The organism is Streptomyces sp. NPDC047049 (genome assembly GCF_040643995.1).
Classification (GTDB): domain Bacteria; phylum Actinomycetota; class Actinomycetes; order Streptomycetales; family Streptomycetaceae; genus Streptomyces; species Streptomyces mooreae.
In genome coordinates, this window is record NZ_JBEYVM010000003.1 from 57672 (window position 1) to 113383 (window position 55712).

A 55712-nucleotide genomic window follows, 5' to 3' on the forward strand; every position below is an offset into this window, starting at 1 on the left:
TAGGCGGAGTTCCACTGGGTGCGGATGGTGCCGTCGGTGGCGGACATGACGGGGGTGCCGTAGCTGACCGGGAAGTCGATGCCGGTGTGTACGGACATCCAGTTCACACCGGCCTGGCCGAAGGTGGCGCTCAGCCCGTGCTGGGTGACCGGCAGGACGAACTTGGGGCGGGCGGCCTCCTTGCGGGCCGCCTCCTCCGCCTTGCGCTTGCGCTCCAGCGCCTGGCGCTCCTTGAGGTCGATCCGCTCCTGGGTGCGGCTGGCCCGGTCGCGGAAGTCGTCGGCGCTGGCGCTGAGCCCGGCGAGCTGGGTGTCGAGCTTGTTGTTGGCCGCGGACGGTTTGACGGCGCCGGCGCCGGCGTCGGGCGCAGCCTGGGCGGTCGCCTCGGTCTTGTCGTCCCCGGTGAATCCGGTGACGGACGCGGCGGCCACGGCGCACACGCCCATGGCGGCGACCGAGGGGACGGCGACGGTCAGCAGCGCCGACCGCTTCACCGGGCGCTTCCGGCCGCGGCCACGGACGGCCTTCCCGGCGTCCGGCCCGGCGACCCGCCGCGCGGCGGGGGCGGCGGGGGTGACCGGCATGGCCTGCGTCATGGCGTCGGCCACAGCAGCGGCATCGCTGGTGTCGGTGCCGCCACCACCGGAGCGAGTGCCGTCGCCGGGGGCACCGCCGTCGTTGCCGGGCCGGCCGGCCTCGAAGACGTCGGTCTCGAAGCCGTCGGCGTCGAACTGCTGGGTGTCGAGCCGGCTCACATCGAGCTGACCGACATCGAGCTGAGTGAAGTCGAGCTGACCGGTGTCGGCCTGACCGGTGTCGCCCTGACCGGTTTCGCCCCACGGGGTGGTGTCCCAGTGGACGGTGTCGGCCGGGGGCGGGCCGGCCTGGGCCGGGATGCCGGCGATCAGGTTCCGGTCCATGGTGGGCCAGACCGCCGTGGCCTCGTAGCTCGCGGTCTCCTGGAGGGAGGCCTCCTGAACGGCGGCGTCCTGAAGGGCGGTGGCCTGCCGGCCGATGGTCTCGAAGCCGCCGGTCGCCTCGAAGCCGCCCGTCGCCTCGAAGCCGCTGGTGGCCTCGAAGCCGCCGGGGGTCTCGAAGCCGCCGGGGGTCTCGTACGAGCCGGTGGCGTAACTCCCGGTGTCATACGTGCCGGTGGGGTAGCTCCCGGTGTCGTACCCGCCGTGCCCGTAGGCGGTGGCTTCGTACGCGGCGTTCTCGTACGTGGTGGCCCCCGTGTCGTAGGCGGGAGACGCGTACGCGGCCGGGTCCTGCGCCGGGGACTCGTAGGCGGTGTGCGCATAGGGGTCGTAGCCCGCGGCGGCCGAGTGCGGGTCGACGGCGGGGTAGGCGCCGCTGTCGTAGGCAGCGGTCTGCCGGGCGCCGGTGTCCCACTGCGCCGAGGCGTAGGTCCCGGTGTCGTGGGCGCCGGTGGCGTAGCCGTCGACCGCCGCGTACGCACCTGTGTCGTAGGTGCCCGTGTCGTACGCACCGGCGTGGAAGGTGCCCGTGCCGTAGGCGCTCATGCCATAGGCGCCCGCGTCGTGGGTACCCGTGTCGTATGTCCCGGTGACGTAGCTGCCGGTGTCGTAAGTGCCGGTGTCGTACATACCGGTCTCGTACGAGCCGGGAAGCGAGCCGAAGAGCGGATCGCCGTCGCCGTATGCGGCGTTGTCCGACGCGGAGTGCTGCTGCCCGTAGGAGTCGTAAGCGGGATAGTGCGCATACGAGGCGTCGGAAGCGGATCCGGTCGGGAGCGGGGCCCCCGATGGGTGACGGTCGTTCACCAACTTCTCTTTCGCCTCGGCAGCAGGAGAATTAGCGGCGACTGTACCCGGCGGTACGCGGCGGCGACAATCTTCCACAGGTTTTGGGCTCGGCGAGACCGGGCATTTGGCCGCCTTTCGGCGGTCCCATGCGAGCTCTTGGCGCCCCGTTCGACACTTGTTCGGCAACACGCCATGATCAGGTAGCCGCTGCGGCGCCGTTCCGGCGCCCCTTCCGGCGCCGCGCGGGAGCGGAGCCGGGCCGTCCTCGCCGGCCGGATCAGGCCACCGAAATGACGTCCGCGGTCTCTTCCGTGGTCGGTGCCGAGGTCAGTGCCTCGCGTATACCGGCGGCGACCGTGCCGTTGACCGGTAGCGCCAGATGTCCGACACCGGCGACATGCACATTGTCCGCATGCAAATCCGGATGACTGATTCTGGCCGTCGTGACGGGGACCATCACCCGGTCTTCCTCGCTCCAGAAAGCGACAAAGTGCGTCCGGCAATGCGGCGCCGGAAGCGACAACTCCGTAATCACCGCGGAATCGGGGCGCATTTGGCGGACGATCGGGTGCGCCGACATCAGGGGGGCGATGGCGGTGCCGGAGTGCGGGGTGCCGAGCGTGATCAGCGTACGGACGCGGGTGTCGCCGCCGAGCCGCTGCACGTAATAGCGGGCGATGAGCCCGCCCAGGCTGTGGCCCACGAGGTCCACCCGGCGATGCCCGGTCCGCGCGCACACCTCCTCCACATGGCGGCTCAGCAGCTCGGCGGCCTTACGGAGATCGCAGGTCAGCGGGGAGTAGTTGAGCGCTTCGACATGACGCCAGCCGTGCCGGTGCAGCGAGCGGCGCAGCAGCAGGAAGACGGAGCGGTTGTCGATGAAGCCGTGGAGCAGGAGGACCGGCGGATGGGCCCGGCCCTCGGTCGGCAGCATCGACGGCGCGCCGGGGGCGGGCTGCACGGTCTCCGGCGCGGGGTGTCCGTCCGGGGTCTCTGCGGTGGGGTGCGGGGCGGGGGGTGGCACGGGTCGTTCCCGGGAGATGCCGGTCGGGTAGAGGAGGAGGTGGCCGGCGAGGACCGCCAGCTCCACGGCCGTGCTGCGCAGGAGCAGGGGAGAGGCGTGAGCGGGGAGCCGGCGTGCGCGCTGGAAGGGCGCGGCGAAAAAGCGCGCGAGCAGCAGGGGTGCGGAGAGAAAGGGCAGGGCCTGCATGGCCGACCTCCCGAATGGTACGCGGGAGGCGGCTTCGACCCCCGTATGCCCTCGTGGGAAGCCATGAGCAGCGACGGCGGGCATGCGGCGTACCCGCCCTGATGCGCGCCCGGCGGCGCGGTGGCCCGGCTGCGACTCCCCGAGCGCCCGCCCCGCGCGTACGGATCCGCCCGGCAGGGGCGGTACGACACGCGGAACACGGCGCGTAGCGAACGTGTCCCAGGTGTGATTTCCCCCTCCCCGGATGTCACGAAACGGCTGGGTACGGGATGCTGGCGATAACGTTCGTTCACGCTCGTGGCCGCCGGATCGCGGTCGCGCGATCGATTGTCGGCTCGGCGGCACCACAGTGCCGTGCATGGCTTGGAGGCAGTGATGAGTGTGGCTCGGCATGACGGAGCGCAAGCGGGGAGCCAGGGCACGGCGGGCAGGTCGGGTCCGATCCGTGTGGTCGTGGCCAAGCCGGGCCTGGACGGGCACGACCGGGGCGCCAAGGTCATCGCGCGGGCGCTGCGCGACGCCGGCATGGAGGTGATCTACACCGGGCTGCACCAGACCCCGGAGCAGATCGTCGACACCGCGATCCAGGAGGACGCCGACGCGATCGGGCTGTCCATCCTCTCCGGCGCGCACAACACCCTCTTCGCGAAGGTCATTGCCCTCCTGGAGGAGCGCGACGCGGCGGACATCAAGGTCTTCGGCGGCGGCATCATCCCGGAGGACGACATCGCCCCGCTCAAGGCGCAGGGCGTCGCGGAGATCTTCACGCCGGGCGCGACGACCGCTTCGATCGTGGAGTGGGTCAACGCGAATGTGCGCCCGCTGGCGGTCTGAGCCATGGGGCAGGTCTGAGCTACGGGGCAGGTCTGGGCCACGGGCCAGGTCTGGGGCGGGGGTCATGGGGCGAGGGGCTGTCGTGTGGTCCGGACCGGGACGTGGGCCGGGGCGGCGGTAGGGGTGCGGGTGCCGGCGCCTGTGCCCGTGCCGCTGTTGTCCGTGTCCGTGTCCGTGCCGCTGACCGCGCAGTCGTGGCCGGTGGGTTCCGTGCCGTCGTGGCCGGTGGGTTCGGGGGCGAGTTCGGCGTGCATGGTGGCGCGGAGGCGCAGGGTGCCGACCAGGCGCTGGAAGGCCTCGGACCAGTAGCCGCCGGAGCCCGGTGAGGCGCCCTCCGGCTCGTCCGTGACGGCGGTGAGCAGAGCGAGACGGTCCGCCGCTGCCGGGTCCAGGCAGCGCTCGGCCAGGCCCATCACCCCGCTGAAGCTCCAGGGGTAGCTGCCCGCGTCCCGGGCGATGTCCAGGGCGTCGACGACGGCCCCGCCGAGCGGTTCGGCCCAGGGGACCGCGCACACGCCGAGCATCCGGAAGGCCTCCGACAGTCCGTGGGCCGCGATGAACTCCGCGACCCACCGGGCGCGTTCGGCATCGGGCAGTACGGTCAGCAGCTTGGCCAGGTCCCGCGACGAGCCGGCCGGTGCGACCTCGGCCGCCTGGGACGGAGCGCCCGGCGCACCCAGCAGCGCCCGCGCCCACGCGGTGTTCCGCTGGCGCACCGCGGCGCGGCACCAGGCGTCGTGCAGCTCCGTCCGCCAGTCGTCGGTCACCGGCAGCGCGACGATCGCCGCCGCGTCGCGGCCCCCGAAGCGGGCGTGCCATCCGTCCAGCGGGGCCGCCTCCACCAACTGGCCCAGCCACCAGGAGCGTTCACCCCGTCCGGAGGGCGGCCTGGGCGCCACGCCGTCCCGCTGCATCCCCGTATCGCACTCGTGCGGCGCCTCGACGGCGATGGCCGGTGCGCCGGCCGTACGGTCCAGGCCGACACAGGTGTGCGCGCGCTGCGCCATCCGGGCCGCGAGGGCGGATCCGGGCAGCGTGGAGAGCAGTTCGGCGGCCGTGGCGCGGACGTTTCGGCTGCGGTCGGACAGCGACTGTTCCAGGAAGGGCTCATCGGCCGTCGAGAGTCCGTCACGCAGCGAGTCGAGGAACATCAGACGGTCCTCGGCCCGCTCCGTGGGCCAGGTCGTGGACAGCAGCGCCAGGCCGGCCCCCGGGTCCTGGCGGCGCAGCGCGGTCAGCAGGGCGACCCGCTCCGCGAACAGGCCCTCCTCCCAGCGGCGTCGCACGCCGTCGGGGTCTTCGGGGGTCTCGGTGTCGTTGGTGCCGCCGTCGCCGGAGATCCCGGCCGGGCCGCCGATCCCCCGGAGCGCGAACTTCCACTCCGGGTTGAGGCGCGACAGCCACAGGGCGCGCGGCCCCGCCAGCGCCAGCGCGGCGGGCCGCAGGTCCGTACGGGCACGGGCCGCGTCGAGCAGTGCGGGCAGCAGCGCCTCCGGGGCCCGGTAGCCGAACTCCTCGGCGGCGGCCAGCCACTGGGGGAGCAGTTCGGTGAGGTCGGGGGCCGTGCCCCGGCGGCTGCCGCCGCTGCCGCCGCGGTCGGCGAGCAGCAGGGCCAGCCGGCGGCGCGCGGCGGGCGGCAGCGGGGGCCGCGGGTCGGCCGGGGCCGGGGCGGGCCGTTCGCCGGCCGGTGCCGGGCGGAGTGCGGCGCGGCGGCGCACCGTGCTCACGGCTGCTGCGTCCAGCAGTGCGGCCGCGGCGCCCTGCCCGGCACGCACCGCCACCGGCGGCGTCCGCCGCTCGGTCCCGAGGAGCGCGGCGCTCACGAGATCGGCCCAAGGGGCCGGGGCGGTCGGGGTGGGGGCCGGGGCAGGCGCGGCGAGGGAAGGAGACGTGGCGGGTGCGGGTGCTGGTGCGGATGTGGATTCGGGGGCGGCGGAGGGAGCGGGTGCAGCGGGTGAAGTGGGTGAAGTGGACCTGGTGGGGGTCGTCATGCCCTTCCTCCGGGATCGGTGGTGGACGGTGGGTGCGGCCGGTGGGTGGCGGGGGTGAGGGGCCTGGTCGGCGGGGTGGTGGGGGCCGGGGTCACAGAGACACCGGGGCCGGGTCCCAGGCGGTCAGCGGCAGGAAGCCGCGGTGGCCGCATTCGCCGAAGACCGTGATCGGCGCGCCGCCCGATATGGCGGCCAGCTGCCACAGGCCGGCCTGTCCCGGACCGCGCGGGTCCAGCGGCAGCGCCGACTCACCGTCCGCATCGGCCAGTTGCCAGCTTGTGCCGTCGCGGCCGGGGATTGGTGTGACCTCGGAGAGCACCACCGGCCAGGAGTCCAGCCACGGGTCGTCGCGCAGAGCGTCGCCGTACGCGGCCAGGGCGGCGTCGATACCGCAGCCGGACGGCACGGGGCCCGGGACCGCGGGGGCGTGCCGCTCGCCCAGGGCGGCGCGCAGGGGGCGGGAGCCGGGGTAGTAGGCGAGGTCCGCATCGAGCACCAGACCGGGGGGCAGGGCCGGCGCAGGCCGGCGCTGGGCGCCGCCGCCGAAGGAGAGGTGCAGCGCCATCCGGCCGGTCCGCTCGCCGCGGAGGAAGATGCGGCGGGTGGTCAACGCGCCGTCATCGGTGTCCTGTTGGGCGAGCACCAGCCAGCGGTCCCGGACCGTCGCCGCCTCGGGGCCGGTCAGCAGGTCCGCCGCCTCCGTGGTCAGCCCCACGCGGGAGCGGACCGTTGCCGCGAGTGGGGCCGGCAGCCGCTCGATACCGAGGAACCCCTGGTCGAGGAGGTGCAGCAGGGCGCACTCCTCCAGCAGCCGGGCCGGCCAGTCCGGACCGGACGCCACGACCGCACCCAGCTCGCGCACCCGCGAGGCGAGTCCGGGCGCCTGGGCGTCGACCATCCGGGCGGCCGTCTCGCCCCAGGAGCCCCCTCCGCCGCCGCCCGGCCGGGAGGTCCCCCCGTCGGCGCGGCCGGCCGAGGCCAGCCCCGACTGCAGCAGATCCTCCAGGCGCTGCTCCAGCTTCGTCGCACCGGCGCCGATCCGCTGCATCCGGCGCTCCGCCCGCCGCTTGGCGGCCTCCGGGTCGGCTGGCGCCCGCGACGGAGCTCCGCCGCCCGGGGCCGACCGGGCGGACCGCTCGGCGCGCTCCCGGCGGCCGGCCAGCCACTCGCCTGCCCACGGTGCCGGTTCCCCGGCCGCCACCTCCCGGTCGCCGCCCGCCCAGAGCAGCAGCAGCCCCAGCGCGTGCTTGCACGGAAATTTACGGCTCGGGCAACTGCAGCTGAAGGCAGGACCGTTGAGGTCCACGATCGTGCGGTACGGCTTCTTGCCGCTGCCCTTGCACTGCCCCCACACCGCGCTCGCGTCCGCGCCCGTTTCCGACCACGGCCCCGGCACCGCGAGCTTGCCGCCCGCCCTGCGCGAGGCCTCGTCAGGCGCCAGCGCGAGCACCTGATCCGTCGTCCAGCGTTCCCCCTGCGGATTCATGTCATCGACGCTACGACGCCCCACTGACAATCGCCGCGGAACGCGATGAACTCGCAGTTCAGCGTGGGTTTTCGGGGGATTGTCAGTGGCGTGGTGCAGGCTTGATTCCGCAAGCGGCCGCAGGGATTTCGCCGTCCCGGCCGCACACGTTGCGACGAGGGGGAACCATGTCCGAGAACAGCTTCACGACGACGGACGACGAGACCGGACCGAAGGGCGGGACGGCGGCACAGGGCGCGGGCGGCCAAGCGCTGCGACCGCACGCCGAGGACAGTTTCGCGGCGGAGCTGGCGGCCCTCGCGGCGGCCGACGACCGGCCGCGCCCGGAGCGCTGGCGGCTCTCACCGTGGGCCGTCGCGACCTACCTCCTCGGCGGCACGCTCGCGGACGGCACGGTCATCACCCCCAAATATGTCGGCCCGCGCCGGATCGTCGAGGTCGCCGTGACGACGCTGGCGACGGATCGCGCACTGCTCCTGCTGGGCGTGCCGGGCACCGCGAAGACCTGGGTGTCCGAGCATCTGGCGGCGGCCGTCAGCGGCGACTCCACCCTGCTGGTCCAGGGCACGGCCGGCACCCCCGAAGAGGCGATCCGCTACGGCTGGAACTACGCCCAGCTGCTCGCCAACGGCCCCAGCCGCGAGGCGCTGGTGCCCAGCCCGGTGATGCGCGCGATGGCCCAGGGCATGACCGCACGGGTCGAGGAACTGACCCGTATCCCCGCCGACGTCCAGGACACGCTCATCACGGTCCTGTCGGAAAAGACCCTGCCCATCCCGGAGCTGGGGCAGGAGGTGCAGGCCGTCCGCGGCTTCAACCTGATCGCCACCGCCAACGACCGCGACCGCGGCGTCAATGAACTCTCCAGCGCGCTGCGCCGCCGCTTCAACACCGTCGTCCTGCCGCTGCCCGCCACCCCGGACGAAGAGGTGGACATCGTCTCGCGCCGGGTCGAGCAGATCGGGCGCTCGCTGGATCTCCCGGCCGGGCCGGAGGGGCTGGACGAGATCCGCCGAGTCGTCACGGTCTTCCGTGAGCTGCGGGCCGGCCTCACCTCCGACGGCCGCACCAAGCTCAAGTCGCCGTCCGGCACCCTCTCCACGGCCGAGGCCATCTCGGTGGTGACGAACGGGCTGGCCCTGGCCACCCACTTCGGGGACGGCGTGCTGCGCGCCGGGGACGTGGCCGCGGGCATCCTGGGGGCCGTGGTCCGCGATCCGGCGGCGGACCGGGTCGTATGGCAGGAGTACCTGGAGACCGTGGTGCGCGAGCGCGACGGCTGGAAGGACTTCTACCGCGCCTGCCGTGAGGTGAGCGCATGACCGGGCCGGTGCTGCTCGGGGTGCGGCATCACGGCCCCGGCTCGGCACGGGCGGTGCGCGCCGCCCTCGACCAGTGCACGCCGGCCGCGGTCCTGATCGAGGGGCCACCGGAGGCGGACGCGCTGGTGCCGCTGGCCGCCCAGGAGGGGATGCGGCCGCCCGTCGCGCTGCTCGCCCATGCACAGGAAGATCCCGGCCGGGCGGCGTTCTGGCCGCTGGCCGAGTTCTCCCCGGAGTGGGTGGCGATGCGCTGGGCCCTGGAGCGCGGCGTCCCCGTCCGCTTCATCGACCTGCCCGCGGCACACTCCCTGGCGATGGGGGGCGGCGAGGGGCCGGGGACCGGTGAGGAGCCGGTGACCGATGGGGGGCCGGCCGACGGGCTTCCGGCCGCCGCGCCTCCGGCCGCCGGACAGGAACGGGAAGAGGTATCCGACGAGGCACCCGACGAGGCACCCGACGAGGCCGAGGTGCGGGTCGATCCGATCCGGGCGCTGGCCGAGGCGGCCGGGTACGACGACCCCGAGCGCTGGTGGGAGGACGTGGTCGAACACCGCGGGGGCGCCGGAGGAGCGGGGGCCGGCGGGGACGCCGGTGCGGACGCGCTGGCCCCGTTCGCGGCGCTGGCCGAGGCGATGGGGGCGCTGCGCGAGGCCTACGGGGACGGCGGCCATGACCGTGATCCGGTGCGCGAGGCCCATATGCGGCTGCGACTGCGCGCCGCGCGAAAGGAGTTCGGGGACGGTGTCGCCGTGGTGTGCGGTGCCTGGCATGTACCGGCCCTGGCGCGGCGTACCACCATGGCCGCCGACCGGCAGCTGCTCAAGGGCCTGCCGAAGGTGAAGGCGGCGGTGACCTGGGTGCCCTGGACGCACCGACGGCTCTCCCGGCACAGCGGCTACGGCGCCGGTATCGCCTCACCGGGCTGGTACGGCCATCTCTTCGGCGCCCCCGACCGCCCCGTGGAACGCTGGCTGACCAAGGTCGCCGGGCTGCTCAGGGAAGAGGACTACGCGGTCTCGTCGGCGCACGTCATCGAAGCGGTGCGGCTCGCCGAGGGGCTGGCCACGGTACGCGGCCGCCCTCTGGCCGGCCTGACGGAACTGAACGACGCGGTCCGGGCCGTGATGGGGGACGGCTCCGATGCGCCGTCCTCGCTGATCCACGACCGGCTGGTGGTGGGGGAGGTGCTGGGCGAGGTTCCCGAGGACGCCCCCGCCGTGCCGCTGCAACGGGACCTCACCCGCAGCCAGCGGACGCTGCGGCTCAAACCGGAGGCTCCGGAACGGGAACTGGAGCTGGACCTGCGCAAGGAGACCGACGCCGAGCGCAGCCGCCTGCTGCACCGCCTCCGGCTGCTCGGCATCCCGTGGGGCGAGGCCGGCCGCTCCCGCGGCAGCACCGGCACGTTCCGGGAGACCTGGCGGCTGCGCTGGGAGCCCGAACTGTCGGTGCGGGTCGCGGAGGCCGGCATCTGGGGCACGACGGTGCTCTCGGCCGCCACGGCCAAGGCCGCGTCCGAGGCGTCGGAGGCGGCCACGCTCGCCGAGGTCACGGCGCTCGCCGAGCGCTGCCTGCTGGCCGGGCTCCCCGACGCTCTCCCGGTGGTGATGCGGGCGCTGTCGGACCGTGCGGCGCTGGACGCGGACGTGGGCCATCTCGCCCAGGCACTGCCCGCCCTCGTACGGTCGGTGCGCTACGGCGATGTGCGCGGCACGGACGCCGCGGCGCTGCGCGAGGTGGCGACGGGCCTGGCCGAACGGGTCTTCGTCGGACTGCCACCCGCCTGCCTGGGCCTGGATGCCGACGGCGCCGCCGACATGCGCGGCCATCTCGACGCCACCCACCAGGCCGTCGCCCTCCTCGGCCAGCCGCGGACCGGGCAGCAGACCGGACCGGAGGCCGGCCCACAGCCCGGAGCGCAAGCGGGACCGCAGCCCGTACCGCCGCCTGCACCGCCGTCCGGACCGCAGCATCTGCGGGCGCGGTGGGCCGGGGTGCTGCGGGCGGTGAGTGAACGGGAGTCCGTGCCGGGCCTGATCCGCGGGCGGGCGGCCAGACTGCTGCTCGACGACGGGGAGTTGGGCGACGGGGGAGCGGAGCGGCTGATGGGGCTCGCCCTCTCGCCGGGCACCCCGCCCACCGATGCCGCCGGCTGGATCGAGGGCTTCGTCGGCGGCGGGGACGGCGGCATGCTGCTGGTGCATGACGAACGGCTGCTCGCGCTGGTCGACGGCTGGCTGACGGGTGTGCCGGACGCCGCGTTCACGGACGTCCTGCCGCTGCTGCGCCGGACCTTCGCGGAGTACGAGGCCGGTGTGCGGCGCACCCTCGGCGAACTCGTCCGCCGCGGCCCCACGACCCTGTCCCGCCACCCGGCAGGCGCGGCACCGGACGCCGCCGCGCCCGGCTTCGGGCCCGGTCTGGACCGCGACCGCGCCGCGGCCGTCCTCCCCACCCTGCGCCTGCTGTTGGGCATCGGAGCGCCCGGCTTCGGCGACGAACCCGGCGAGCGGCCGGACGACACCCCACCGGCCACCACCCGACCGGCCGACGACCTGACGGGGGCACGGACATGACCCACACGACCACGACCCACACGACACCGGACCCGACGACGACGGATACGGCCACCGACTCGGCGCCGGCGACGCACACCATTGCCGCCCCCACCCCCGAAGCCGAACGGCTGCGCCGCTGGCGGCTGGTGCTCGGTGGCGGCGGTGCGGACGGTACGGGGCGTGAACTCCGGGGGCGGGACGCGGCGATGGACGGGGCGCTGGCCTCGCTCTACGGCCGGGACAAGGGCAGCGGCGGCACGGCGCCCGGCGGCCGGCGCTCGGCGGGGCTCGGGGCTTCGGCGCCCGGGGTGGCGCGCTGGCTCGGCGACATCCGTACGTACTTCCCGTCCTCCGTGGTGCAGGTGATGCAGCGGGACGCCATCGACCGGCTGGGGCTGTCCGCGCTGCTGCTGGAGCCGGAGATGCTGGAGGCCGTCGAGGCGGATGTGCATCTGGTGGGCACCCTGCTCTCGCTCAACAAGGTCATGCCGGAGACCACCAAGGAGACCGCCCGCGCCGTCGTCCGCAAGGTCGTCGAGCAGTTGGAGAAGAAGCTGGCGCAGCGCACCCGCGCCACCCTCACCGGCGCCCTGGACCGCTCCGCCCGGATCAGCAGGCCGCGCCATCGCGACATCGACTGGGACCGCACGATCCGGGCGAACCTCAAGAACTACCTCCCGGAGTACCGCACGGTCGTCCCCGAGCGGCTGATCGGCTACGGCCGCGCGGCGCAGTCGGTGAAGAAGGACGTGGTGCTCTGCATCGACCAGTCGGGTTCGATGGCCGCCTCGGTCGTCTATGCCTCGGTGTTCGGCGCGGTGCTCGCCTCCATGCGGGCCCTCGACACCCGGCTCGTCGTCTTCGACACCTCGGTCGTCGACCTGACGGACCAACTGGACGACCCCGTGGACGTCCTCTTCGGCACCCAGCTCGGCGGCGGCACGGACATCAACCGTGCCCTCGCCTACTGCCAGTCCCGCATCACCCGCCCCACCGAAACCGTCGTCGTCCTCATCAGCGACCTCTACGAGGGCGGCATCCGGGACGAGATGCTCAAGCGGGTCGCCGCGATGAAGGCGTCCGGGGTGCAGTTCGTGACCCTGCTCGCGCTCTCCGACGAGGGGGCACCCGCCTACGACCGTGACCACGCCGCCGCCCTCGCGGCCCTGGGCGCACCGGCGTTCGCCTGCACCCCGGATCTGTTTCCGGACGTGATGGCGGCCGCGATCGAAAAAAGGCCGCTGCCCATACCGGACATGGCGGAGCAACGGTGACAGGACCCCCGGGGGGAGTTGCGCGGCACCTGCCACCTCGTGCAAGGATCAGGCCATCGCTCGATCGCCCGCGACGCGCGTGACCCCGAGGCCGTCTGCCTTGGGCGTCCCCGTCCGTAGGGGAAGGTCCCTCCTTGTCTGCTGTGCTCGCCCTGCCTGCCGCCGTGCGCCTGCCGCGCACCGTGGCCGCGCGGCGCGCCCTGCTGGCCGGGCTCTTCCTGGTGGGCTTCGTCGCCCTCGGCTTCGCCTTCGGTCCCGGCGCCCATGCCGACGACCGCACGCGGAGCGCGGAACTGACCGGGGTGACAACCCCGGCCGAGACCGCGTCCGACACCCCGGACCGGGCCGCCACCCGGGACGGGGCGGCGAACGGGCTGTCCGGCTCCAAGGCCGCGCTCCAGCAGCAGGGCAAGGCGTCCGGCGCGAAGGTCGCCGAGCACACCCACGCCGCGTCCGACGCGGTGGCCCAGGCCGTACGGCCCGCCGCCGAGCAGGCCGCGCCGGTCACCGGCCGGATCACCGAGCCGGTGAACCGCGTCGTACGGGAGGCCGGGGACTCGGCGGGCGCCGCGCTTCCCGTGCACCTTCCGTCCGGTGAGCACACCGGTGGCTCCGGAGACGGCGCGACGCACCAGCACGGCCGTACGCCGGGCGACGCTCAGCCGGCCGGTCCGCGGACCGCTGACCGCGCTGCAGGACCGTACGCCGTGCCGTCGTCGGACGTCGCCGACTGCCTGCACGAGCCGGCCGCCGAGCACCCCTCGGCCGCCGCCCACGAGCAGCACGCCCCGGGCCACAACGGCCTTCCGGGACAGTGCCCGCAGGCTCCGATGGCGCCTGCCTCGCACACCGCCGGTGACGGCCACGGCCCCCGTGGCGGGGACCAGCACGCCGCCGCCCCGGCGGACTCCCTGCGCTTCCGGCTCCTGCCCGGTGGCGTCCGCACGGCCGATGGCGCTCCGACGCGTCGGCGTGCCGAAGAAATCCTCGAATTCCCGGGCTAGGGCAGACCGCTCCGCGTCTGTAACTGACCTGCCGCGCGGGGGCGGGACAGGTCTGCCCTTTCACCCCTTTTGAATTCGAAGGACTTCACCTCCATGCGCTCGAACATCCGCCGTTCCATCGTTGTTGCCACCGCCGCCACCGGCCTGTGGGCCCTGGGCTCCGTCGCCGCCAACGCCGCCGAGCTGCCCGTCGGCTCGGACCTGCCGGCCGCCGGCACGGTGACCGACACGGCGAAGCAGCTGCCCACCAGTGACGTGACCGGCACCGTGACGAAGACGGCCAAGACCGTCACCACGACCGCCGAGGAGACGGCGGACAAGGCCACCGGTGTCCTCGGCGGCGATGTGACCACCCAGGACCTGCCCACCGGCAAGCTGCCGCAGGCCGGCGACCTGACCGGCGCGGTGGACGGCGTGCGGAAGCAGGCCCACGGTGCCGGCCTGCCGAAGACCGGTGAGGTGCGCAAGGCCGCTGACCTGAAGAAGGCCAAGAAGGCCGCCAAGAAGGCCGCCAAGACCGCCGGCCTGGGCAAGGCCGGCCGTCTGGCGCAGGGCACGCTGCCCTCCGTTCCGTCGCTGCCCGCCACCCCGGGCGTCCCGTCCGCCCACCTGCCCCAGGGCCTGCCCGGCACCCCGGCGCTGCCCAAGGCCCCCGCGCTGCCCAAGGCTCCGGGCTCGGTCGACAACCTGCTGGCCGGTCTCGCCGGTGCGGGCATCCGTCCCGAGCAGCTGACGAAGCCGGCCCAGGGCGGTCTGGCCACCGTCCGTCCGGTCGTCGGCAAGGCGGCCTCCGACGTGCTGCCGCCCGTCGCCCGCCGGGTCGTCGTCAAGGTCGTGCCGGTCGCGCAGGGCGCGGTGGGCGGTGCCGGTCACCTCGCCGGTGACGCGGCCGGCCAGGCCACCCCGTTCGTGATCACGGTCGGCGGCCAGGCGCAGCTGTTCGCGCAGGGCGCTGCCGCCGACGCGGTGCCCTTCGCCCAGGGTGTGGCCGCCGACGCGGCACCGTTCGTCCAGGGCAAGGCAACCGACACCGTGGCCTTCGCCCGGGGCGCGGCCGCTGACGCCACCCCGTTCGCGCAGGGTCTGGCCGCCGTTGCCGCGACCGACGCGCAGGGCACCGCCGGCCAGGCCGTCGCCGGCGTGCAGGGCCTGGCCCCGGTGAAGGCGGTGCCGGCCGTTCCTTCCGTCCCGGCCGTTCCCGCCGTGCCGTCGGTGCCCTCCGTGCCGTCGGTGCCCGCGGTGCCGGCTAACGTGACCGACGCCGTCCCGGCCGTCCCGTCCGTGCCCGCCGTCCCGGCCAACGTGACCGACGCCGTCCCGGCCGTCCCGGCCGTGCCCGCCGTCCCGGCCAACGTGACCGACGCCGTCCCGGCCGTCCCGGCCGTGCCCGCCGTCCCCGCCAACCTGACCGACGCCGTTGCCCTCCCGGCCGCGCCGGCCGTCCCGGCCGTCCCCGCCAACCTGGCTGACCTGACCAACGCCGCCAACATCCCGGCGCTGCCGGCCCTCCCGGCCCTCCCGGTCCAGGCGGTCTGAGGCCTCAGGCCGACACCACCGGACCTCGGCCGCGGCGGCGGCCGAATCCGGAACACCCATGAACAGCCGGGCGGACCTCTGTGGGGGAGGGCCGCCCGGCCTTGGTGTTTTTCACCGCACCACCGACCACCGCACCACCGACCACCGCACCACGCACCACCGCACACAACGCCGCCGTCTCACACCGCTTCTTCCGTCCCACGGTGCGCCAACAAGCCGGCCAGAGCGACGCGTTGGCCTTCCTGCTGAGCTACGGGCTACGGGCTACGGGCTACCGGCTATGGGCTACGGCCTACCGACCACCCGCCGTGCTAGGCGCGCGGCACCCGCAACCGCTCCCAGCTGACCTGCCCCGGCACCCCGTCCGCATCCTTGCCGTGGAAGCCGAGCTTGCGCTGCCAGGCCGCGTACGACTGCCGGTCCGCCTCGGTCCACTCCGGACCGGGGCCGATGTCGTAGTGGCCGCAGTCCTCGGCCACCAGCCGCTTCCCCATCGCCGTGATCACCGGGCTGTGGGTCCCGGACCGGAAGAAGTCGCGGCCGGGGAACGGTTCGTACGCCGGCTGCTGCGGCTCCGGTGCGCCCTCCGCCGGCTTCGCCAGCCGCTTCTTGATCCGGCCCCGCAGGTCGTTCATCGCGACACCCCGCGGGTCGACCTTCCCCGGCTGCCATTCCAGGTGCCCGATCACCGAGCGTTCGCTCCAGCCGTGCGCCCGGCAGACCGCCGCCGCGGCCTTCTCCATGGCGACCTGCTGCGCCTCGGGCCAAGGGTCCTTGCCATCGCCGAGGTTGATGCATTCGAAGCCGTAGAAGTGGGCGTTGCCATCGGTGTCCGCCTCGTCGTCCGGCGGCAGCTGTGCGTCCTCGCGGATCACCGCACGCAGGACGTCGCCGTCGCCGAGCCCGGCGTGGTTGGCGCGGCCGTTGCCGACGAGATGGACCGCGCCCTGCTTGTCGATCACGCCGTGACACAGCGGCCCCGGCAGTTCGGAGCGCCCGTCGTAACACAGGTCCACGGTGCTGTCGGTGCCCTGGGTGGCGGTGTGATGGATCATCACGCCGTTCACCGGGCCCCAGGGGCCCTTGGCGTTCCGGTTGTGCTCACGCCAGTCGCGGACCTCGTGGACCACCAGGCCCTCGTCGCGCAGCGCCGCGATCAGCTTGCTCGCGGTCAGGGGAGTGGCCATCGGTCCGTACCTCCTGCGTCGCCCGCGGCTTCGGCCGCCGCGGTGGTCTGTGCCCTGCTCGGCACCGGACCCGCCGCGCCGTACGTCGCTTCCGGCACCGAATGGGAAGGCGCCGAGAAATCGAGAAAGAAGGAGCGGGACCAAGCCTGAAGTGTGTGACTCCTGATGCGTAGGTATCCGTGGTATCCGTAAGCGCTCAAGACAGTGTCCGTAGCGGGAAGTTGAAGGGTCAAGAGGCCTTTCCGGACCGTCTCCGGACCCGTCAGCGAAGGCCGTCTTCCCCCCACGGATTCCCGCGCCACCGGAACCGGAATCGCCGGACGCGGGGCGCACGGAGGCGTACCGGGAGGAGGCCGTCGGCGACGCGCGACGTGAGCGCGCCCGCCGAGTGACAACGGGCCGGCCGTAAGGCGGAGCCGACTGCCCCGAACTTCAAGATCACCGGATCCCGCCGAACAGGCCCTCCCCCTCACCCCCGCCAAACCACCCCACCGCAATCCAGCTCACGACAAACCGGCCGACGACATGCAGAAATCCCGAGAAGGCGTAACTTGGCCAAAAGATCTGTGATGGTAATCACCGCTGGAGTGTGATCTGCGATTTAGGGCCGCACGTCCTGCGGCGATAACCTGCGGGACGGACATGCCGCGTATCCGGTCACCGTGTACGCCTCCCTCAGTGACAGCGCCGTCACGTTGCCCTTCGCGGCACGCCCATCGCAGACGAACGAACCGCGATCACTACGGCGATTCTGAGAAGACAAGGGACGGACGCGCGTGGACCTGTTCGAGTACCAGGCGAGGGACCTCTTCGCCAAGCACGGTGTACCGGTGCTGGCCGGTGAAGTCATCGACACGCCTGAGGCGGCGCGCGAGGCAACCCAGCGGCTGGGCGGCAAGTCGGTCGTCAAGGCGCAGGTGAAGGTCGGTGGCCGCGGCAAGGCCGGCGGCGTGAAGCTGGCCACCAGTGAGGACGACGCGGTCGAGAAGGCCGGTCAGATCCTGGGCATGGACATCAAGGGCCACACGGTCCACAAGGTGATGATCGCCGAGACCGCTCCGGAGATCGCCGAGGAGTACTACGTCTCGTACCTCCTCGACCGCACCAACCGCACCTTCCTGGCCATGGCCTCCGTCGCCGGCGGCATGGACATCGAAGAGGTCGCGGCGACCCGGCCCGACGAGCTCGCGAAGGTCCCGGTCGACGCCAACGAGGGCGTCACGATCGAGAAGGCCCGCGAGATCGTCGCCCAGGCGAAGTTCCCGGCCGAGGTCGCCGAGAAGGTCGCCGACGTCATGGTGACCCTGTGGAAGACCTTCGTCGCCGAGGACGCGCTCCTCGTCGAGGTCAACCCGCTGGCCAAGGTCGCGAGCGGCGAGGTCATCGCCCTCGACGGCAAGGTGTCCCTGGACGAGAACGCCGAGTTCCGCCAGCCGGAGCACGAGGCCCTGGAGGACAAGGACGCAGCCAACCCGCTCGAGGCTGCGGCCAAGGCCAAGGGTCTGAACTACGTCAAGCTCGACGGCCAGGTCGGCATCATCGGCAACGGCGCGGGTCTCGTCATGAGCACCCTGGACGTCGTCGCCTACGCCGGCGAGAAGCACGACAACGTCAAGCCCGCCAACTTCCTCGACATCGGTGGCGGCGCCTCCGCCGAGGTCATGGCGAACGGCCTGGAGATCATCCTCGGCGACCCGGACGTCAAGTCCGTCTTCGTCAACGTCTTCGGTGGCATCACCGCCTGTGACGAGGTCGCCAACGGCATCGTCCAGGCCCTGGAGCTGCTCAAGTCCAAGGGCGAGGACGTCAACAAGCCCCTGGTCGTGCGTCTCGACGGCAACAACGCGGAGCTCGGTCGCGAGATCCTGTCGAAGGCCAACCACCCGCTGGTGCAGCGTGTGGACACCATGGACGGCGCGGCCGACAAGGCCGCCGAGCTGGCTGCTAAGTAAAGGACGAGGACACAACAACCATGGCTATCTTCCTGACCAAGGAAAGCAAGGTCATCGTCCAGGGCATGACCGGTGCCACTGGCATGAAGCACACCAAGCTGATGCTCGGTGACGGCACCAACATCGTCGGCGGTGTGAACCCGCGCAAGGCCGGCACCAGCGTCGACTTCGACGGCACCGACGTGCCCGTCTTCGGCTCGGTCGCCGAGGCGATGGAGAAGACCGGCGCCGACGTGTCCGTGCTCTTCGTGCCGCCGGCCTTCGCCAAGGCCGCCGTCATCGAGGCGATCGACGCCGAGATCCCGCTGGCCGTCGTGATCACCGAGGGCATCGCGGTGCACGACTCCGCCGCCTTCTGGGCGTACGCGAAGGCCAAGGGCAACAAGACCCGGATCATCGGCCCGAACTGCCCCGGCCTGATCACCCCCGGCCAGTCCAATGCCGGCATCATCCCGGGCGACATCACCAAGCCCGGTCGCATCGGTCTGGTGTCGAAGTCCGGCACGCTGACCTACCAGATGATGTACGAGCTCCGTGACATCGGCTTCTCCTCGGCCGTCGGCATCGGTGGCGACCCGGTCATCGGCACCACGCACATCGACGCCCTCCAGGCGTTCGAGGCGGACCCCGACACCGACCTGATCGTGATGATCGGCGAGATCGGCGGCGACGCCGAGGAGCGCGCGGCCGACTTCATCAAGGCCAACGTCTCCAAGCCGGTCGTCGGCTACGTCGCGGGCTTCACCGCGCCCGAGGGCAAGACCATGGGCCACGCCGGCGCCATCGTCTCCGGCTCCTCCGGCACCGCCCAGGCGAAGAAGGAGGCCCTGGAGGCCGCCGGCGTCAAGGTCGGCAAGACCCCGTCGGAGACCGCGCGCCTGGCCCGCGAGATCCTGGGCGGCTGACTGCCTCCCGGCGTCGTTGCCGGAAGGGACGTAGACGTACGTCGTCCTTGACGGCCGCCGGCGCTACCGCCGGACCTCGCCCTCGTGGCGCCTCGCCCCCGCGGTGGAAGAAACTTCCGCCGCGGGGGCGCTCGGCGTCCGGGGCGGAGACCGGGGCGGAGTCCGGGGCGGAGTCCGGGGCGGGGTCCGGCGGTGTGTCGTCGGGACAGCCCTCAGCGGACTTCCGGCGCCAGACGGGCCCCCCGCAGCCTCTTCCGTACCGCGGCATTGCCCTGCTTCCTGACCTCCGCGCCGCGGTGCCCGGTGCGTGGGACGACGGCGTGTGGCGCGGTCGCCAGGGGCCTGTCCGGCGGCGGCGTGTGGTGGTCGGGCGTCACGAGCATCATCACCACCGCCACCAGCGCGACCCCTCCGGCCAGCCCGACCGCCGCCCGGGTGGTCCGCAGGTCGCTGCGTTCGGCGTCGCTCCGTACGCGCTCCGCGGCGGTCGGCGTCACCTGCTGCGCGGCCGTCAGCGCGGTGAGCCGGGCCCGCAGGATCTCGCCCTGCCGCACCGGCGGGTGCCCGTCGAGCCCCAGCTCCGGCAGCCGCTCGGCGAGCCGTTCCCGCGCATGCGTCAGCCGCCCGGCCGCGGCCGGGGTACTCGCCTCGATCTCCGCCGCGGTCTCGTAGAGCCCCAGCCCCACCCCGTCGTGCAGCAGCAGAGCCTGCCGGTAGGGGGCGGGCAGCCGTAGCAGCGCCGCCAGCAGCGCACGGTCCGCGGGCTCGCCGGTCTCGTGGAACCGCTTCGGCTTCCGGGCGGTCCGCAGCCCGGGACACAGCCGGTGCCACGGCGTCAGCGCGTACTCGTACGCGGCCGCCCGCACCCACCCCGCCGGATCCGGGTCCACCGCTACCTGCGGCCAGTGCTGCCAGGCACGCCGGAACCCCTGCTGCACGGCCCGCCGCGCGAGCCACGGCCGCCCGGTCAGCAGATAGGTCTGCCGCATCAGCGCTGCGGCATGGCGGGTGTGAAGGTCGTCGAAGGCCGCGGCGGCCTGCTCGCTCCCGGTCATCTCGCGCCGGGCACTCTCGTGCCGGGACATCTCGCACCGGGGCATCGGGTCGTCTCGCGCTGGGTCATACAGAGCAGTGTGGAAAACCGGCATCGGCGGAGGCGATGCGACACGTCGGACATTTCGCCAGTGCGGGGAGGAAACGCCTCTTGTTGGCAGCATGGCCGCGTGAGCCAGTTGACCGAGCGTGGCCCCACCCTGTCCTCGCACGGCCGAGCCGCCGCGCAGCGCTCGTCCGCGATCGGCGCGGCCTTCCTCGGCGGCGTGACGGCCGCCGGCCTCGGCCTCGGCGCGCTGGCGGTCGCCGTGCTGCTGCTCTGGGTCGCCTCCCCCGCACCCGACAGCGGCCCGTCGAGGGCCCTGCACCTCGCCGCCGACCTGTGGCTGATGGCGCACGGCGGCGCCCTCGAACGCACCACGGGCCACCTCGCCGCCCCGGTCGCCGTGACCCCGCTGCTGCTCGCCGTCCTCCCGGTCTGGCTGCTCCACCGGGCCGCCCGCCACACCCTGGCGACCGCGGCCGACGCTCGCAACGGCCCCGGCGTGGTTCCCGGCCCGGGCCCCGGCAGCGCCGCGGACGCCACCCTGGCGGTGCTGCCGCGCACCCTGCTCGGTGCGCTGCTCACCGGATATCTGCTGATCGCGGCCGCGGTGCTGGTCTACGCCTCCGCCGGGCAGCTGAGCGCCGAGCCGCTGAGCGTGCTGGTGTCCGTACCGGCCACCGCGCTCGCCACGCTCGCCGGTACGGGCTGGTTCCTGCTCCGGCATCCCGGCGCCGATCTGCTGCCCGCCTGGGCGCTGCGGGCCGGGGCCGCGGTGCCCGGCGGTCTGCGAAGCCTGCTCTCCGGCCCCCGGTTCGCGGTCGCGGCGCGCGCCGCCGGTGCCGCCCTCGGTGCCCTGCTGGTGTCCGGCGCCCTGCTCACCCTGCTCTCCCTCGGCCTGCACGCGGGCCGGGTGCAGGCCGACTTGCTCCGGCTGGCGCCCGACTGGGCGAGCCACGCCACGGTGCTGCTGCTGTGCCTCGTCCTGCTCCCGAACGCGGCCGTCTGGGGCGCCGCCTACGCCCTGGGGCCGGGGTTCACGGTCGGCGCGGGCAGCGCGGTCGGCCCGCTGGGCACCTCGCCACCTCCGGCGCTGCCCCGGCTGCCGCTGCTCGGCGGGCTGCCGGACGCCGGCCCGGGGTACCCGCTGACCTGGGCGGTGGCCGTGGTGCCGCTGCTCGCGGGGGCGCTGCTGGCGCGCTCGGTCGCCCGCTCGGTGACCCGTTCCGCAACGGCGCCCGGCGCGGTGGGGCACCCCTGGTCGTGGTGGACGACCGCGTGCGCGGCAGCCCTGGGGGCCGGTCTGTGCGGCGCCGTCACCGCGGTGCTCGCGGGTCTTTCCGGCGGCGCACTGGGCACCGGAGCGCTCGCCGTCTTCGGCCCGAGCTGGTGGCGTACGGGTCTCGCGGCGGTGGGCTGGAGCGCCCTGACCGGCGTCCCGGGCGCGATCGTGCTACGGGCCTGGCGGCAGCGGGCGGGCCGGCGGGGTCACGACGGGGACACCTGCCCCGGCGCCAAGACGGGGAGTACCGGCACCGCGACCGGCCCCGGCGGGGCGACGGCCGAGGGCGCGGGTGCCGTCCCCGGCCCCGCCGCGGCCGACGGCAAGCACAACGGCGCCCGCACCGCAGGCCGCACGGCCACGGACCCGGCGGCGGCCACGGAACCGACCGCGAGGGAGCCGGCGGCCGCGGAGCCGGCCGCCACGGAGCGGCCGGCCACCGAACCGGCCATCACGAAACCGGCCGCCACCCCTGCCACCCCGAACGGCTGACCGGCCGCCCCCGCTGCCGACTACCGCCGACTGCTGCCTACTGCCGCGCGCTCAGCAGCGGCCGCAGCTCCCGCGGCAGCAACTGCTCGCAGGACTTGCCGGCCGACTGGGTCAGGGCGTCGTTCACACAGGTGAAGTAGTCGCGGTAGACGATCTGCACGGTGAAGGTCGCGGCCACCATCACCAGCGCCAGTGAGGCGGTGACCAGGCCCGCGATCGCCGCGGTGACCTGCGGCCTGGTGCTGCCCGGCGAGGCCGGGGCACCGGGCTGGGTGCCCGGGGCGGGCTGCGCGGCGGGGGCGGGGCGGCCCTCCATGGCGGCGGTGGTGGCCGCGGCGTCGGCCTTGGCCGGGTTCGGCTTGGCACGCAGCGAGCTGATGCCCCAGTACAGCGCCAGCGCGCCCAGCAGCAGGGCCACCTCCGGCAGGCCGAACAGCACGCAGAAGAACGACCACAGCCCGCCGAGCAGTGCGAAGCGCGCCCGGCGCTGGGCCGGGTCGGTGGGGTCCCAGCGCAACCCGCCGGGGTTGCCGGGGCCACCGGGGCCGTTGCCCTGCTGGCCGTTGCGGTTCCCGGGGCGGGTGCCGAAACCGCCGCTCTGCCGCCCCGGCTGCCGGGGGCTCCACTGGTTGCCCCAGCCCGGCGCCGGCTCGTCCTGCGACGGCCGGTCCTCGTCGCCGTTGCCGTGGGCGTCACCGTTGCCGTTGCCGTTGCCGTGCGGGGCGGGGTGGCGCGGGCGCCACTCCTGGTCGGGCGCGTCGGCCGGCGGCGGGGCGAAGGGGTTGTTGTCCTGGTCGGAGTCCGGGGAATGCGGGGCGGCGGGCTCCGGGGACGAGGACGACGGCTTGCGCTCACGCGGCAGCAGCACCATCCCGGGGGAGGTGGTGGGCTGGGGATGCCACCCAGCGGTAGCTGGGGGAGGGAGCAGGAGGGCCGCGCGGCGGCGTCGGTCCGTCATCTGGAGTGCGTCTTCCCCTTGTCTCGTCTTGCCTCGTCCGTACGCCGACATCGTCACGAGGGGCGCCCGGTTACCACGAACTGCACGCAGTCTTAGGCCTGACGCTACCTCCCGTGCCCGCCCCCGTCCCGTGGGGGCCGCGCGGTGTGCCGGTATCGTTGCTGACGGTCGGCGCCTTCGTAGGGTTCCCCGGATCTGCGGTATCCGCAGTCTTGTACGACCACACAAAGCACGCGAGATCGGAAAAGAGCCCCGCCGTGGCTTCCTCCCCACCCCCCGCCCAGCCCGCCGAGCCCGGCCGCCCGGCCCGCATCGTCGTCCTCGTCTCCGGTTCCGGCACGAACCTGCAGGCACTGCTGGACGGCATCGCCGACCTGGGCCCGGAGGAGTACGGCGCCGAGATCGTGGCCGTCGGCGCGGACCGGGGCGCCATCGCGGGCCTGGAGCGTGCCGCGGCCGCCGGGCTCCCCACCTTCGTCTGCCGGGTCAAGGACTACGACAGCCGCCCGGACTGGGACGCGGCGCTCACCGAGGCGACCGCCGCGTACGAGCCGGATCTGGTGGTCTCGGCCGGTTTCATGAAGATCCTGGGCAAGGAGTTCCTCGCCCGCTTCGGCGGCCGCACCGTCAACACCCACCCGGCGCTGCTGCCGAGCTTTCCCGGTGCCCATGGCGTGCGCGACGCGCTCGCGTACGGCGCGAAGGTCACCGGATGCACCGTCCACTTCGTCGACGACGGTGTCGACACCGGCCCGATCATCGCCCAGGGCGTGGTCGAGGTCCGGGACGAGGACGACGAATCCGCGCTGCATGAGCGCATCAAGGAAGTCGAGCGATCGCTGCTCGTCGAGGTCGTGGGGCGTCTGGCCCGGCACGGCTACCGCATTGAGGGACGAAAGGTACGTATCTCGTGACCGCCACCGAAGGCACTCGGCGCCCCATCCGCCGCGCACTGGTCAGCGTCTACGACAAGTCCGGGCTGGAGGAGCTGGCGCAGGGGCTGCACGCGGCGGGCGTCCAGCTCGTCTCGACCGGCTCCACCGCCGGAAAGATCGCCGCGGCCGGGGTGCCGGTCACCAAGGTCGAGGAGCTGACGGGCTTCCCCGAGTGCCTGGACGGCCGGGTCAAGACCCTGCACCCCAAGGTGCACGCCGGCATCCTGGCCGACCTGCGGCTGGAGGACCACCGCCGGCAGCTGGCCGACCTCGGTGTCGAGCCGTTCGACCTGGTGATCGTGAACCTCTACCCGTTCCGGGAGACCGTCGCCTCCGGCGCCACCCCCGACGAGTGCGTGGAGCAGATCGACATCGGCGGCCCCTCGATGGTCCGCGCCGCCGCCAAGAACCACCCCTCGGTGGCCGTCGTCGTCAACCCCGCCCGCTACGGCGATGTCCTGGAGGCCGTCACCGGCGGCGGCTTCGAACTCGCTCAGCGCAAGCGGCTGGCGGCCGAGGCCTTCCAGCACACCGCGGCCTACGATGTGGCCGTCGCCTCCTGGTTCGCCGATGGCTACGCCCCGGCCGACGACTCCGCCTTCCCCGAGTTCCTGGGCGCCACCTACGCCCGCAAGAACGTCCTGCGCTACGGCGAGAATCCGCACCAGGGCGCCGCGCTGTACGTGGACGGCAGCGGCGGGCTCGCGGAGGCCGAGCAGCTGCACGGCAAGGAGATGTCGTACAACAACTACACGGACACCGACGCCGCGCGCCGGGCCGCGTACGACCACGCCGAGCCGTGTGTGGCGATCATCAAGCACGCCAACCCGTGCGGTATCGCGGTCGCCGCGGACGTCGCCGAGGCGCACCGCAACGCGCACGCCTGTGACCCGCTCTCCGCCTTCGGCGGCGTCATCGCCGTCAACCGCCCGGTCTCCGTGGCGATGGCCGAGCAGGTCGCCGAGATCTTCACCGAGGTCATCGTGGCCCCCGGCTACGAGGACGGCGCGGTCGAGATCCTGGCCCGCAAGAAGAACATCCGGGTGCTGCGCTGCCCCGACGCGCCGTCGAACCCCGTCGAGGTCAAGCCCGTTGACGGCGGCGCCCTGCTCCAGGAGACCGACCGGCTGCAGGCCGAGGGCGACGACCCGGCGAGCTGGACGCTGGCCAGCGGGACCGCGCTGTCCGCCGACGAGCTGGCCGAGCTGGCCTTCGCCTGGCGCGCCTGCCGTGCCGTGAAGTCCAACGCCATCCTGCTCGCCAAGGACGGCGCCACGGTCGGTGTCGGCATGGGCCAGGTCAACCGCGTGGACTCCGCGAAGCTCGCGGTGCAGCGGGCGGGCGAGGACCGGGCGCGTGGCTCCTACGCCGCCTCCGACGCCTTCTTCCCGTTCCCGGACGGCTTCGAGGTGCTGGCCGAGGCCGGCGTCAAGGCCGTGGCCCAGCCCGGCGGTTCGGTCCGCGACGAACTCGTCGTCGAGGCCGCCGCGAAGGCCGGCGTGACGATGTACTTCACCGGGACCCGGCACTTCTTCCACTGAGCCTGAGCCTGGCCGGAGCCGCCGGCAACAGCACGAAGGGCCGCACCCCAGCCGGGGTGCGGCCCTTCCGCGTTGCCTCCGCGCGGTCACCGAAGGCGTAGCCGACGACGTCAGTAACGCGGCCTGTTGAACCAGTACTTGCTCTCGTCCTTGGAGGTGAAGGCGATCACCATGATGCCCAGGATGGTGTGGACCAGGCCGATGGGGAAGGTGCACAGGCTCAATATGAGGGTGCCGACACCGAAGACGATGCTGCCGACCCGGACCCCGTTGCCCCCGTTGGCGAACTGCAGGGCCAGAGTGATCGCGAGCACGGTGAAGATCACGATGAGCACGATCACCGCGATCAGCAGGCCCTTGCTCACGTTGAGCGCGGTGACGTCCTCAGCGGCGGAGTACGCCGAGACATCGTGCGAGGCCTTGCTGACGCTGCCCAGCCCCGCCACGGCGATGATCAGGCCGATGAGGTTCACACCGGCGAGCACGAACAGGATCACCCGGGCGGCCTTGACCCCGCCGGGCATCGCCACGGGGTACTGCGGCTGCATACCGGACACCCCGCCGCCACCCGGGTACGGGCCGTACGGGGACGGCTGCTGTGGCTGCTGTGGCTGCTGCTGCGGGTAGCCGTACTGGGGCTGTTGACCCGGCGGCGGACCATAGGGGTTCTGTGGGGGATAACTCACTGGCGGTGTCCTTCATGCGACGTGAACGGAGCCGTGAAGGCCCCGGTCGCGCAGGGGCGAGGGGGCCTTCACGGAGTGGTGCACCTCGGGCCGGGGTGGCACCCCCAACCGCTTACTGGGTCTTGACGACCACCGAGCCCACGGCCTTGTCGGCGAAGGTCTGGGCCTTGTCGTCCCACAGCGGCCACAGCCAGCCGACGTAGCACGCGATGCTGTCGAGGAAGTGCGCCAGACGGCGGACGAAAGCCATGCCGAAGCCGAGCGGCTGACCGGTGTCCTCGCGGACCACCCGGATGCTCATGGCCTTCTTGCCTATGGTCTGGCCCTTGTTGCCTTCCTGGATGAGCATGAAGATGCCGCCCGCCATGAACGCCAGGGCGGCGATCACGATCAGGATGAAGGCGATGGCCGGCGGGCCGGCCGAGGCCGCTTCCGACCGGCAGTTGTAGTCGTCGTAGGCGCAGCTGTTGATCTCGCTCGTGGCGGAGGTGATCATGCCGAACCCGATCGCGTACAGGATGCCGGGCACCAGGCCCACGATCAGGCCGTCGATGAGCATGGCGCACAGCCGCGCACCCCAGCTCGCGTACCCCGTCGGCATGCCCATGCCCGGCATCCCCGGCTGGCCGTAGGGGGCCGCCGCCTGCTGCGGGTAGCCGTACGACTGCTGCTGCGGGACCTGCTGTTGGGGGTAGCCGTACGGCTGCTGCTGCGGGGCCTGCTGGGGGTACCCGTAACCGGGCTGGCCCTGCGGCGGGGCCGGGGGCTGCTGGCCGTACGGGCCCTGCGGCGCCTGCGGCTGCTGCCCGTACGGGCCCTGCGGCGGCTGCTGCTGGCCGTAGGGGTTGTTCGGGTCGCCGAAACTCATCTGCTGTTTTCCTCCGTTGGGTGACTGCGGCACGACGCGGCGTGACTCGGAGGAAAAACAGGTTTCACTGGCCACCCCCCGACAAAGCCTGCGGCACTGTGTGTCAATCCTTCTAGTTGCGCATTCACTCTGTCCAGTCAAGGCCCGTGGCTGTTGTGCAAGTGCAATGATCAATTCCGGCCACGGACGCCCCGCGTGCCCTGATTGGAACGCCGCCGCCCTCATCCGCGAAGATGGGGGGTATGACTGCCCAGATCCTGGATGGCAAGGCCACCGCAGCCGCTATCAAGTCCGAGCTCACCACCCGCGTCGAAGCGCTGAAGGCCAAGGGCGTGCAGCCCGGTCTGGGCACCCTGCTGGTGGGCGACGACCCGGGAAGCCGCTGGTACGTCAACGGCAAGCACCGTGACTGCGCCCAGGTCGGCATCGCCTCGATCCAGCGGGAACTGCCGGAGACCGCCACCCAGGAGGAGATCGAGGCGGTCGTCCGCGAGCTGAACGAGGACCCGGCCTGCACCGGCTACATCGTCCAACTCCCGCTCCCCAAGGGCATCGACGCGAACCGTGTCCTGGAACTGATGGATCCGGCCAAGGACGCCGACGGACTGCACCCGATGAGCCTGGGCCGCCTGGTCCTCGGCATCGACGGGCCGCTGCCGTGCACCCCGTACGGCATCGTCCAGCTGCTGCGGCGCCACGACGTCGAGATCAAGGGCGCCCATGTGGTGGTCGTCGGCCGCGGTATCACCATCGGCCGCCCGATGCCGCTGGTCCTCACCCGCAAGTCCGAGAACGCCACGGTGACCCAGTGCCACACCGGCACCCGCGATCTGTCCGCGCACCTCAAGCAGGCCGACATCATCGTCGCCGCGGCCGGTGTGCCGCACATCATCAAGCCCGAGGACGTCAAGCCCGGCGCGGCGGTCCTGGACGTCGGCGTCAGCCGTGACGAGGCCGGCAAGATCGTCGGCGATGTGCACCCGGGCGTCGCCGAGGTGGCCGGCTGGGTCGCCCCCAACCCCGGCGGCGTCGGCCCGATGACCCGCGCCCAGCTGCTGGTCAACGTCGTCGAGGCCGCCGAGCGCGCGGCGGGCTGACCACACGCGATCTGAGACCCTGTCCCTGAGACAGACGGATCCGGACCCCGAAGGGACTGCCAGCCATGGGTGCCGAAGCGCATGCGGACGGGGCCAGTGAGCCACAGCGCTCCTCGCGCCGCTTTCCGACGCTGACCCGCGACACCGCCCGGCCGGAAGGCGGCGGGCGGGCCGCCTCGGGCGGCTTCCCCGCGCCCGCCCGGCAGTGGCCGCTGCTCAGCGTCATGGGCGGGGTCGCGCTCGGGCTGCTGCTCGTCGCGCTCGACGCGTTCCGCATCGGGTCGATCGTGATCGGGCTCGCCCTGCTGGGCGGCGCGGTGCTGCGGTGGGCGCTGCCGTCGGTGGGGATGCTGGCCGTGCGCTCCCGCTTCACCGATATGGCCACCTACGGGGGGCTCGGCTTCGTGATCGTGATGCTGGCGCTGATGGTGCAGCCCAAGCCGTGGATCCACATCCCGTTCCTGGACGACATCGTTCACTTCACGGTGCGGTAGGGGTCCCTCCCCAGCCGGACCGGCTGGTACGACGCGATGACGGCGGCCCGTCTTCTCCTCCGGGAGGGGACGGGCCGCCGTTGTGCTGTGCGGGTGCGGGGCGCGGCGGGGTCGTACGGGGCCGTGTGAGGTCGTTCGTGGTCCTAGGAGGTCGTGCAGGGGGCGGGGCGGCGCGCGGAGAGCGGTGGAGGCGTCGTGGGACGGGTCGCGCGGCCCGGGGGAGTGCCACCGGTTGTGCTTCCGCCCGCCGGTGTCCGGCGCACGGTGGCCGCCGTCCGCGGACGCCGTGGGACGCCGTGGGATGTCCCGGCTGTGACCTGCGGGGACGTCGTCGGGGTGGACGCCGCGGTGGGACGGTGAAGGCGGCGGCGGGACGGTTCGGACACCCGCGTGGAAAGAGTAAAAAGCGGGAAGGGGAGCCCTGTCCGCGCCATCATCGGCGGCACAGGGGGCTCATGGCCTCGGGGGAGAACGAACGCGTATGGGGTGGAACATGTCGCGTTGGAAAGGGCTGCCCGAATCGCTGGACCACCGGGTGCGGTATCTGATCGTCCAGTTACGGAGACTGAAGGACCACAGCGGCCTCAGCCTGGCCGCGCTCGCCGCCAGGACCTCGTACAGCAAGTCGTCCTGGGAGCGCTATCTCAACGGCAAGAAGCTGCCGCCGCGCGAGGCGGTGGAGGCGCTGGCGCGCATCTGTGCGGCCGATACGACCCGGCTGCTGGCGCTGCACGAGGTCGCCGCCCAGGCCTGGCACGCGGAACGGCCGCAGGCGGGGGCGGAGACAGAGGCAGAGGCAGGGGCAGGAGCAGGGGCAGGGGCGGAGCGGGACGAGGCGGCCGTAGCCGCTGGGCCCGCTGCCACCGCCGTACCTGCCGTACCTGCCGCACCCGCCGTACGGGGCGTACCCGCCGCGGCCCCGGCCGGTCGCCAAGTGCCGCTCAGGCCGCTGGTGCTGGGGGCCCTGGCCGTGCTCGTCATGGCCGGTGCGGCGCTGCTGGTCGCCCGTCTCTGGGAGGACGCCTCCGGGATAGGCAGTAGTGGCGTGGACGCCGTGCCGGCCGTCAGCGGGACCGGCGCCGCACCGGCCTTCACCCGCCGGCCGGGGGAGGCCTTCCCCTGCTCCGTACAGCGCCGGGCAGGCGCCCTGTACGCCGGGCACAGCCGCACCGGCACGGCGATCCTGGGCCGTGGCGCGACGGGCTGGGACGTCGTCGAGGCGCAGTGTCTGCTGCACCGCCAGGGCTACGACCCGGGCGTGGTGGACGGCATCGTCGGCGGGAAGACCCTGCGTGCCGTCAAGCGTCTGCAGGCCAGGGCCGGTCTGCCCACGGACGGGATCGTGGGCCCCGACACCTGGAAGGTGCTGCGCCGGTGAGCGGGCCCGGCGCCGCACCGGCGGGAGGCGTCGAAAACTCTCGACTGGCAGTGCGCATGCGGGAGTTGAGGGACCGTACGGGCCTCACCCTGGCCGGTCTCGCCGAGCGGACGCCCTACAGCAAGTCGTCCTGGGAGCGCTATCTCAACGCGAAGAAGCTGCCGCCGCGGGGTGCGGTCGAGGCGCTGTGCCAGCTGGCGGGGGAGCCGTCCGGAGGGCTCCTGGCACTGTGGGAGCTGGCGGATGCGGCCTGGAGCGGACGCGGCCGGCCGGACGGCGGCGCGCTGCCGGGCAGGGGCGCGATGCCGCGCACGGGCGCGGCGCCGGACCGCGGCGAGTCACCGGACCTGGCGCCGGTCCCGGTCCCGGCCCCGGTCCCGGTTCCGGACCCGGCCCCGGAACCAGGCCCGGGACACGCCGCGGCCGGTGCGCCGCCCCCACGGCTGCCGCAGCGCGTCATGGCCGTTGTCGCCGGCGCCTGTGTCGGCCTGGCGGCGGTCGGGGTGGCGGTGCTGGCCTTCGGGGTGGGAGAGGTGGGTGTGGTGAGCACCGGCCCGGGGCGAGGGGCGGCCGCGCCCGAGCCCTCCGAGGTGACCGGCTGCCGGGCGAGGGCCTGCGACGGCAAGGATCCCGAGTCGATGTACTGCGAACTCCCTGACCTGGTGGTGACGCCGGTGGAGCGCACCGCCGCCCGCGGGGAGCATGTGCAGATCCGTTACGGCAAGGCCTGCGGCGCGGCCTGGGGCCGGCTCCGCAACGGCCGGGTCGGGGACCGTCTGGAGGTGTCGGTGCCGGGGGCGCGGCCGCGGTCGGTACGGGTGGTGGACCGGTTCGACGCCGAGGGGTATCTCGTCACGCCGATGGCGGTGGCCCGCGGACCCGAGGGCATCCGCCTCTGTCTCTACCCGGCGGGCGGCGGGGCACGGGAGTGCTTCGCACCGTAGGCCCTTGAGGGGGTGACGCGGGCTGTTCTTGTCAGTAAACGTACGGAACTCGTACAGAGTCCGGTCGAAATGCGACACTGCGGGGGCCACGGGGTGTGCGGGTGGGTGACCTGTGCCCGGATGCTCCCGTGCGCCTGCGCACGCGAACTGCCGTCCTGACCGGGGGCGTCCGTGCGGGGAGCAAGAAGGGCGGACCGGGGGAGCCGCTGTCGCACGTAAGCGGGGGGATAGGGGGAGGCAATGCCTCGCTGGAAGGCGCTTCCGGAAGAACTCGATCCGCAGGTAGGGGAGTTCACCGGTCAGCTGCGCAGGCTCGTGGACCGCAACGGGCTGAGTGTGGCCGCCGTCGCGGACCGTACGGGCTACAGCAAGACGTCCTGGGAGCGGTACCTCAACGGGCGGTTGCTGCCGCCGCTGCGCGCGGTGGTCGCGCTCGCCGAGGTGACCGGCGCGCAGCCGGCGCATCTCACCACGCTGTGGGAGCTGGCCGAACGGGCCTGGAGCCGGGCCGAGATGCGGCAGGACGTCACCATGGAAGCGATCAGCGTGGCCCAGGCGCGCGCTGCCCTGGGGGAGTTCGACACGGAGCCGGCACAGACCGCGCCGACGACGAAGTCCGCAAAGGGAGCCAAGGCGGCAAAGGGAGCCAAGGCGGCAGAAGTCAAGGCGGCGAAGGCCAAGGGCGCGAAGCCGCCGCAGGCCGCGGGCCCGCTCACGGAGCCGCTGACGGTGCAGTGGCCGCAACAGCCGCGCCTGGACCTCCCGTCGAGCGCCGACTTCCCCGCCGAGCAGATGGCGGCGGCAGCGGCATCGGGCCACTCCCCGGCGCCGGCCGCCTCTCCCGCCGCACCCGCCGCGCCCGCGAACCAACGGCCCCGCCGCGGCCGGACGGCCGTCTTCGTCGCCGGCGCGGTCGGCGCGCTGCTGCTGGCCGGCGCCGCCGTACTGCTGCTGAAACCGGCCGCCGGACCGGTCACGAAGCCGGCGGCCGCCCCCGCCACCGCGCCGAGCGCAAAGCCGGACCTTCCGGCCGGGGTGCACTGCACCGGCGAGGGCTGCGTGGGCAAGGACCCGGAGAAAATGGGGTGCGGCGGGACGCACGCGGTCACCCCGTCCCGCGGGCTGGCCGGGCGTTCGGTGATCGAGGTCCGCTACAGCGCGGTCTGCCACACCGCCTGGGCACGGATCAGCCGGGCGGCGCAGGGCGACCAGGCCACCATCAGCGCCGGCGGCCACAGCGCCACGGCGCAGGCCGAGCGGGGCGGCGACGCCTACACCCCGATGGTCGCGGTGTCCGGGGACCCGGCGAAGGTCGCCGCCTGCCAGACGACCATGTCGGGTGCCAAGAACTGTGCCCGTCCAGTTCCGGCCACGCCCGCCGGCTCCGCCACGGAATCGCCGAGCAGGTGAGCAACCTGCCGCGCACGTTCCGGCTCGCCAAGTCCGCCGGGGACGACACCAAGTGGCCACCAAAACCGGGCCGGGCGCCCCGCACACTCTGCGGGGCGCCCGGCCCGTCTCCTCCGTCGCCGTTGGCCTGCCGACGCGGTGCGGTGCGTGACCGCCGCTACGTAGCAAGCGGCGGCGCTCATGCGGCGGGAAGCGTTCGGCTTCCCCAACTGGGCGAGCGTCCTCGCGTAAGCGGATCTCCGCCTCGGAGGCATCACTCAATGAACGACCATCGGAGGATCGAGTGGCGCGATTTCCCGGTTGAAGAACTCTGTAAAATCTTCCCCTTGGCCGTAAAGCGCATCGAAGTCGGCGGAGGTTTCTTCAATCGCCACCTGATCTGTGATGCGGTTGGCTCCCGCTGCATTCCCGTCGTCGTCGTAAATCACCTCATACATGACCTCGTCGCCAAGGATCACGACTTCTGGCACAAGGTGATCGACTTCGATATCTGAGATGTTGCGGGCATCCATCACTCTGATGTTATCGCCCAGTTCCACCCGTAGGCGAAGTACGAACAATTCCCACTGTACGTACGGTGTAACCGGGAACTGCACTACGCGAAGCCGACGCTCCACAACCCCGAGTTCAGTAGCCTTCTGGAACTGAGCAGCGTAGACTTCACGCTTCTCCTCAATCAAGGAGAGCGCTCTATTCCACTCGCCGGCAGCAAAGGCTTCCCAGCTGGGAAACCCTCGCTCCTTGAAATTCTGCCCACGCTCAAGCTTTTTCAAGAAGCGGATGCCGCTCTCATGATGGCGACGAAAGTCCTTGTGGTAGCTTGGTCGATCCAAATGCTCTGAGGTAGTTCGATGGAACGACTCAAACACTTGGGATATCCGGCTTCGCCGCGACCATCATGCTCCTCGGGATGACCACGAGTCGTTCGTCGTTGCCTACCGATACACCTGCGGGAAGATTTTTCCCGAGCGAGCCTGTCAGATCTCTGCCGATGATGGCGACATCCCCATTTTCCAGCTCCCAGATATCGGGGCAGTCGGGGTTGTCTGTGGTATGCCCTAACTCCTGTGGGGATTTTCCCAGCCGCCTCTTGAATCGCGTTGTAGGGTCAGCTTCCCAAGGCCTGGCCACAACCACTCCTCTCCTTCGGGCGTTCCAGAGCTTTTCGAGCCTAGCGCCTGAAGCTCGATGCAGCCAGAGCAAACGCTGGTGCTACGCAGGAAAAATGGACGATGGCATATGCCAGGGGAAAATTACATCGAGGGTCGCTTGTCTGTTCAGTTTGATAGTGCAACGATGCTGACCTTGAGTTGCCACACGGTCCTCGCGGCCTTGATGGTCTGCTTTATGGGCTAATAGCAAAAATTTAGAGCAGTAACGATTCAACTGGGGGAGTCATGGATCCGGAATTAACATCGTTCACACAGGCCGCTGGAACCACCTTGGTCACTCTGATGGCGACTGAGGCCTGGCAGCACACTCGCGACGGGTTAACTCGCCTGTGGCAGCGTCTGCAGCCTGACCGGGCGCACATTGTTTCCGATGAATTGGACGCAAGTCGCGAAGAAGCTCTGCGCGCCCACTCGGCAGCTGACCAAGAGATGCTGAGTGAATTGTGCTTGCAATGGCAGGGATATCTCCGCCGATTGTTGCTCGCCCAGCCAGAGGCCGTTGAGGAGCTTCGCAGGTTGCTTGACGAGGTCGGTTCGGAAGCCGCTACGCACGCTGCACAGATCACTCAGCACGGAACTGCATCCGGGCGAGCACGCGTCTATCAAGCCGGCCGAGACGTGCACATCAATGAACGATGAGAGGTCCGATGGACGGCCATGCCGAAGATGCCGGTCGCGTCTACCAATCATCGCGTGACCAACACATCAGCGAGTACCACTATCACGGCAGCGATGCCCCTGGCTTGACCGGCCCGGACTCGGTTCGACGCCCGGCAGTAGGCCGAGCACCCGTGGTTCTGCGCGACCGCGCCGAAGTGCTCGATCGCTTACGGGCGAGTGTCGCGGAAACGGAAGGAGATGGCGGTCAGGCCTTCGTTCTTCACGGCATGGGAGGCTGCGGCAAGACCGCTGTCGCGCACGCCTTCTTTCAATTCGCTACGGAGGTCGGCGGTCGTGTTGGTCTGTGGGTGAACGCCTCCGACCGTGTGAGCCTGCGCTCCGGCATGCTCGCCGTTGCCGCTGACCGTGGTGCCACAGACGGCGAGCTATTGGCTGCTCGCAACGGCCTGCGTCCTGGAGCCGACCTCGTGTGGGAACACCTCGACCGGTCCGATGAGCCCTGGCTGCTGGTACTGGACAACGCAGATGATCCCGAGATTTTGGGGGATGGAAGCTGGCTGCGTACCAGTCCTGGCGGCATCGTGGTGGTCACGACACGGCGTGCGGCTGCTCGCTGGTGGCCAGGAGCGGAGTTGCAGCATATTGGGGTGCTACCGCGGGAAGACGCTGCACGAGTGCTGTGTGACCTGGCGCCGCAGAGCGGCACGTTGAAGCAGGCTTCGGCAATCGCAGACAAACTCGGTCGACTGCCGCTCGCGCTGACGCTGGCCGGGGGCTTCCTGTCCCACCAAGTCCTCGACCCCTGGACGATGGACGCCTATGGCCGACACCTCGACGAGGAAGGAGAGCGTGTCGACCTCATCGACCAAGGAGCGGACCTCTTGTCGGATGCAGACCCACGTCACCTGGTAGGGCGTACTTGGCAACTCACGCTCGACGCATTCGAAGCTCGCGGTCTACCCGAGGCAGTGACACTGCTTCGCCTGCTTGCCCGTTTCGCTTCGGAGCCACTGCCACTGACCCTGCTGAATCGCCCTGAAATCAGCGGTGTCCTCCCTCGGGCTCGCACTGAAACGGCACTGCGAGCGTTGCTCGACCAATCGCTTACTGAACTGGTTGACGTGGGCGTGCGGTGTGTTCAAAGCCACGGTGTGCTGCTCGACAGCGTCGCTTCCGCCACGCCATTGGACTCGCTTACCCATCTCAACTCGACAGCTTGCCGGCTGCTGGACGCCGCAATTCCCAAACTCCCTGATGCCGGCCCGGAAGACCCGCACCTGCGGTTGCTCAGCCCCCACGCCATCGCCTTGCTGCAGCATGCCGCGACTTCCGTAACAATGGCCGATTTGGTGGGTATCGCGACTCGCTTGGCCACTGCCCTGCACCGCACAGGGGACTACCTGTCCGCCTGGGAGACTGCCCATAGCGCGGTATCGCTTTCGGAGCACATGCTCGGTTCGGAGCACCGTTTGGTCTTGGCTGCGCGTTCCAGGTCTGGCCGAGCACTGTTCCGGCTGGGAAGGTATTCGGAGGCCGAGCCGCTGCTGCGCCAGGTCCGAAGCGATCAGGAGCGGCTGTTCGGAGCCTACGACCCGGACACTCTGGACAGTAGTCACGGACTTCAACTAGTGCTGGGAAACCGTGGCAAGAAGGCGGAAGCTCTGTCCCTGCTCCATGCCACCATCGCAGGCCGACAGTCGGCACTCGGGCCTGCACATCCATTGACGCTGCGTTCCCAGGCCAGCCTGCTGACGATGCTGTCGACGGCCGAACTCGAAATGGAAGACAACTCTGCATTGCTTTCCTTGCCCTCGGAATGTGAGCGGCATCTCGGCCCGGAGCACACAGTCACGCTGGGAGCAAGGCACAACCATGCCTGGGCGCTTTACGTACTCGGGCGCTTTGGCGAGGCCAATGAGGAGATTCAGCTGGTCGCGGACACATATGAACGTCGATTTGGGTCCGATTACCCCATCGCGCTTTCGGCGCAACAGCTATACGCTCGAATTCAAGATGGCCTCGGACACTCCGAGGCAGCAGTAGACCTTATGAATGACGTCGTGGAAAGGCGAACCAACAGCCTCGGAGCTGACCATCCTTTTACAGCTGCCAGCAGGAAGGTGCTGGCTGAGCTCAAGGAGAATCGGCGAACTGCTCCCTGATTCCTCATCGGCGGCTCCTACGAGATGTCGCTGATGAGGCAGGGGGACCGGCGCCGATCGGCGCAGCGGGTTGGCGCGGGCGCCGACCGGCCGGGCGCCGGGCCCGCTGCCTGCCCGGGGCTCCTCCCGGAGGTTGGCCGAAATTCAGGGGGCATGCTCTCAGGGATCTCGGGCAGACGACGGTTACCCCCCCACGGGTGTGGCACAACCTGGCGGCCGCCCGCACTCCCCCCTCCTTGAGTGGGCGGCCGCCGCCCCCTTCCACGGGGCACGACACGGGCCCGGCGCGGTGCACACCGCGCCGGGCACACGCGCCCCTAGGGACGGCCGTGCGGAAGACCGCATGGAGAGCCATGTGGAAGGCCCGCGGAGGCCCGCGGGAGGCCGTACGGACAGCCGTACGGGCAGCCGTACGGGCGCCCCGGAAGCACCCGGTGAGGTGTTCCACACCGGCCCGTCGCTTGTGCCGGGCGGGGGTCCGATAGCCTGACGGCCGGGTCTCTCGATACCAAGAGACCCGGATAGCTGGGCAGGGACACCCACCGCCACCCATGGTGGTCCAGGGGCTTGCCCCCGGAAAACACCGCGCAGGAGATCGCCATGACCCGCACTCCCGTCAATGTCACCGTCACCGGCGCCGCCGGCCAGATCGGTTACGCACTCCTCTTCCGCATCGCTTCCGGTCATCTGCTCGGCGCCGACGTGCCGGTCAAGCTGCGCCTTCTGGAGATCCCACAGGGTCTGAAGGCCGCCGAGGGCACCGCCATGGAGCTGGACGACTGCGCCTTCCCGCTGCTGCAGGGCATCGACATCTCGGACGACCCGAACGTGGCCTTCGACGGTGCGAACGTCGCCCTGCTCGTCGGCGCCCGCCCCCGTACGAAGGGCATGGAGCGCGGCGACCTCCTGGAGGCCAACGGCGGCATCTTCAAGCCGCAGGGCAAGGCCATCAACGACCACGCCGCGGACGACATCAAGGTCCTGGTCGTCGGCAACCCCGCCAACACCAACGCCCTGATCGCCCAGGCCGCCGCGCCGGACGTACCGCGCGAGCGCTTCACCGCCATGACCCGCCTGGACCACAACCGCGCGCTGTCGCAGCTCTCGAAGAAGACCGGCACCCCGGTCTCCGAGATCCGCAAGCTGACGATCTGGGGCAACCACTCCGCCACCCAGTACCCCGACATCTTCCACGCCGAGGTCGCGGGCAAGAACGCCGCCGAGGTCGTGAACGACCAGAAGTGGCTGGCCGAGGACTTCATCCCGACCGTCGCCAAGCGCGGTGCGGCGATCATCGAGGCCCGTGGCGCGTCCTCCGCCGCCTCCGCCGCCAACGCCGCCATCGACCACGTCCACACCTGGGTCAACGGCACCGCCGCCGGCGACTGGACCTCGATGGGCATCCCCTCGGACGGCTCCTACGGCGTCCCGGAGGGCCTGATCTCCTCCTTCCCCGTCACCACCAAGGACGGCAAGTACGAGATCGTCCAGGGCCTGGAGATCAACGACTTCTCCCGCGAGCGCATCGACGCGTCCGTGCAGGAGCTGACGGAGGAGCGCGAGGCCGTCCGCGGTCTCGGCCTCCTCGGCTGACCCACCGCAGCGGCCGCCCCACACGGACGGCACCGCGGCACCTACGAGCCCGTACGGCCTGCAACGGCCGTGCGGGCTCGGTCGTTCGGGACCCGGTCCCTACGGCCCCGGCCGGGAGCCCGTCACCCTTGACGTAAGTCCGCCCCGTAGTCCGCCTCGTGAGCGTCGTCCGGAACCGGCAGGCGCGCGCCCCGGCTGTCGGCGACGCGCAGCACATTGCCAAAGGCCTGGGTGGTCGCCCGCAACGCCAGCCGCAGCGCATGCTCCCCCGCCTTGCCGTCGTCCAGTACGGCCACCGCGCCCTTGAGGACGTCGGCACCGTCGCACAACTGCTCCGCCTCGATCTCGTCGGCCAGCCGCGACAGCACACCCCCGGTCCCGTCCGCCGACAAGAAGCACGGCTTCCCGCCTTCGCCCTCCCACGGCAGCAGGCGCAGCCCCGGCCACACGGGGGCGGCATCCCGGTCGTAACTCATGCTCAATGACTCCCAGAGGTTGGTTGGGCGAGAAGGCGGCACAGTCGGCCGGACGACCCGTTACGTTGGGTGTGTTCAGCGTTGCGCCCCGTAGTGCGCGGCCGCAACGTCAGACGCGTGACACTCACCATCTGGCACCAAGGGGGATGCGGTGAGCCGACGACGACGCAATGCCGCGAGTGGACCGGCAGCCACCAATGCCGCCGTCTTCGGGGAGGTGCTGAGGCACTTCCGGGAGGCGGCGGGGTACACGCAGGAGGAGTTGGCGCACAAGATCCCGTGCGACCGCTCGCAGGTGGCCCGCGTGGAGGCGGGCACGCGCGTACCGCAGGAATCCTTCGCCCGGCAGTGCGACGAACTGCTGCAGACGGGCGGAGTGCTGCTGCGGTTATGGGGCCGGATCGACTGGTACCCGGAGGTGCAGCATCCGGACTGGTTCGAGCGGCGGGCGGAGATGGATGCCGAGGCGGTGGCCCTGCGCGCCTATCAAGAGCGGGTGATTCCTGGCTTGTTGCAGGCGCCGGGCTACGCGCACGCGCTGTTCTCTCAGGTCGCGAGTGGCGCTGCGGTTGAGGAACGCGTCCGGGCTCGACTGAGCCGCCAGCCGCGCTTCCTGGCCGAAGGCGGCCCGCTGTACGTCGCCGTCCTGGACGAGAGCTGTCTGCGCAATGCGGTGGGGGATCCGGAGGTCATGCGTGACCAGTGCGCACATTTGCTGAGTGTCGGCCAGCGTCCCAACATCCGCATCCAGGTGGCCCCAGCGGGTCTCTTCGGGCTCGTTCGCCCGAGGGGTTCCATGTCGCTGATCGAACTGCCCAAAGAGCGTTGGGTGTACTCGGAGTCGCTGGACCGTGGCCACTTCAACAACGATCCGGCAGTCTACGTACGCTACAGCCAGACCTATGATGTGCTCAGGGCGGACGCTCTGTCAGCCCACGAGTCCGCCGCTCTGATCAGCGACGTGATGGAGGGGTACGAGCAGCATGGACAGGTTCGAACTCGGCGCGGCGACCTGGGTCAAGAGCAGCTACAGCGACAACAACGGCGGCGACTGCGTCGAAGTGTCGCTCACCTGGATGAAGAGCAGCTACAGCGACCGCGACGGCGGCAACTGCATCGAAGTAGCCCCCGGTATCCCCGACGCCGTCCCCGTCCGTGACAGCAAGGACCCCCACGGTCCCGTACTGGTCTTCCCGACGGGTGGCTGGTCGTCCTTCGTCGCGGCCCTCAAGGGCGGGGAGTTTCCCGCGGCCGTCTGATCCGCTTCGCGACCTTGGGTTATCGCGCTGACACGGAGTGCTCGGTTCCCCTATGCTGCGGCTTCTGTACCGCCGTGGCCGGAACCGGCTGTTCGCCTGCTCAACAGGGCCGCGGTGATGGCTCGTTGGTGTGGTTGATGGGGGAAGCCGATGACTCGGACAGATGTGCCTGCGCAGCCCGGTGAACCGGGCGGTCCGCAGGGGTTGCGGAAGGAGACCGGCAGCGCGCCGCCTCCGCCGCAGCTCCCCCCGACCCCGCCGGGGGCCAGTGAAGCGACCCGGCTGCTGTGCGCCGGCACGTACATGGACGACGCCTTCCGTGACGCGGTCATCGACGAGCTGTACGTCCACGAGGAGCGGTTCGCCGCGCCCTCCCTGGGCATCGACGCCGCCCGCGTCCTCGCCCACGCGCTGCGCGCCAGACGGCTCCAACTGGGCTGGGCGGCGGCGATCCTGCTGGTGTGGATCGTCGCCCTCCCGCTGACCTCCGGTCTCGCGGCGCTCTACCTCATCCCGGTCGCCCTCATGGCGCTGGGCCGCGTGGTCCGCCGGGCGCCGGTCCCGCAGTGGGCGGCCCGTTTCCTCTCCTTCGTCCTGCGCTGGTACGGCCGGCTGACGCTTGCCTTCCTCTATGTGTCGCTGCTGGTGACGGGGTTCGGCGCCGGGATCGGCATCATCGGCGCGGGGTGGCCGTTCTCGGAGCTGCTTCCGGACGGGCTGAACTCCCTGACGGGTGACGGCTCGGGCGCGTCCGGCTCGTTGTACGACGCCGGCCTCGGCAGTGCGTACGGCAGCGGCAGCGCGTACGACGGTGCCGGTGCACTGGGCGGCCTCCTGTTCGCGGTGTGGGTCGCGCTGCTGCTGCCGCTGGCCGTGGCCGGGCTGGTCGCGCTGCAGCGCGGGCAGTTCGCCCGGGTGCTGGCGGGCGAACTGTCCCGGGAGCGCTTCCCGGACGTGATGTCCGACCCCGCCGAACGGGCCGAGGGCCACCGCTTCCAGCGGCTGCGGGACCGGGTGCGGATCGAGCAGCACGGGCCGCTGGTGATGTACCGGGCCGCCGACCCGTTCTGCGGCGCCGGTTACCCGTACAAGACCTGGTCGCTGTCGGTGGAGCTGAACCCCCGGGCGGACCGGGAGGCCGAGCCGCTCGACAACAGCGCCATCCTGGCCCGGATCGTGCCGCTGGTGGCGGCGCTGCGGGTGCCGTCCCCGCACGGCTCGCCCCAGGTGGCGGCCGCGGTACGCGACCGGCTGCGCGCCCTGGAGATCGACGAGTGCGTGTTCCTGCCGGCCGACGGGCTGCCGGCCCGCGAATCGGCGCCGTACGCACCCGACGCGTTCGAGGCGCACCGCGCGCGGGCGGTCGAGGAGGGCGGCGAGACCCGCCGGCACTTCCTGCGGATCCGGGTCGGAGGCTGGAACGAGGGCATCGTCACCACGCTGTTCGTCCGGGTGCACACCCAGGGCGGCATGCTGATGCTGGAGATCGCGCCGCATGTGCTGTTGCCGCTGCGGCAGCTCTTCCAGGACGCCGACCGGATCGCCCACCAGTACCGTCACCACCACCACTTCGGCAAGGCGGTGTGGGCGCTGTCCCGCACCCCCAGCTCCGCCGGACACGCCCTCGCCACGCTGGTGCGCGGACTGCTGTCGGTCTGGCGGCTGGCCGTCGGCGGGCACGGTGCGGCGCTGCCCGAGGGCCCCGGCGCCTCCGTCCGGGAGCTGGGCTCCTTCGGGGAGTCCTCGCTGTTCCAGGACATGGATGTGGCCCGCTACCTGAAGACCATTCAGCAGCGGGTGGCGGCCGGGGTGACCACGGCACTGCGCGAGGCCGGCTATCAGACCGACGAGTTCGAGCAGCGGATCGTGCATGTCGCCGAGGGCGGCGTCTACGTCGAGTCCGCACAGGGCGCCGTCGGGATCGGCGACCACAACACCATCACCCACCACTCCACCCCCCGGCGCGGCGCCGAGACGAAGGGAAGTGCCCAGCGTGGCAACGGCTGACGAGCGCGGTAACGGCATCCACATCGGCAGCGTCCGGGGTGCCTTCGCCATCGGCGACCACAACACGGTGACCCACAACGAAGGCACGGCCGTACCCGCGGGGGACCCGGCGCAGGAGGAGCTGCTGCGCGCCGTCCGCGCGCTGCGCGACGACCTGTCGCGGGCGGTGGAGAGCCCGCAGATCACGGCGCTGAGCGGGGAACTGGCCGAGACCGAAACGGAGATCGCGGACACCGGTGCGGCGGGCCCCGGCCGGCTGGCCCGGCTGCGAACGGCGCTTGCGGACGCCGGGGGCGTGGTGGGGCTGCTGGCCTCCGGTGCCGCGGTGACCCAGGCGGTCGCGGCCCTGGTGGGAGGCTGACGATGAAGCGTGGCGGGCAGGCCCGCTGGAACGACGAGACCCAGCGCTGGGAGGACGGCGCCCCGACGCCCGCCCCCTACACGGGCCCGATGCCGCCCCGGCCGTCCTTCACGCCGTCGGCAGGCGGGCCGTCGGCGGGTGGGCCGGTGACGGGCGGGACACCGCCAGGCGGGACACCGGCGGGTACCGTCCCCCCGCGCGTCACCGAACCGCTCTTCGCCCCCGATTCGCTCTACGTCCCCTTACCGGCCGACGAGCCCACAGCCGGGTTCCGGCGCCGTACGGCGCTGGTCGCCGGTGTGGCGGTGGCCGTGATCGCGGCGGCCGCGGGCGGCGGCTACCTGCTCTGGGGCCACCCGGGCGACGACCCGGCCGTCGCCCGCCCGGCGGCCCGCACCAAGGCATCCGCCTCGGACCACACGGCCACCACCGCCTCGCCCTCCGGCGCCTCCTCCGGCGCCACGGCCGGCACCGGGTCCCCCACCCCCCTCTCCACCGAGCTGCCCGACGGCTACCGCCTCGTCCACGACGAGAAGGGCTTCACCCTGGCCGTACCCGGCACCTGGAAGCGCAGCGAACGCCGGACGGGGGTGTTCTACACCGCCCCGGACGACCGCGGGCTGTTGCAGATCTTCGAGGTCAGCGAGCCGGACACCACCCCGTACGAGGCGTTGGAGACGGCGTCGCGGGGGCTGTCCGGCAACCCCGGCTACAAGGAAATAAGCCTCGAACCACTGGGGTACCCGGGTCCCGGCGCCGACGCCACGCAACTGGTCTACGCCTATGACAGCGAGCGTCTGGGGGAGCGGGTCAAGGTCGTCGACTGTGCCTTCACCGCCGCCGACGGCCGCCAGTTCGCCGTACTCGTCCTGGGCCCCGAGGCCGACTGGCCGGAGCAGGAGCAAACCCAGCAGAACATCCTGCGGAGCTTCGTCCCCGGCCGCTGAGCGCCACGACGCGACCGCAGGGCTCGGGGGCGGGGGTATGGGGGCTTACCCGGGCAGCTCCGTCCGCTCCCACCACTCGTAGACGGGCAGGGCCCCCTCGGCGGTGTGCTTCTGCCGGCTGGTGGCCCGGAAGTGTTCATAGCCGTTCCGGAACGGGATCTTCAGCTCGGCCCCGGGGGGATCGACCGGCACGATCCGCTCGGGGAGCTCTTCGGGGCCGCCTTCGAGCACCGCTTTCGCCGCTGTGTCAGCCATGCCTGCATTGTCGTCCGGCCCGCCGCCCGCGGCCCCTCCGGTTCGGCAGGCCGGGTGACGGCGCGGCGGCTGAGGCCTCAGTCGCGGGGGAACTCGGCGGTGGAGAGGGAGAAGTCGGGGAACGTGTCGTTCAAGCGGATCGGCTCGCCGTACGTGAGGCTGAGGTCGCTCCGGTAGTCGTCGCCCTGAGGGTGAGTGAAGACGCGGCAGCGGCCGAGGTAAGGGTCAGCGATCACGTACACGGGGATTCCGGCGGCGGCGTAGACGCCCTTCTTCGGGCCGTAGTCATTTTCCGCGGTGCCCTTGAAGATGACTTCGGCGACGAACTCGACGTCCTGGTAGCGCCGACGGCCCAGCTCGTTCTTCTCAGCACCGTCGGCGAACTTGGCGACGTCCGGGGCAAAGCCGTTCAACTCGCCGGGGAAATCGATCCGTACGTCGGAGGTGACCGGGGCGTCCATCCCGAAGCGGTCCTCCAGCGCCCGCACGATCCTGCGGATGGTCTGCCAATGGACATCCGGCTGCGGCGCCATGAACACGTACCCCTCGACGATCTCCACCTTGTAGCCCTCGGGGAGGCGCATCCGACCCAGCCGCTCGAACAGGTCGTCCAGCTCGGCGCTCCCGGCCATCTCGGTCCTGTCGGTCAGTTCGATGGTCACCGTGCCGCTCCCCCCCCGCTGCCGCGCGGGCGCGGGCAGCCGCACGGTTCAACGATACGTATGTACGAACGGTTACGTACCGCACGCGCGACAGGGGGAGGAACGGTCACGCCCCCTGCGATTCCCTCAGCCGGTCCTCCAGTACGGAGATGTCGGCCGTGTCGCCGGGGGCGGGGGTCTTGGTGGAGACGGGGGTGTTGTAGTTGCTGAGCAGGATGGTGCCGGAGCGGTGGTCGAGCTCGGCGGTGAGTTTGCGGGGGTAGTGCTTGCCCTCGATGGCCACGTAGAGGGTCTGCACGGCGCCCTTGGTCTTCTTGATGACGGGCAGGACGCGGGTGCCCTCCTCGGTGGTCGGCGCGCCCTTGGTGAGGGCGACCGCGGGGGCGTGGGACGGGGATGAGGGGGTGTGGCCGCCGGACGACGGCTTCTCGGGGGTCGAGGCCGACTTCTGGAACGCCTTGAGGTCGCAGGCGGCGGACAGGTTGCGCAGGAACGTGTTCTTCGTCGTGCCGTGCAGGAACGTGTTCTCGTACTTCGTCGCGGCTTCCTCGCCCGATTTGCCGGGCAGCTGGCCCTTCCAGAAGGCCGCGTCCGGCTTCATCCAGACCTGGTTTCCGCGCTTGATGAGTTCGACGCTGCCGTACTTGCCCTTACTGATGGCGCCGGTGCAGTTACCGGCGCGGTCGAGGGTGAGGTCGAGTCTGGTGGGATCAGCACTGGTGCTGGTGCGCAACCGCAGGGATTGCGCGCCGACCAGTTGCTGGAGGGCATCATCGGCGATCTGCTGGGCCGATTTGCTCGCGAGATCGCCTTCGCCGCCGTCCGAGGTCTCCGCCGCCGCCGCGGCCGTGGTGCAGGTGATCCCGGCTATCAGGGTCACGCCGCAGGTCAGCGCCGCGGTGACAGAGGCGGCACGCCGTCTGCTGGTCATCTCGGTACCTCCGGTCCCGAGGGAACAGTCCGCCAGGTACATACGGCTATTCAGGGTACGTTCCGGGACATTCCGCCGCACATTCAGTGAGTCGAATCACTTTCCATGAAGCTGTGGGCATAGATACGCGGCTTCAGGGGAGGGGTCCCCGTTGCTGGTGACGCCAGTGGTTGCACCAGTGGGATCAGAACGGTAACCGGAAGGCAGAACGACGTGTCGTCAATCGAGACCATTCACGTAGACGGGGTGTGGCTTGCGGCCGCAGCCGGCGAAACGCGGGAGGTCCTCGACCCCGCCGACGCGACGACGCTCCAGCTGGTCTCCGAGGGGAGCGCGAAGGACGCCGACGCCGCGGTCGAGGCCGCCCGCCGGGCCTTCGACAACGGTGCGGGCGCCTGGCCCCGTACGGCCGTCGCCGAACGCTCCGCGCTGCTGCGCCGGGTCGCCGACCTGCTCCAGCGTGACCGTGAGGAGATCGCCCTCATCGAGAGCCGGGACACCGGCAAGACGCTGGAAGAGGGCCGGGTCGACGTCGACGACGTCACCAACGCCTTCCGTTACTTCGCCGACCTGGTGATGAACGAGAGCGGCGGCCGGGTCGTCGACGCCGGATCGCCCGATGTGCACAGCATCGTCGTGCACGAGCCGGTCGGTGTCTGCGCGCTCATCACGCCGTGGAACTACCCCCTGCTGCAGGCAAGTTGGAAGATCGCGCCGGCCCTCGCGGCCGGCAACACTTTTGTGATCAAGCCCAGCGAGGTCACCCCGCTGTCGACCGTGCACCTGATCAAGCTGCTGGTCGAGGCCGGGCTGCCGGCCGGGGTCGCCAACCTCGTGACCGGCGCGGGCCTGCCGGTCGGCCAGCGGCTGGCCGAGCACCCGGACGTCGACCTGTTCTCCTTCACCGGTGGCCTGGTCAGCGGGACGAAGGCGGGCGCGGCGGCGGTCTCCGGCGCCAAGAAGATCGCGCTGGAGCTGGGCGGCAAGAACCCCAATGTGGTGTTCGCTGACGCCTGCGCCACCGAGGAGGGCTTCGACACCGCCGTCGACCAGGCGCTGAACGCCGCCTTCATCCACAGCGGCCAGGTCTGCTCGGCCGGTGCGCGGCTGATCATCGAGGAGTCGGTGCGCGACCGCTTCGTCGCCGAGCTCGCCCGCCGCGCCGAGAAGATCAAGCTCGGCCGGGGTACCGAGGACGGCGTCGAGTGCGGCCCGGTCGTCTCCCAGCAGCAGCTCGACAAGGTCGAGGCGTACGTCGCCTCCGCGCTCGCCGAGGGTGCCCAGCTGCGCTGCGGCGGCGCCCGGCCCGAGCCGTCCGACGTCCGCCCGGCCACCGGCTACTTCTACGCGCCGACCGTGCTCGACGGCTGCCACCGCGAGATGAAGGTGATCCGCGAGGAGACCTTCGGGCCGATCCTGACGGTCGAGACCTTCACCACCGAGGACGAGGCCGTGGCGCTCGCCAACGACACCGAGTACGGCCTGGCCGGCGCGGTGTTCTCCGGCGACACCGCACGCGCCCGCCGGGTCGCGGCGCGGCTGCGGCACGGCACGATCTGGATCAACGACTACCACCCCTACCTCCCGCAGGCGGAGTGGGGCGGCTTCGGCAAGTCCGGCATAGGCAGGGAATTGGGCCCCGCAGGTCTGGACGAGTACCGCGAGAGCAAGCACATTTACGAAAACCTCCGGCCGGAGCCGGTGCGCTGGTTCGCGGGCTGACACCCGCCCTCGTCACAGCACCACCCGCACCACGCACGTTGTCAGAAGGAGTACCCCCAATGCCTGTGTATGACTATGTCGTTGTCGGCGGCGGAACCGCAGGTTCCGTCATTGCCTCCCGCCTCACCGAGGACCCGGACGTCACCGTCGCCGTCATCGAGGGCGGTCCGACCGACATCGACCGCGAGGACGTCCTGACGCTGCGCAAGTGGCTCGGCCTGCTCGGTGGCGACCTGGACTACGAGTACACGACCACCGAGCAGCCGCGCGGCAACTCGCACATCCTGCACAGCCGCGCCAAGGTCCTCGGCGGGTGCTCCTCGCACAACACGCTGATCTCCTTCAAGCCGCTGCCGTCCGACTGGGACGAGTGGGAAGAGGCGGGCGCCACCGGCTGGAACGCCGAGCAGATGGACCCCTACTTCGGCAAGCTGCGCAACAACATCGTGCGGGTGGCCAAGAAGGACCAGAACGAGATCGCCAGCGACTGGATCGAGGCCACCAAGACGGCCCTCGGCGTCCCCGAGGTCGTCGGCTTCAACGACCGGCCCTTCGAGGAGGGCGTCGGCTTCTTCGACCTCTCCTACCACCCGGAGAACAACAAGCGCTCCTCCGCGTCCGTCGCCTACCTCCACCCGCACATCGAGGCCGGCGACCGCCCGAACCTCACGCTGATGCTGGAGACCTGGGCGCACAAGCTGGAGCTGGACGGCACCACCGCCAAGGGCGTCCACGTCCGCACGAAGGACGGCGAGGAGGTCTACGTCGAGGCCGCCCGCGAGGTGCTGGTGTGCGCCGGCGCCGTCGACACCCCGCGGCTGCTGATGCACTCCGGCATCGGGCCCCGCAAGGACCTGGAAGCGCTGGGTCTGCCCTGCGTGCTCGACCTGCCGGGCGTCGGCGAGAACCTGATCGACCACCCCGAGTCGGTGATCGTCTGGGAGACGAACGGACCGATCCCGGGCAACTCCGCGATGGACTCCGACGCGGGCCTGTTCGTCAAGCGGGACCCGGAGCACAAGGGCCCCGACCTGATGTTCCACTTCTACCAAATCCCGTTCACCGACAACCCCGAGCGACTGGGCTACGAGCGCCCCGAGCACGGCGTGTCGATGACGCCGAACATCCCCAAGTCCCGCTCCCGCGGACGGCTCTACCTCACCTCCGCCGACCCCGAGGTCAAGCCGGCCCTCGACTTCAAGTACTTCGAGGACGAGGGTGACTACGACGGTCAGACCCTCGTCGACGGCATCAAGCTGGCCCGCAAGGTCGCCCAGGCCGAGCCGTTCAAGAAGTGGCTCAAGCGCGAGGTCTTCCCCGGCCCCGAGGTCACCGACGACGCGGAGATCAGCGAGCTGGTGCGCAAGGCGGCCCACACCGTCTACCACCCGGCCGGCACCTGCAAGATGGGCGCCGCCGACGACCGGCTGGCCGTGGTCGACCCCGAGTTGAAGATCCGCGGACTGGCCGGCATCCGTATCGCCGACGCCTCCGTGTTCCCGACCATGCCTGCCGTCAACCCGATGCTGGGCGTGCTCATGGTGGGAGAGAAGTGCGCCGAACTGCTCCGCAAAGCCCCGACCCAAGGAGGTGATGCGTGATGGCTACCACCGCCGCCGGCGCATCCGAGATACCCAACGCCCGCACGCCCGAGTCCGCCTCCGACGCGGACGGCCGCGAGGTCGTCTTCTCCGTCCGCCACCTCTGGAAGGTCTTCGGCCCCAAAGCCGAGCGCATACCCGAGGACACCTCGGTCGCCGAACTGAACGTCCAGGAGCTGCGTGACAAGACCGGCTGTGTGGCCGCCGTCCGCGATGTCTCCTTCGACGTCCACAAGGGCGAGGTCTTCGTCGTCATGGGCCTGTCCGGCTCCGGGAAATCCACCCTCGTGCGGTGCCTGACCCGGCTGATCGAGCCGACCAGCGGTGACCTGGAGATGGACGGCGAGGACGTCCGCGCCATGGACCGCGCCGCGCTGCGCGAACTGCGACGCCGCCGCGCCGCCATGGTCTTCCAGCACTTCGGCCTGCTGCCGCACCGCACCGTCGTCGACAACGTCGCCTACGGCCTGGAGATCCAGGGCATGGGCAAGTCGGCGCGCCGCGAGAAGGCCAACGAGATGGTCGACAAGGTCGGCCTGGCCGGGATGGAGAAGCGCCGCCCCGGCCAGCTCTCCGGCGGCCAGCAGCAGCGCGTCGGCCTGGCCCGCGCGCTCGCCGTCGACCCCGAGGTCCTGCTCTTCGACGAGCCCTTCAGCGCGCTCGACCCGCTCATCCGCCGCGACATGCAGGAAGAGGTCATCCGCCTGCACCGCGAGGAGGGCCGGACGATGGTCTTCATCACCCATGACCTGAGCGAGGCGCTGCGCCTGGGCGACCGGATCGCCCTGATGCGCGACGGCGAGATCGTCCAGCTCGGCACCCCCGAGGAGATCGTCGGCTCCCCGGCCGACGACTACGTCCGCGACTTCGTCCGCGACGTCCCGCGCGAGCAGGTGCTGACGGTGCGCCGCGCGATGCGCCCGGCCGAGGACGGCGAGGCCGACCAGGGCCCGGCGCTGGCCCCCGACACCCTCATCTCCGACGCCATCGAGGCTGTCGCCCGCTCCGGCGGCGCCGCCCGCGTCGTCGACGGCGGCCGCTGCCTGGGCATCGTCGACCACGCCTGCCTGCTGAACGTGGTCGCCCGCGTCGACGAGGGCCCCCGGCAGGATGAGGTGGCCGCCTGATGTACGCCGCCACCACCCACCGCGGCGCCGTGCGCGCCGTCGGTTCCAGAGCTCCCGCGGCCACGCCGCGGGCCCGGCTGCGCGCCAGCCTGCTGCGCCACTGGCGTGAGGCCCAGCGCTGCGCCGCCCTGAACATGCCCACCGGCACCGTGAAGCGGGGGCGAGCATGAGCACCACCACGCCTCCGATGGCGACGCGCCCGCTGAACGATGCCCAACGGCCCGGCCCCCTGCGGGCCCTGCTGCAGATGCGCGCCCTGAGCAAGCTCCTGCTGCTCGTGATCGCCGCGGCGGTCCTCGCCCCGCTGCTGCAGGCCAAGTACGGCGCCGCCTGGCCGTCGTCGCTGACCGTCGACGTCTCCGGCCCGCTCGGCAAGACCAGCGACTGGATCATCGACAACCGCGACAGCCACTGGCTGTTCGTCTACTTCCTCGGTCACCTCAGCAACGCCGTGGTGATCTCCGTACGCGCCGTCTACCTGCTGCTGCTCGCGCTCGGCTGGACCGGCGTCACGGCCGGTGTCACGCTGCTCGCCTGGCGGGTGGCCGGCCTGCGCATCGCCGTCACCGCGCTGATCTCCTTCCTGGTCAGCGGCCTGCTCGGCATGTGGGTCCCCACCATGCAGACGTTCGCGCTGATGGTCGTGGCGGTCGCCGTCTCGGTCGTGGTCGGCGCCCTGCTGGGCCTGGCGGCCGGCCTCTCGGAGCGCCTGTTCCGGATCCTCCGCCCGGTCCTGGACACCATGCAGGTCCTGCCGGCCTTCGCCTACCTCCTCCCCGTCGTGCTGGTCTTCGGCATCGGGGTCCCCGCCGCGCTGCTGGCCACCGTCATCTACGCGGCTCCGCCGATGGCCCGGCTGACCGCGCTCGGTCTGCGCGGCGCCGACGCCGGCGTCCTGGAGGCGGTCTCCTCGCTCGGCGCCACCGGACGGCAGCGGCTGCTGACCGCCCGCCTGCCGCTGGCCCGCAAGGAACTCCTGCTCGGCGTCAACCAGACGATCATGATGGCGCTGGGCATGGTCGTCATCGCCTCGATGATCGGCGCCGCCGGCCTCGGTGACCGCGTCTACCAGGCGCTCGCCTCGGTCGACGTCGGTGCCGCGCTCTCCGCCGCCATCCCGATCGTGCTGCTGGCCATCGTCATGGACCGCACCACGGCCGCGGCCGGTGAACGCCTCGGCGCCGACACCGCGGCCGCCGGCCCGAAGTGGCTGAGCGGATGGATGGCCTGGGCGGGTGTCGCGGTGGTCACCGCCGCCTTCGCCGTCGTCGGCCGGCTGTCCGGCTCCCTGATCTGGCCGGACGCCTGGGCCGTGGATCTGGCCCGCCCCGTCAACGACTTCAAGGAGTGGATGGTCGACCACCTCTACTCCGGTGTCCCCGTCGTCGGCGGCACCGCCGACTGGGCCGCGCACTTCACCGACTGGGTGCTCAACCCGCTGCGGGACGGCCTGACCGCGCTGCCCTGGTACGCCGCGCTGCTCATCGTCGCCGCGCTGGCCTGGGTCATCGGCACCTGGCGCACCGCCCTGACCGCCGTCCTCGCGATGGCCGCCATCGGTGTCCTGGGTGTGTGGAAGCCGTCGATGAACACCCTCTCCCAGGTCCTCGCCGCCCTGGCGGTGACGTTGGTACTGGGCTTCGGCATCGGCGTCCTGGCGGCCGGCAGCAAGCGCCTCGAAGCGATCCTGCGCCCGGTCCTGGACGTCATGCAGACCATGCCGCAGTTCGTGTACCTGATCCCGGTCGTCGCGCTGTTCGCCGTGGGCCGCGCCCCGGCCGCCGCGGCCGCCGTGGTCTACGCCCTCCCGGCCGTCATCCGCATCACCACCCAGGGCCTGCGCCAGGTGGACCCGGCCGCCATGGAGTCCGCCCAGTCGCTGGGCGCCACCCGCTGGCAGATGCTCCGCCAGGTCCAGCTGCCCCTGGCCCGGCCCGCGCTGCTGCTGGCCGTCAACCAGGGCGTGGTCATGGTCCTCGCCGTCGTCATCATCGGCGGCCTGGTCGGCGGTGGCGCCCTCGGCTACGACGTCGTCACCGGCCTCGCCACCGGAGACCTGGGCCTCGGCCTGGTCGCGGGTGTGGCCATCGTGTGCCTGGGCCTGATGCTCGACCGGGTCACCCAGCCCACGGAACGCCGCACGACGGGGAAGGGAGCCTGACCATGTCCCGTAAGCGCACCATGACCATCGGGGCGGCCGCGCTGGCCGGCGCGGCGGTCCTCTCCCTCTCCTTGTCCTCCTGCGGCAAGGCCGACATGACCAAGCAGACCTCGCCGTTCGCGGCGGCCAAGGGCTCCAAGTCGGTCACCCTCTCGGTGCAGACCTGGGTCGGCGCCCAGTCCAATGTCGCGGTCGCCAAGTACCTGCTCGAACACGAGATGGGCTACCACGTCGACACCGTCCAGGTGGACGAGATCCCCGCCTGGGACGCCCTGAGCCAGGGCCGGGTCGACGCGATCCTGGAGGACTGGGGCCACCCCGACCAGGAGAAGCGGTACGTCAAGGACAAGAAGACGATCACCGCGGGCGGCGGCAACGGCGTCACCGGCCATATCGGCTGGTTCGTCCCCAAGTACTGGGCCGACAAGCACCCCGAGGTCAAGAACTGGAAGAACCTCAACAAGTTCGCCAAGCAGCTCCGCACGTCGGAGAGCGGCAACAAGGGCCAGCTGATGGACGGTTCGCCGTCCTACGTCACCAATGACAAGGCGCTGGTGAAGAACCTCAAGCTGAATTACGAGGTCGTCTTCGCGGGCTCCGAGGCGGCGCAGATCACCCAGATCCAGCAGTTCGCCAAGGCGAAGAAGCCCTTCCTGACGTACTGGTACGAGCCGCAGTGGCTCTTCAACCAGGTGCCGATGGAAGAGGTCAAGCTGCCCAAGTACACCGACGCCTGTGCGGCCAAGGGCACCAAGGACCCCAAGTCCATCGACTGCGCCTATCCGACCACCCCGCTGCAGAAGTTCTTCAACACGGAGTTCGCCAAGAAGGGCGGCAGTGCCGCGGCGTTCCTGAAGAACTTCAAGTGGACCAAGGACGACCAGAACGAGGTCTCCGAGTCGATCGCCTCGGGCGGTCTGTCCGCCGACGAGGCGGCCAAGCGCTGGGTGGACAAGCACCCGGACGTCTGGAAGAAGTGGCTGCCCAAGGCCAAGAAGTAGCCGCCGCAAGGGCATGGCCCCCCCAGGGGGCAGCGGGATCTCGCGGGCAGTCGCACGGGGTGTGCGACTGCCCGCGAGCGCGTTGACGGGCGGGCCTTGCTGGTTCGGTTGCCGTGGGGCTTACCCGTTCGGGGGCCGCGGGGTCCTCACGCCTTACCCGTTCGGGTGGCGAGCGGCGAAGCGCGGCGCGGCGCGGCGGCAGGCGCAGAAGGCTGGGCAGCCGCCACCGACGAAAGGGCCCGCCATGCCGCTGCCGCCGACCTGCCCCACGCCCGACTGTGACGACGTGCTGTGGAAGGACACCACGCACACCGACACCGACTGGGACAACTGGCGCTGGTGGTGCGGCCGTTGCGGCAAACAGTGGTATCCGACAGCGGAACAGCTCCAGGAGTACCGCTATGGAGCAGCCGGCCGGCCCCACCCCTCCGCCTACCGGGACCCCAGACCGGCGCGGCAGTAGGAGACCCGCCCTACTCGCCTCCCCCTCCGGTGCCTCCCTTCCCGTGTCACTCCACCCGCAGCAGCAGCTTCCCGGTGCTCTTGCGGCTGCCGAGGAGCCGGTGTGCCCCGGCGGCATCGGCGAGCGGGAACTCCGCCGACACGGGGAGTTCCACGCCCCCTTCGGCGACCGTACGGAAGGCCCGTCCGGCCAGTGCGCGCAGCGCCTCCGGCGCCGTCCGGGCCAGCGACAGGATGGAGAACCCGGCGACCGACCGCCCCCAGGGGTACAGCTCGGGCTGGCCCACCTGCCACGGCTCGGCGGAACTCGCGTTCCCGAACGACACCAGGCGGCCGAAGACGGCAAGCGCCTCCAGGCTGCGCCGGAAGGTGTCACCGCCGACGGGGTCCAGGGCGAGATCGACCCCTTGTCCGCCTGTGGCGCGCCGCACCTCCTCGTCGAAGTCCGGGCCGGTGAACACCTCGTCGTAGCCGTAGGTGCGCGCGTGCTCCGCCTTCGACGCATCCGAGACGACGCCGTAGACGGCACCCGCCCCCGCCGCCTTCGCCAACTGGCCGGCCACCGCGCCGATCCCGCCTGCCGCCCCCTGCACCAGCACGGTCTCGCCGGCCCGCAGCCGGCCCACCTCGTGCACCAGGGCATGCGCGGTGGGCAGCACCGTCGGCAGGGTGGCCGCGGTGCGCAGGCTCACCCCCTGCGGCAGCGGGAACACGCTCGCCGCGGTGGCGACCACGGTCTCCGCGTACGCGCCGCCGTCCGTGAGCGCCGCGACCTCCTGCCCCGGACGGAGCCCGTCGACCGCCGCACCGACCGCGCGGATGCGCCCGGAGACTTCCAGGCCCGGCCGGAAGGGCAGGGACGGGACGCGGTAGCCCTCCGCACGGGCCTTGAGGTCGGCGAAGTTCACCCCGGCGTAGGCGACATCGATGCTCACCTGCCCCGCCCCCGGCTCGGGAACGTCGGCCGCCACGACGCTCAGGACCTCGGGACCGCCGTACTCCTGGAACTCCACCGCACGCATGACCGCACACGCCCCTCACGACTGTTCAATGGAATGCGAACACTCCGACTGTATGATCTGGATCGAACACTCCGCAAGGGGCTTCGCGAGGGGGCTCAGGGGCCGAGGAGATCGAGCGGATCGAGCAATCGAGGAGACCGAGGAATGCCGGGCCGTAGCAGCCACCGCGCCGAGCCGGTGCACATCCATCCCGAGGACGTCCCCGTCGAGACCGCCCTCGCCGCCCTCGCCGACCCCGTACGACTCCAGCTCGTCCGCGAGTTGGCCGGCTCCGCCGACTGGTCGCACAGCTGCGGCAGCTTCCGCGTGGAGGTCGGCAAGGCCGCACTGAGCCACCACTTCGGCGTACTGCGCGCCGCGGGCCTGGTGGAACAGCGCGACCAGGGCCCCAAGCGCCTCAACCGCCTGCGCCGCGAGGAGTTCGACGCCCGCTTCCCCGGGCTGCTCGGCCTGGTGCTGCGCGAGGAGGATTAGGCCGGAGCGGAGGGCCGGGGCCGGTGGCCGGGGCCGGTGGCCGGGGTTGGTGGGCCGGGGCCGGCGGACCAGGCCGGTGGGCCGGGACCGGCGGTTCAGGGTCGGTCGGCCGGGACCGGCGGTTCAGGCCCGGTGGACCGGCGGACCAGGACCAGCGGACCAGGACCGGGGAATCAGGACCGACGGACCAGGACCAGGACTGGTCCCAGGTCCAACGGCCGATCCCGTCCCCCTCACCCGCCCTATACGTTCCTCGTGCAACCACCCGACGGCGCTCGGTCCATACCGGGCGCCCCCAGAGGAGCTTCCATGCGCGTCACCGCCTTCGACCATCTCGTCCTGAACGTCTCCGACGTCGAGCGCTCGCTCGCCTTCTACTGCGGCCCACTCGGTCTGGAGCCGGTCCGCGTCGACGCCTGGCGCGCGGGCGAGGTCTCCTTCCCCTCCGTGCGCGTGAGCCCGACCACGATCATCGACCTCGTCCAGGGACCCCGCGAGGGCTCCAACGTCGACCACCTCTGCCTGGTCGTCGAGCCCGTCGACTGGCAGGAGGTCATCGACTCGGGCGAGTTCACGGTGGTCGACGGCCCCGGCCCACGCTTCGGCGCCCGCGGCGAGGGCCAGTCCCTGTACGTCAGCGACCCGGACGGCAACACCATCGAACTCCGCTGGTACGCGCCCGACGCCGGGCATACCCGGTCGTGAGGTGGGGGTGCGGGCGTTCGGCCCCACGCTCTACTGCCAGGTCGCGGTGTCGGGGTCGACGCTGTGGGCGCGTGCGCTGGCGTCGATGATGCGACGGAACCAGCTGGCAAGGCCGGCGCGGATGCCGTCGTAATGGGCGGCAAACGCCGGATCGGCCTCATACCTGCGGCCGAGGCAGACCTGCATCTGCCTGGTGAGGGGGAAGTACGAAGCAAAGACTTCGCGGTGCCGCTCGACGAGTTGGTTCGCTTCCGGGCTGCCAGGTGTGACGCCGGCCTCCATCGCGTCCCCGAGGGCGCGTTCGAGGCCGGTAACGGCGTCGGCGACGGCCTGCCATTCCTCCGGACCGCGAGAGGCTGAGCGTTCGGCGTACTGCCGCCATTGCGTCGTGTCTCCGTAGCGCTGACGGGCCTGGGCGGGCCAGTCCGGGTTCCACTGGGGGCCGAAGATCGCGGCCTGCTGCTCGACGGTCAGCAGCGGGCCGCGCTCGTGGGCCTCGATCATCCGGTCCAGTTCGGCGCTCAATTGCTGGAGTCGGCCGACCCGTTCGGCAACCTGGGCGCGCTGCGCGCGCAATGCGCCGAGCACGTCCGCGGTCGAGTCGTCCAGGATGGTCCGAATCCTGTCCAGGCCGAGACCGGTCTCGCGGTAGACGACGATGCGGTGCAGGCGTTCCAGATCATCAGCGGTGTAGAGCCGGTATCCGGCAGCCGTGCGCAGCGACGGTCGCGCCAGACCGATCTCGTCCCAGTGGTGCAGCGCGCGGACGGTCACGCCCAGCCGCG

General features: G+C 71.6%; 49 protein-coding genes and 1 pseudogene (2 of these 50 cut by a window edge). 33 read left to right on the forward strand and 17 right to left on the reverse strand.

All coding sequences use genetic code 11. From position 1 onward, the window contains the following. Both ABZ851_RS08175 and ABZ851_RS08180 read right to left on the reverse strand, forming a co-directional pair. Positions 1-1784, reverse strand: partial view of a peptidoglycan DD-metalloendopeptidase family protein gene (locus ABZ851_RS08175; RefSeq protein WP_361123934.1) — the 5' portion only. It extends 229 nt beyond the left edge of the window; 1784 of the gene's 2013 nt are visible here — the first part of the coding sequence; the start codon lies at positions 1782-1784; its stop codon lies beyond the left edge, outside the window. A gap of 259 nt (positions 1785-2043) precedes the next feature. Continuing rightward, the gene (locus tag ABZ851_RS08180) at positions 2044-2976 is read right to left on the reverse strand and encodes an alpha/beta fold hydrolase (RefSeq protein WP_361123937.1); all 933 of its coding nucleotides are present in this window, start codon (positions 2974-2976) and stop codon (positions 2044-2046) included. Positions 2977-3351: 375 nt separating this feature from the next. Here ABZ851_RS08180 and ABZ851_RS08185 point away from each other — a divergent pair, with 375 nt between their 5' ends. Continuing rightward, positions 3352-3810 (forward strand): cobalamin B12-binding domain-containing protein, encoded by a 459-nt coding sequence (locus ABZ851_RS08185; protein ID WP_311624737.1) that lies wholly within the window; start codon positions 3352-3354, stop codon positions 3808-3810. 62 nt (positions 3811-3872) lie between these two features. Here ABZ851_RS08185 and ABZ851_RS08190 read toward each other — a convergent pair whose 3' ends face one another. After that, positions 3873-5801 (reverse strand): DUF5691 domain-containing protein, encoded by a 1929-nt coding sequence (locus ABZ851_RS08190; protein WP_361123941.1) that lies wholly within the window; start codon positions 5799-5801, stop codon positions 3873-3875. Between the two features lie 91 nt (positions 5802-5892). Further along, a complete protein-coding gene (locus ABZ851_RS08195; protein ID WP_361123944.1) occupies positions 5893-7287 on the reverse strand; it encodes an SWIM zinc finger family protein in 1395 nt (464 codons plus the stop codon). A 167-nt stretch (positions 7288-7454) separates the two neighbouring features. Between ABZ851_RS08195 and ABZ851_RS08200 the strand changes: the two genes are divergently transcribed. The 5 genes from ABZ851_RS08200 (at position 7455) to ABZ851_RS08220 (ending at position 14981) form a co-directional block, all read left to right on the forward strand. Continuing rightward, complete coding sequence (locus ABZ851_RS08200) at positions 7455-8609, forward strand: AAA family ATPase (RefSeq protein WP_336051294.1); 1155 nt, start codon at positions 7455-7457, stop codon at positions 8607-8609. Further along, positions 8606-11185, forward strand: coding sequence for a DUF5682 family protein (locus ABZ851_RS08205; protein WP_361123947.1), 2580 nt, complete (start codon positions 8606-8608; stop codon positions 11183-11185). Before ABZ851_RS08200 ends, ABZ851_RS08205 begins: the two co-directional genes overlap by 4 nt. Continuing rightward, positions 11182-12441: a VWA domain-containing protein gene (locus tag ABZ851_RS08210; RefSeq protein WP_361123949.1), complete on the forward strand. Its 1260-nt coding sequence runs from the start codon at positions 11182-11184 to the stop codon at positions 12439-12441. The genes ABZ851_RS08205 and ABZ851_RS08210 overlap by 4 nt, the downstream gene beginning before the upstream one ends. 134 nt (positions 12442-12575) lie before the next feature. Continuing rightward, the gene (locus tag ABZ851_RS08215) at positions 12576-13445 is read left to right on the forward strand and encodes a hypothetical protein (RefSeq protein ID WP_361123951.1); all 870 of its coding nucleotides are present in this window, start codon (positions 12576-12578) and stop codon (positions 13443-13445) included. A gap of 93 nt (positions 13446-13538) precedes the next feature. Then, positions 13539-14981 carry a hypothetical protein gene (locus ABZ851_RS08220; RefSeq protein ID WP_361123953.1) on the forward strand — a complete coding sequence of 481 codons (1443 nt, stop codon included), beginning with the start codon at positions 13539-13541 and terminating at the stop codon, positions 14979-14981. 311 nt (positions 14982-15292) lie between these two features. Here the strand turns inward: ABZ851_RS08220 and ABZ851_RS08225 are convergent, their stop codons facing one another. Beyond that, positions 15293-16168: a peptidoglycan-binding protein gene (locus tag ABZ851_RS08225; RefSeq protein ID WP_361123955.1), complete on the reverse strand. Its 876-nt coding sequence runs from the start codon at positions 16166-16168 to the stop codon at positions 15293-15295. A 776-nt stretch (positions 16169-16944) separates the two neighbouring features. Between ABZ851_RS08225 and sucC the strand changes: the two genes are divergently transcribed. Beyond that, the gene (gene sucC / locus ABZ851_RS08230) at positions 16945-18120 is read left to right on the forward strand and encodes an ADP-forming succinate--CoA ligase subunit beta (protein WP_088799507.1); all 1176 of its coding nucleotides are present in this window, start codon (positions 16945-16947) and stop codon (positions 18118-18120) included. A 20-nt stretch (positions 18121-18140) separates the two neighbouring features. Further along, positions 18141-19025: a succinate--CoA ligase subunit alpha gene (sucD, locus tag ABZ851_RS08235; RefSeq protein ID WP_336051286.1), complete on the forward strand. Its 885-nt coding sequence runs from the start codon at positions 18141-18143 to the stop codon at positions 19023-19025. Positions 19026-19237: 212 nt separating this feature from the next. On the opposite strand, the gene ABZ851_RS08240 is transcribed toward sucD, so the two are convergent. Beyond that, positions 19238-20110 (reverse strand): sigma factor-like helix-turn-helix DNA-binding protein, encoded by an 873-nt coding sequence (locus ABZ851_RS08240; protein WP_361123958.1) that lies wholly within the window; start codon positions 20108-20110, stop codon positions 19238-19240. A gap of 138 nt (positions 20111-20248) precedes the next feature. Between ABZ851_RS08240 and ABZ851_RS08245 the strand changes: the two genes are divergently transcribed. Beyond that, positions 20249-21895, forward strand: a complete 1647-nt coding sequence (locus tag ABZ851_RS08245; protein ID WP_361123960.1) for a DUF6350 family protein — start codon at positions 20249-20251, stop codon at positions 21893-21895. Between the two features lie 37 nt (positions 21896-21932). On the opposite strand, the gene ABZ851_RS08250 is transcribed toward ABZ851_RS08245, so the two are convergent. Beyond that, positions 21933-22853 carry a hypothetical protein gene (locus ABZ851_RS08250; protein WP_361123962.1) on the reverse strand — a complete coding sequence of 307 codons (921 nt, stop codon included), beginning with the start codon at positions 22851-22853 and terminating at the stop codon, positions 21933-21935. A gap of 257 nt (positions 22854-23110) precedes the next feature. On the opposite strand from ABZ851_RS08250, the gene purN reads away from it, so the two are divergent. Both purN and purH read left to right on the forward strand, forming a co-directional pair. After that, positions 23111-23767: a phosphoribosylglycinamide formyltransferase gene (gene purN, locus ABZ851_RS08255; protein WP_361123964.1), complete on the forward strand. Its 657-nt coding sequence runs from the start codon at positions 23111-23113 to the stop codon at positions 23765-23767. After that, on the forward strand, positions 23764-25329 hold the full coding sequence (purH, locus tag ABZ851_RS08260) for a bifunctional phosphoribosylaminoimidazolecarboxamide formyltransferase/IMP cyclohydrolase (protein ID WP_361123966.1): 1566 nt from the start codon (positions 23764-23766) through the stop codon (positions 25327-25329). Before purN ends, purH begins: the two co-directional genes overlap by 4 nt. 110 nt (positions 25330-25439) lie before the next feature. Here the strand turns inward: purH and ABZ851_RS08265 are convergent, their stop codons facing one another. Continuing rightward, positions 25440-26015 (reverse strand): hypothetical protein, encoded by a 576-nt coding sequence (locus ABZ851_RS08265; RefSeq protein WP_361123968.1) that lies wholly within the window; start codon positions 26013-26015, stop codon positions 25440-25442. 112 nt (positions 26016-26127) lie between these two features. Next, positions 26128-26883, reverse strand: a complete 756-nt coding sequence (locus tag ABZ851_RS08270) for an RDD family protein (RefSeq protein WP_361123970.1) — start codon at positions 26881-26883, stop codon at positions 26128-26130. A gap of 242 nt (positions 26884-27125) precedes the next feature. Here ABZ851_RS08270 and ABZ851_RS08275 point away from each other — a divergent pair, with 242 nt between their 5' ends. The 5 genes from ABZ851_RS08275 (at position 27126) to ABZ851_RS08295 (ending at position 32206) form a co-directional block, all read left to right on the forward strand. Next, complete coding sequence (locus ABZ851_RS08275) at positions 27126-27980, forward strand: bifunctional methylenetetrahydrofolate dehydrogenase/methenyltetrahydrofolate cyclohydrolase (RefSeq protein ID WP_336051274.1); 855 nt, start codon at positions 27126-27128, stop codon at positions 27978-27980. Between the two features lie 65 nt (positions 27981-28045). Next, positions 28046-28474: a DUF3017 domain-containing protein gene (locus tag ABZ851_RS08280; RefSeq protein ID WP_336051273.1), complete on the forward strand. Its 429-nt coding sequence runs from the start codon at positions 28046-28048 to the stop codon at positions 28472-28474. 493 nt (positions 28475-28967) lie between these two features. Continuing rightward, entirely contained in the window at positions 28968-29852 is an 885-nt protein-coding gene (locus tag ABZ851_RS08285; RefSeq protein WP_361123974.1) for a peptidoglycan-binding protein, read from the forward strand. Then, a complete protein-coding gene (locus ABZ851_RS08290) occupies positions 29849-30796 on the forward strand; it encodes a helix-turn-helix domain-containing protein (RefSeq protein ID WP_361123976.1) in 948 nt (315 codons plus the stop codon). Before ABZ851_RS08285 ends, ABZ851_RS08290 begins: the two co-directional genes overlap by 4 nt. A 240-nt stretch (positions 30797-31036) precedes the next feature. Then, a complete protein-coding gene (locus ABZ851_RS08295) occupies positions 31037-32206 on the forward strand; it encodes a DUF2690 domain-containing protein (protein WP_361123978.1) in 1170 nt (389 codons plus the stop codon). Between the two features lie 257 nt (positions 32207-32463). Here ABZ851_RS08295 and ABZ851_RS08300 read toward each other — a convergent pair whose 3' ends face one another. Together ABZ851_RS08300 and ABZ851_RS08305 are read right to left on the reverse strand one after the other, a co-directional pair. Next, a complete protein-coding gene (locus ABZ851_RS08300) occupies positions 32464-33075 on the reverse strand; it encodes a DUF6879 family protein (RefSeq protein WP_361123980.1) in 612 nt (203 codons plus the stop codon). Beyond that, on the reverse strand, positions 33068-33337 hold the full coding sequence (locus tag ABZ851_RS08305; protein ID WP_361123982.1) for a hypothetical protein: 270 nt from the start codon (positions 33335-33337) through the stop codon (positions 33068-33070). Before ABZ851_RS08305 ends, ABZ851_RS08300 begins: the two co-directional genes overlap by 8 nt. Before the next feature lie 266 nt (positions 33338-33603). Here ABZ851_RS08305 and ABZ851_RS08310 point away from each other — a divergent pair, with 266 nt between their 5' ends. The 3 genes from ABZ851_RS08310 (at position 33604) to ABZ851_RS08320 (ending at position 37754) form a co-directional block, all read left to right on the forward strand. After that, the gene (locus ABZ851_RS08310; protein WP_361123984.1) at positions 33604-34017 is read left to right on the forward strand and encodes a hypothetical protein; all 414 of its coding nucleotides are present in this window, start codon (positions 33604-33606) and stop codon (positions 34015-34017) included. An 8-nt stretch (positions 34018-34025) separates the two neighbouring features. Next, complete coding sequence (locus ABZ851_RS08315) at positions 34026-36161, forward strand: tetratricopeptide repeat protein (protein WP_361123986.1); 2136 nt, start codon at positions 34026-34028, stop codon at positions 36159-36161. Between the two features lie 600 nt (positions 36162-36761). Continuing rightward, positions 36762-37754 (forward strand): malate dehydrogenase, encoded by a 993-nt coding sequence (locus ABZ851_RS08320; RefSeq protein WP_336051268.1) that lies wholly within the window; start codon positions 36762-36764, stop codon positions 37752-37754. A 122-nt stretch (positions 37755-37876) separates the two neighbouring features. On the opposite strand, the gene ABZ851_RS08325 is transcribed toward ABZ851_RS08320, so the two are convergent. After that, positions 37877-38230 (reverse strand): hypothetical protein, encoded by a 354-nt coding sequence (locus tag ABZ851_RS08325; RefSeq protein WP_361123989.1) that lies wholly within the window; start codon positions 38228-38230, stop codon positions 37877-37879. 217 nt (positions 38231-38447) lie between these two features. On the opposite strand from ABZ851_RS08325, the pseudogene ABZ851_RS08330 reads away from it, so the two are divergent. From ABZ851_RS08330 to ABZ851_RS08350, 5 genes and pseudogenes are all read left to right on the forward strand, one after another. After that, a pseudogene (locus tag ABZ851_RS08330) lies at positions 38448-39176 on the forward strand (helix-turn-helix transcriptional regulator); the annotation flags it as partial. Between the two features lie 37 nt (positions 39177-39213). Then, positions 39214-39489, forward strand: coding sequence for a DUF397 domain-containing protein (locus ABZ851_RS08335; protein ID WP_361123991.1), 276 nt, complete (start codon positions 39214-39216; stop codon positions 39487-39489). A 150-nt stretch (positions 39490-39639) separates the two neighbouring features. Beyond that, positions 39640-41496 carry a hypothetical protein gene (locus ABZ851_RS08340; RefSeq protein ID WP_361123993.1) on the forward strand — a complete coding sequence of 619 codons (1857 nt, stop codon included), beginning with the start codon at positions 39640-39642 and terminating at the stop codon, positions 41494-41496. Continuing rightward, the gene (locus tag ABZ851_RS08345) at positions 41483-41857 is read left to right on the forward strand and encodes a hypothetical protein (protein ID WP_361123995.1); all 375 of its coding nucleotides are present in this window, start codon (positions 41483-41485) and stop codon (positions 41855-41857) included. Before ABZ851_RS08340 ends, ABZ851_RS08345 begins: the two co-directional genes overlap by 14 nt. Before the next feature lie 2 nt (positions 41858-41859). After that, on the forward strand, positions 41860-42804 hold the full coding sequence (locus ABZ851_RS08350) for a hypothetical protein (protein WP_361123997.1): 945 nt from the start codon (positions 41860-41862) through the stop codon (positions 42802-42804). Positions 42805-42849: 45 nt separating this feature from the next. Here ABZ851_RS08350 and ABZ851_RS08355 read toward each other — a convergent pair whose 3' ends face one another. The 3 genes from ABZ851_RS08355 to ABZ851_RS08365 all read right to left on the reverse strand — a co-directional run bounded on the left by ABZ851_RS08355 (position 42850) and on the right by ABZ851_RS08365 (position 44652). Beyond that, positions 42850-43059, reverse strand: coding sequence for a DUF5988 family protein (locus ABZ851_RS08355; protein WP_164992965.1), 210 nt, complete (start codon positions 43057-43059; stop codon positions 42850-42852). 77 nt (positions 43060-43136) lie between these two features. Then, on the reverse strand, positions 43137-43721 hold the full coding sequence (locus ABZ851_RS08360; protein WP_361124000.1) for a Uma2 family endonuclease: 585 nt from the start codon (positions 43719-43721) through the stop codon (positions 43137-43139). 106 nt (positions 43722-43827) lie between these two features. After that, positions 43828-44652 (reverse strand): hypothetical protein, encoded by an 825-nt coding sequence (locus ABZ851_RS08365; protein WP_361124002.1) that lies wholly within the window; start codon positions 44650-44652, stop codon positions 43828-43830. A gap of 213 nt (positions 44653-44865) precedes the next feature. On the opposite strand from ABZ851_RS08365, the gene ABZ851_RS08370 reads away from it, so the two are divergent. The 7 genes from ABZ851_RS08370 (at position 44866) to ABZ851_RS08400 (ending at position 52727) form a co-directional block, all read left to right on the forward strand. Next, on the forward strand, positions 44866-46374 hold the full coding sequence (locus tag ABZ851_RS08370) for an aldehyde dehydrogenase family protein (RefSeq protein ID WP_311624768.1): 1509 nt from the start codon (positions 44866-44868) through the stop codon (positions 46372-46374). 59 nt (positions 46375-46433) lie between these two features. Beyond that, positions 46434-47975, forward strand: coding sequence for a GMC oxidoreductase (locus tag ABZ851_RS08375; RefSeq protein WP_336051254.1), 1542 nt, complete (start codon positions 46434-46436; stop codon positions 47973-47975). Then, a complete protein-coding gene (locus tag ABZ851_RS08380; RefSeq protein WP_361124005.1) occupies positions 47975-49102 on the forward strand; it encodes a glycine betaine/L-proline ABC transporter ATP-binding protein in 1128 nt (375 codons plus the stop codon). The genes ABZ851_RS08375 and ABZ851_RS08380 overlap by 1 nt, the downstream gene beginning before the upstream one ends. Beyond that, entirely contained in the window at positions 49102-49272 is a 171-nt protein-coding gene (locus tag ABZ851_RS08385) for a hypothetical protein (RefSeq protein ID WP_361124007.1), read from the forward strand. Before ABZ851_RS08380 ends, ABZ851_RS08385 begins: the two co-directional genes overlap by 1 nt. Then, positions 49269-51263, forward strand: a complete 1995-nt coding sequence (locus tag ABZ851_RS08390) for an ABC transporter permease subunit (RefSeq protein WP_361124009.1) — start codon at positions 49269-49271, stop codon at positions 51261-51263. The genes ABZ851_RS08385 and ABZ851_RS08390 overlap by 4 nt, the downstream gene beginning before the upstream one ends. Positions 51264-51265: 2 nt before the next feature. Beyond that, positions 51266-52264, forward strand: coding sequence for an ABC transporter substrate-binding protein (locus ABZ851_RS08395; protein ID WP_361124011.1), 999 nt, complete (start codon positions 51266-51268; stop codon positions 52262-52264). A 244-nt stretch (positions 52265-52508) separates the two neighbouring features. After that, positions 52509-52727 carry a hypothetical protein gene (locus tag ABZ851_RS08400; protein ID WP_336051247.1) on the forward strand — a complete coding sequence of 73 codons (219 nt, stop codon included), beginning with the start codon at positions 52509-52511 and terminating at the stop codon, positions 52725-52727. Positions 52728-52773: 46 nt separating this feature from the next. On the opposite strand, the gene ABZ851_RS08405 is transcribed toward ABZ851_RS08400, so the two are convergent. Beyond that, a complete protein-coding gene (locus tag ABZ851_RS08405) occupies positions 52774-53748 on the reverse strand; it encodes a zinc-binding dehydrogenase (protein ID WP_361124013.1) in 975 nt (324 codons plus the stop codon). A gap of 144 nt (positions 53749-53892) precedes the next feature. Between ABZ851_RS08405 and ABZ851_RS08410 the strand changes: the two genes are divergently transcribed. Continuing rightward, entirely contained in the window at positions 53893-54222 is a 330-nt protein-coding gene (locus ABZ851_RS08410) for a helix-turn-helix domain-containing protein (protein ID WP_088799536.1), read from the forward strand. A 309-nt stretch (positions 54223-54531) separates the two neighbouring features. Further along, positions 54532-54927, forward strand: a complete 396-nt coding sequence (locus tag ABZ851_RS08415) for a VOC family protein (protein WP_361124016.1) — start codon at positions 54532-54534, stop codon at positions 54925-54927. A 30-nt stretch (positions 54928-54957) separates the two neighbouring features. On the opposite strand, the gene ABZ851_RS08420 is transcribed toward ABZ851_RS08415, so the two are convergent. Further along, on the reverse strand, positions 54958-55712 hold the 3' portion of the coding sequence (locus ABZ851_RS08420; protein WP_361124018.1) for a MerR family transcriptional regulator. 49 nt of this gene lie beyond the right edge of the window; the window shows 755 of its 804 coding nt (coding positions 50-804); the start codon falls outside the window, past its right edge — the gene reads right to left on this strand; its stop codon occupies positions 54958-54960.

What these genes read in the sequence shown, in the direction of transcription:
- ABZ851_RS08180 (WP_361123937.1), bottom strand. Translation starts at nt 2,976, where the DNA reads ATGCAGGCCCTGCCCTTTCTCTCCGCACCCCTGCTGCTCGCGCGCTTT.
- ABZ851_RS08185 (WP_311624737.1), top strand. Translation starts at nt 3,352, where the DNA reads ATGAGTGTGGCTCGGCATGACGGAGCGCAAGCGGGGAGCCAGGGCACG.
- ABZ851_RS08190 (WP_361123941.1), bottom strand. Translation starts at nt 5,801, where the DNA reads ATGACGACCCCCACCAGGTCCACTTCACCCACTTCACCCGCTGCACCC.
- ABZ851_RS08195 (WP_361123944.1), bottom strand. Translation starts at nt 7,287, where the DNA reads ATGAATCCGCAGGGGGAACGCTGGACGACGGATCAGGTGCTCGCGCTG.
- ABZ851_RS08200 (WP_336051294.1), top strand. Translation starts at nt 7,455, where the DNA reads ATGTCCGAGAACAGCTTCACGACGACGGACGACGAGACCGGACCGAAG.
- ABZ851_RS08205 (WP_361123947.1), top strand. Translation starts at nt 8,606, where the DNA reads ATGACCGGGCCGGTGCTGCTCGGGGTGCGGCATCACGGCCCCGGCTCG.
- ABZ851_RS08210 (WP_361123949.1), top strand. Translation starts at nt 11,182, where the DNA reads ATGACCCACACGACCACGACCCACACGACACCGGACCCGACGACGACG.
- ABZ851_RS08220 (WP_361123953.1), top strand. Translation starts at nt 13,539, where the DNA reads ATGCGCTCGAACATCCGCCGTTCCATCGTTGTTGCCACCGCCGCCACC.
- ABZ851_RS08225 (WP_361123955.1), bottom strand. Translation starts at nt 16,168, where the DNA reads ATGGCCACTCCCCTGACCGCGAGCAAGCTGATCGCGGCGCTGCGCGAC.
- sucD (WP_336051286.1), top strand. Translation starts at nt 18,141, where the DNA reads ATGGCTATCTTCCTGACCAAGGAAAGCAAGGTCATCGTCCAGGGCATG.
- ABZ851_RS08240 (WP_361123958.1), bottom strand. Translation starts at nt 20,110, where the DNA reads ATGTCCCGGCACGAGAGTGCCCGGCGCGAGATGACCGGGAGCGAGCAG.
- ABZ851_RS08250 (WP_361123962.1), bottom strand. Translation starts at nt 22,853, where the DNA reads ATGACGGACCGACGCCGCCGCGCGGCCCTCCTGCTCCCTCCCCCAGCT.
- ABZ851_RS08270 (WP_361123970.1), bottom strand. Translation starts at nt 26,883, where the DNA reads ATGAGTTTCGGCGACCCGAACAACCCCTACGGCCAGCAGCAGCCGCCG.
- ABZ851_RS08275 (WP_336051274.1), top strand. Translation starts at nt 27,126, where the DNA reads ATGACTGCCCAGATCCTGGATGGCAAGGCCACCGCAGCCGCTATCAAG.
- ABZ851_RS08280 (WP_336051273.1), top strand. Translation starts at nt 28,046, where the DNA reads ATGGGTGCCGAAGCGCATGCGGACGGGGCCAGTGAGCCACAGCGCTCC.
- ABZ851_RS08285 (WP_361123974.1), top strand. Translation starts at nt 28,968, where the DNA reads ATGTCGCGTTGGAAAGGGCTGCCCGAATCGCTGGACCACCGGGTGCGG.
- ABZ851_RS08295 (WP_361123978.1), top strand. Translation starts at nt 31,037, where the DNA reads ATGCCTCGCTGGAAGGCGCTTCCGGAAGAACTCGATCCGCAGGTAGGG.
- ABZ851_RS08310 (WP_361123984.1), top strand. Translation starts at nt 33,604, where the DNA reads ATGGATCCGGAATTAACATCGTTCACACAGGCCGCTGGAACCACCTTG.
- ABZ851_RS08315 (WP_361123986.1), top strand. Translation starts at nt 34,026, where the DNA reads ATGGACGGCCATGCCGAAGATGCCGGTCGCGTCTACCAATCATCGCGT.
- ABZ851_RS08320 (WP_336051268.1), top strand. Translation starts at nt 36,762, where the DNA reads ATGACCCGCACTCCCGTCAATGTCACCGTCACCGGCGCCGCCGGCCAG.
- ABZ851_RS08325 (WP_361123989.1), bottom strand. Translation starts at nt 38,230, where the DNA reads ATGAGTTACGACCGGGATGCCGCCCCCGTGTGGCCGGGGCTGCGCCTG.
- ABZ851_RS08335 (WP_361123991.1), top strand. Translation starts at nt 39,214, where the DNA reads ATGGACAGGTTCGAACTCGGCGCGGCGACCTGGGTCAAGAGCAGCTAC.
- ABZ851_RS08340 (WP_361123993.1), top strand. Translation starts at nt 39,640, where the DNA reads ATGACTCGGACAGATGTGCCTGCGCAGCCCGGTGAACCGGGCGGTCCG.
- ABZ851_RS08350 (WP_361123997.1), top strand. Translation starts at nt 41,860, where the DNA reads ATGAAGCGTGGCGGGCAGGCCCGCTGGAACGACGAGACCCAGCGCTGG.
- ABZ851_RS08355 (WP_164992965.1), bottom strand. Translation starts at nt 43,059, where the DNA reads ATGGCTGACACAGCGGCGAAAGCGGTGCTCGAAGGCGGCCCCGAAGAG.
- ABZ851_RS08365 (WP_361124002.1), bottom strand. Translation starts at nt 44,652, where the DNA reads ATGACCAGCAGACGGCGTGCCGCCTCTGTCACCGCGGCGCTGACCTGC.
- ABZ851_RS08375 (WP_336051254.1), top strand. Translation starts at nt 46,434, where the DNA reads ATGCCTGTGTATGACTATGTCGTTGTCGGCGGCGGAACCGCAGGTTCC.
- ABZ851_RS08380 (WP_361124005.1), top strand. Translation starts at nt 47,975, where the DNA reads ATGGCTACCACCGCCGCCGGCGCATCCGAGATACCCAACGCCCGCACG.
- ABZ851_RS08385 (WP_361124007.1), top strand. Translation starts at nt 49,102, where the DNA reads ATGTACGCCGCCACCACCCACCGCGGCGCCGTGCGCGCCGTCGGTTCC.
- ABZ851_RS08390 (WP_361124009.1), top strand. Translation starts at nt 49,269, where the DNA reads ATGAGCACCACCACGCCTCCGATGGCGACGCGCCCGCTGAACGATGCC.
- ABZ851_RS08395 (WP_361124011.1), top strand. Translation starts at nt 51,266, where the DNA reads ATGTCCCGTAAGCGCACCATGACCATCGGGGCGGCCGCGCTGGCCGGC.
- ABZ851_RS08400 (WP_336051247.1), top strand. Translation starts at nt 52,509, where the DNA reads ATGCCGCTGCCGCCGACCTGCCCCACGCCCGACTGTGACGACGTGCTG.
- ABZ851_RS08405 (WP_361124013.1), bottom strand. Translation starts at nt 53,748, where the DNA reads ATGCGTGCGGTGGAGTTCCAGGAGTACGGCGGTCCCGAGGTCCTGAGC.
- ABZ851_RS08410 (WP_088799536.1), top strand. Translation starts at nt 53,893, where the DNA reads ATGCCGGGCCGTAGCAGCCACCGCGCCGAGCCGGTGCACATCCATCCC.
- ABZ851_RS08415 (WP_361124016.1), top strand. Translation starts at nt 54,532, where the DNA reads ATGCGCGTCACCGCCTTCGACCATCTCGTCCTGAACGTCTCCGACGTC.